This window comes from Bradyrhizobium sp. AUGA SZCCT0182, from assembly GCF_018130185.1.
Classification (GTDB): domain Bacteria; phylum Pseudomonadota; class Alphaproteobacteria; order Rhizobiales; family Xanthobacteraceae; genus Bradyrhizobium.
Genome location: NZ_JAFCLY010000063.1, coordinates 1 through 44,786, shown reverse-complemented (window position 1 = coordinate 44,786; position 44,786 = coordinate 1). Strand labels below are relative to the sequence as shown.

The 44,786-nt window shown below is 58.0% G+C and carries 50 protein-coding genes and 1 pseudogene; 24 read left to right on the top strand and 27 right to left on the bottom strand.

All coding sequences use genetic code 11. The features are described 5' to 3' along the window. Nucleotides 1-20 precede the first annotated feature (20 nt). A complete protein-coding gene (locus tag JQ611_RS38450; protein ID WP_212468430.1) occupies nt 21-284 on the top strand; it encodes a hypothetical protein in 264 nt (87 codons plus the stop codon). Between the two features lie 49 nt (nt 285-333). Here the strand turns inward: JQ611_RS38450 and JQ611_RS38445 are convergent, their stop codons facing one another. The 4 genes from JQ611_RS38445 to JQ611_RS38430 form a co-directional block, all read right to left on the bottom strand. Beyond that, nucleotides 334-948 carry a cell envelope biogenesis protein TolA gene (locus JQ611_RS38445; RefSeq protein ID WP_212387411.1) on the bottom strand — a complete coding sequence of 205 codons (615 nt, stop codon included), beginning with the start codon at nt 946-948 and terminating at the stop codon, nt 334-336. Between the two features lie 55 nt (nt 949-1,003). Further along, nucleotides 1,004-1,681, bottom strand: a complete 678-nt coding sequence (locus tag JQ611_RS38440) for an HAD family hydrolase (protein WP_212468428.1) — start codon at nt 1,679-1,681, stop codon at nt 1,004-1,006. Between the two features lie 210 nt (nt 1,682-1,891). Beyond that, the gene (locus JQ611_RS38435) at nt 1,892-2,815 is read right to left on the bottom strand and encodes a Ku protein (protein WP_212468424.1); all 924 of its coding nucleotides are present in this window, start codon (nt 2,813-2,815) and stop codon (nt 1,892-1,894) included. Nucleotides 2,816-3,541: 726 nt separating this feature from the next. Continuing rightward, complete coding sequence (locus tag JQ611_RS38430; RefSeq protein WP_212468415.1) at nt 3,542-3,688, bottom strand: hypothetical protein; 147 nt, start codon at nt 3,686-3,688, stop codon at nt 3,542-3,544. A 107-nt stretch (nt 3,689-3,795) separates the two neighbouring features. Here JQ611_RS38430 and JQ611_RS38425 point away from each other — a divergent pair, with 107 nt between their 5' ends. Then, nucleotides 3,796-4,815, top strand: coding sequence for an alpha/beta fold hydrolase (locus tag JQ611_RS38425; protein ID WP_212468414.1), 1,020 nt, complete (start codon nt 3,796-3,798; stop codon nt 4,813-4,815). Nucleotides 4,816-4,852: 37 nt separating this feature from the next. Here the strand turns inward: JQ611_RS38425 and JQ611_RS38420 are convergent, their stop codons facing one another. Continuing rightward, nucleotides 4,853-5,017, bottom strand: a complete 165-nt coding sequence (locus tag JQ611_RS38420) for a hypothetical protein (RefSeq protein WP_212387408.1) — start codon at nt 5,015-5,017, stop codon at nt 4,853-4,855. Nucleotides 5,018-5,118: 101 nt separating this feature from the next. Here JQ611_RS38420 and JQ611_RS38415 point away from each other — a divergent pair, with 101 nt between their 5' ends. Next, on the top strand, nt 5,119-5,409 hold the full coding sequence (locus JQ611_RS38415; protein WP_249133799.1) for a hypothetical protein: 291 nt from the start codon (nt 5,119-5,121) through the stop codon (nt 5,407-5,409). On the opposite strand, the gene JQ611_RS43215 is transcribed toward JQ611_RS38415, so the two are convergent. Then, nucleotides 5,402-5,605, bottom strand: a complete 204-nt coding sequence (locus tag JQ611_RS43215) for a DUF4385 family protein (RefSeq protein ID WP_409411332.1) — start codon at nt 5,603-5,605, stop codon at nt 5,402-5,404. The genes JQ611_RS38415 and JQ611_RS43215 overlap by 8 nt on opposite strands. Nucleotides 5,606-5,710: 105 nt before the next feature. Between JQ611_RS43215 and JQ611_RS38405 the strand changes: the two genes are divergently transcribed. Continuing rightward, on the top strand, nt 5,711-6,124 hold the full coding sequence (locus JQ611_RS38405; RefSeq protein WP_212387402.1) for a hypothetical protein: 414 nt from the start codon (nt 5,711-5,713) through the stop codon (nt 6,122-6,124). A gap of 282 nt (nt 6,125-6,406) precedes the next feature. Here JQ611_RS38405 and JQ611_RS38400 read toward each other — a convergent pair whose 3' ends face one another. The 10 genes from JQ611_RS38400 to JQ611_RS38365 all read right to left on the bottom strand — a co-directional run bounded on the left by JQ611_RS38400 (nt 6,407) and on the right by JQ611_RS38365 (nt 16,643). Next, entirely contained in the window at nt 6,407-6,844 is a 438-nt protein-coding gene (locus tag JQ611_RS38400; protein ID WP_212414531.1) for a pyridoxamine 5'-phosphate oxidase family protein, read from the bottom strand. 175 nt (nt 6,845-7,019) lie between these two features. Continuing rightward, the gene (locus JQ611_RS38395) at nt 7,020-8,048 is read right to left on the bottom strand and encodes a TRAP transporter substrate-binding protein (protein ID WP_212387397.1); all 1,029 of its coding nucleotides are present in this window, start codon (nt 8,046-8,048) and stop codon (nt 7,020-7,022) included. A 1,376-nt stretch (nt 8,049-9,424) separates the two neighbouring features. Next, complete coding sequence (locus JQ611_RS38390; protein ID WP_212387394.1) at nt 9,425-9,682, bottom strand: hypothetical protein; 258 nt, start codon at nt 9,680-9,682, stop codon at nt 9,425-9,427. Between the two features lie 162 nt (nt 9,683-9,844). Continuing rightward, nucleotides 9,845-10,237 (bottom strand): hypothetical protein, encoded by a 393-nt coding sequence (locus tag JQ611_RS38385; RefSeq protein ID WP_212468411.1) that lies wholly within the window; start codon nt 10,235-10,237, stop codon nt 9,845-9,847. Nucleotides 10,238-10,301: 64 nt separating this feature from the next. After that, nucleotides 10,302-11,165 carry a hypothetical protein gene (locus tag JQ611_RS38380; RefSeq protein ID WP_212468410.1) on the bottom strand — a complete coding sequence of 288 codons (864 nt, stop codon included), beginning with the start codon at nt 11,163-11,165 and terminating at the stop codon, nt 10,302-10,304. A gap of 1 nt (nt 11,166) precedes the next feature. Beyond that, nucleotides 11,167-11,301: a hypothetical protein gene (locus JQ611_RS42625; protein ID WP_283816801.1), complete on the bottom strand. Its 135-nt coding sequence runs from the start codon at nt 11,299-11,301 to the stop codon at nt 11,167-11,169. 41 nt (nt 11,302-11,342) lie between these two features. Further along, nucleotides 11,343-13,130 carry an AI-2E family transporter gene (locus tag JQ611_RS38375; RefSeq protein WP_212468408.1) on the bottom strand — a complete coding sequence of 596 codons (1,788 nt, stop codon included), beginning with the start codon at nt 13,128-13,130 and terminating at the stop codon, nt 11,343-11,345. A gap of 381 nt (nt 13,131-13,511) precedes the next feature. Beyond that, nucleotides 13,512-15,707, bottom strand: coding sequence for an excinuclease ABC subunit UvrA (gene uvrA / locus JQ611_RS38370; RefSeq protein ID WP_249133797.1), 2,196 nt, complete (start codon nt 15,705-15,707; stop codon nt 13,512-13,514). Continuing rightward, complete coding sequence (locus JQ611_RS42255) at nt 15,704-16,318, bottom strand: hypothetical protein (protein WP_249133796.1); 615 nt, start codon at nt 16,316-16,318, stop codon at nt 15,704-15,706. The genes uvrA and JQ611_RS42255 overlap by 4 nt, the downstream gene beginning before the upstream one ends. Before the next feature lie 124 nt (nt 16,319-16,442). Then, the gene (locus JQ611_RS38365) at nt 16,443-16,643 is read right to left on the bottom strand and encodes a hypothetical protein (protein ID WP_212468404.1); all 201 of its coding nucleotides are present in this window, start codon (nt 16,641-16,643) and stop codon (nt 16,443-16,445) included. 113 nt (nt 16,644-16,756) lie between these two features. Here JQ611_RS38365 and JQ611_RS38360 point away from each other — a divergent pair, with 113 nt between their 5' ends. The 5 genes from JQ611_RS38360 (at nt 16,757) to JQ611_RS38340 (ending at nt 19,696) form a co-directional block, all read left to right on the top strand. Then, complete coding sequence (locus JQ611_RS38360) at nt 16,757-17,284, top strand: TraY domain-containing protein (protein ID WP_212468403.1); 528 nt, start codon at nt 16,757-16,759, stop codon at nt 17,282-17,284. Nucleotides 17,285-17,351: 67 nt separating this feature from the next. Beyond that, complete coding sequence (locus tag JQ611_RS38355; RefSeq protein ID WP_212468401.1) at nt 17,352-17,636, top strand: hypothetical protein; 285 nt, start codon at nt 17,352-17,354, stop codon at nt 17,634-17,636. After that, the gene (locus JQ611_RS42885; protein ID WP_212468399.1) at nt 17,633-18,763 is read left to right on the top strand and encodes a tyrosine-type recombinase/integrase; all 1,131 of its coding nucleotides are present in this window, start codon (nt 17,633-17,635) and stop codon (nt 18,761-18,763) included. The genes JQ611_RS38355 and JQ611_RS42885 overlap by 4 nt, the downstream gene beginning before the upstream one ends. A 293-nt stretch (nt 18,764-19,056) precedes the next feature. Continuing rightward, the gene (locus tag JQ611_RS38345) at nt 19,057-19,407 is read left to right on the top strand and encodes a hypothetical protein (protein ID WP_212468397.1); all 351 of its coding nucleotides are present in this window, start codon (nt 19,057-19,059) and stop codon (nt 19,405-19,407) included. A 49-nt stretch (nt 19,408-19,456) separates the two neighbouring features. Next, the gene (locus tag JQ611_RS38340) at nt 19,457-19,696 is read left to right on the top strand and encodes a hypothetical protein (protein WP_212468395.1); all 240 of its coding nucleotides are present in this window, start codon (nt 19,457-19,459) and stop codon (nt 19,694-19,696) included. 189 nt (nt 19,697-19,885) lie between these two features. Here JQ611_RS38340 and JQ611_RS38335 read toward each other — a convergent pair whose 3' ends face one another. From JQ611_RS38335 to JQ611_RS38320, 4 genes are all read right to left on the bottom strand, one after another. Further along, nucleotides 19,886-20,209 carry a hypothetical protein gene (locus JQ611_RS38335; RefSeq protein WP_212468394.1) on the bottom strand — a complete coding sequence of 108 codons (324 nt, stop codon included), beginning with the start codon at nt 20,207-20,209 and terminating at the stop codon, nt 19,886-19,888. 174 nt (nt 20,210-20,383) lie between these two features. Beyond that, nucleotides 20,384-20,842, bottom strand: a complete 459-nt coding sequence (locus tag JQ611_RS38330) for a TspO/MBR family protein (RefSeq protein WP_212468393.1) — start codon at nt 20,840-20,842, stop codon at nt 20,384-20,386. A gap of 273 nt (nt 20,843-21,115) precedes the next feature. Then, on the bottom strand, nt 21,116-21,256 hold the full coding sequence (locus tag JQ611_RS38325) for a hypothetical protein (RefSeq protein WP_212468392.1): 141 nt from the start codon (nt 21,254-21,256) through the stop codon (nt 21,116-21,118). A gap of 11 nt (nt 21,257-21,267) precedes the next feature. Continuing rightward, nucleotides 21,268-21,621: a hypothetical protein gene (locus JQ611_RS38320; RefSeq protein ID WP_192740502.1), complete on the bottom strand. Its 354-nt coding sequence runs from the start codon at nt 21,619-21,621 to the stop codon at nt 21,268-21,270. A gap of 505 nt (nt 21,622-22,126) precedes the next feature. On the opposite strand from JQ611_RS38320, the gene JQ611_RS38315 reads away from it, so the two are divergent. Both JQ611_RS38315 and JQ611_RS38310 read left to right on the top strand, forming a co-directional pair. Further along, nucleotides 22,127-24,103, top strand: a complete 1,977-nt coding sequence (locus JQ611_RS38315; RefSeq protein WP_212468390.1) for an AI-2E family transporter — start codon at nt 22,127-22,129, stop codon at nt 24,101-24,103. A gap of 880 nt (nt 24,104-24,983) precedes the next feature. After that, a complete protein-coding gene (locus tag JQ611_RS38310; protein WP_212468389.1) occupies nt 24,984-26,159 on the top strand; it encodes a zinc-dependent alcohol dehydrogenase in 1,176 nt (391 codons plus the stop codon). A 458-nt stretch (nt 26,160-26,617) separates the two neighbouring features. Here the strand turns inward: JQ611_RS38310 and JQ611_RS38305 are convergent, their stop codons facing one another. Continuing rightward, nucleotides 26,618-26,836: a hypothetical protein gene (locus JQ611_RS38305; RefSeq protein WP_212387376.1), complete on the bottom strand. Its 219-nt coding sequence runs from the start codon at nt 26,834-26,836 to the stop codon at nt 26,618-26,620. A 367-nt stretch (nt 26,837-27,203) separates the two neighbouring features. Between JQ611_RS38305 and JQ611_RS42245 the strand changes: the two are divergent. From JQ611_RS42245 to JQ611_RS38270, 8 genes and pseudogenes are all read left to right on the top strand, one after another. Beyond that, nucleotides 27,204-27,578, top strand: a pseudogene (locus tag JQ611_RS42245) (excinuclease ABC subunit A); the annotation flags it as partial. Further along, on the top strand, nt 27,561-28,931 hold the full coding sequence (locus tag JQ611_RS38300; protein WP_283816799.1) for a phage/plasmid primase, P4 family: 1,371 nt from the start codon (nt 27,561-27,563) through the stop codon (nt 28,929-28,931). The pseudogene JQ611_RS42245 and the gene JQ611_RS38300, both read left to right, overlap by 18 nt. A gap of 364 nt (nt 28,932-29,295) precedes the next feature. Next, nucleotides 29,296-29,481: a hypothetical protein gene (locus JQ611_RS38295; protein ID WP_212386562.1), complete on the top strand. Its 186-nt coding sequence runs from the start codon at nt 29,296-29,298 to the stop codon at nt 29,479-29,481. 535 nt (nt 29,482-30,016) lie between these two features. Beyond that, nucleotides 30,017-30,214 (top strand): hypothetical protein, encoded by a 198-nt coding sequence (locus JQ611_RS38290; protein ID WP_212468385.1) that lies wholly within the window; start codon nt 30,017-30,019, stop codon nt 30,212-30,214. Between the two features lie 155 nt (nt 30,215-30,369). Next, entirely contained in the window at nt 30,370-31,494 is a 1,125-nt protein-coding gene (locus JQ611_RS38285; protein ID WP_212468384.1) for a phage major capsid protein, read from the top strand. A gap of 8 nt (nt 31,495-31,502) precedes the next feature. Beyond that, a complete protein-coding gene (locus tag JQ611_RS38280) occupies nt 31,503-31,787 on the top strand; it encodes a hypothetical protein (RefSeq protein ID WP_212468382.1) in 285 nt (94 codons plus the stop codon). Nucleotides 31,788-32,174: 387 nt separating this feature from the next. Beyond that, entirely contained in the window at nt 32,175-32,636 is a 462-nt protein-coding gene (locus tag JQ611_RS38275; RefSeq protein ID WP_212468380.1) for a VRR-NUC domain-containing protein, read from the top strand. Next, nucleotides 32,636-32,917 (top strand): hypothetical protein, encoded by a 282-nt coding sequence (locus JQ611_RS38270; RefSeq protein WP_212468379.1) that lies wholly within the window; start codon nt 32,636-32,638, stop codon nt 32,915-32,917. The genes JQ611_RS38275 and JQ611_RS38270 overlap by 1 nt, the downstream gene beginning before the upstream one ends. A gap of 11 nt (nt 32,918-32,928) precedes the next feature. On the opposite strand, the gene JQ611_RS38265 is transcribed toward JQ611_RS38270, so the two are convergent. Further along, nucleotides 32,929-33,264 (bottom strand): hypothetical protein, encoded by a 336-nt coding sequence (locus tag JQ611_RS38265; protein ID WP_212468378.1) that lies wholly within the window; start codon nt 33,262-33,264, stop codon nt 32,929-32,931. A 263-nt stretch (nt 33,265-33,527) separates the two neighbouring features. Here JQ611_RS38265 and JQ611_RS38260 point away from each other — a divergent pair, with 263 nt between their 5' ends. Together JQ611_RS38260 and JQ611_RS38255 are read left to right on the top strand one after the other, a co-directional pair. After that, nucleotides 33,528-35,711 carry a DEAD/DEAH box helicase family protein gene (locus tag JQ611_RS38260; RefSeq protein WP_212468377.1) on the top strand — a complete coding sequence of 728 codons (2,184 nt, stop codon included), beginning with the start codon at nt 33,528-33,530 and terminating at the stop codon, nt 35,709-35,711. A 1,667-nt stretch (nt 35,712-37,378) separates the two neighbouring features. Then, on the top strand, nt 37,379-37,594 hold the full coding sequence (locus JQ611_RS38255; RefSeq protein ID WP_212468376.1) for a hypothetical protein: 216 nt from the start codon (nt 37,379-37,381) through the stop codon (nt 37,592-37,594). Nucleotides 37,595-38,049: 455 nt separating this feature from the next. Here the strand turns inward: JQ611_RS38255 and JQ611_RS38250 are convergent, their stop codons facing one another. From JQ611_RS38250 to JQ611_RS38240, 3 genes are all read right to left on the bottom strand, one after another. Then, nucleotides 38,050-38,298, bottom strand: a complete 249-nt coding sequence (locus JQ611_RS38250; RefSeq protein ID WP_212468375.1) for a hypothetical protein — start codon at nt 38,296-38,298, stop codon at nt 38,050-38,052. A gap of 606 nt (nt 38,299-38,904) precedes the next feature. Beyond that, complete coding sequence (locus JQ611_RS38245; RefSeq protein ID WP_249133795.1) at nt 38,905-39,354, bottom strand: DNA ligase; 450 nt, start codon at nt 39,352-39,354, stop codon at nt 38,905-38,907. A 53-nt stretch (nt 39,355-39,407) separates the two neighbouring features. Beyond that, nucleotides 39,408-40,007: an ABC-three component system protein gene (locus JQ611_RS38240; protein ID WP_212468374.1), complete on the bottom strand. Its 600-nt coding sequence runs from the start codon at nt 40,005-40,007 to the stop codon at nt 39,408-39,410. Between the two features lie 1,435 nt (nt 40,008-41,442). On the opposite strand from JQ611_RS38240, the gene JQ611_RS38235 reads away from it, so the two are divergent. From JQ611_RS38235 to JQ611_RS38225, 3 genes are all read left to right on the top strand, one after another. Next, on the top strand, nt 41,443-42,423 hold the full coding sequence (locus JQ611_RS38235; RefSeq protein ID WP_212468373.1) for an ABC transporter substrate-binding protein: 981 nt from the start codon (nt 41,443-41,445) through the stop codon (nt 42,421-42,423). Nucleotides 42,424-42,570: 147 nt separating this feature from the next. Further along, the gene (locus JQ611_RS38230; RefSeq protein ID WP_212468372.1) at nt 42,571-42,849 is read left to right on the top strand and encodes a hypothetical protein; all 279 of its coding nucleotides are present in this window, start codon (nt 42,571-42,573) and stop codon (nt 42,847-42,849) included. Nucleotides 42,850-42,905: 56 nt separating this feature from the next. Continuing rightward, the gene (locus JQ611_RS38225) at nt 42,906-43,406 is read left to right on the top strand and encodes a hypothetical protein (protein WP_212468371.1); all 501 of its coding nucleotides are present in this window, start codon (nt 42,906-42,908) and stop codon (nt 43,404-43,406) included. Nucleotides 43,407-43,507: 101 nt separating this feature from the next. Here the strand turns inward: JQ611_RS38225 and JQ611_RS38220 are convergent, their stop codons facing one another. Both JQ611_RS38220 and JQ611_RS38215 read right to left on the bottom strand, forming a co-directional pair. Continuing rightward, nucleotides 43,508-44,230, bottom strand: coding sequence for a GntR family transcriptional regulator (locus tag JQ611_RS38220; RefSeq protein WP_212412397.1), 723 nt, complete (start codon nt 44,228-44,230; stop codon nt 43,508-43,510). 1 nt (nt 44,231) lies between these two features. Then, on the bottom strand, nt 44,232-44,786 hold a 555-nt coding region (locus JQ611_RS38215; protein WP_249133794.1), incomplete at its 5' end, for a GMC family oxidoreductase.

Genomic DNA, 44,786 nt, shown 5'->3' with positions numbered 1-44,786 from the left:
CCCTGACGAGGAGATTTCCGGTGCTGATGACTGACACGCCAAGGCCACCGACCCGCACACTTCAGGGATGGGCTATCGAAGTGCTGCAGGAAGTCGGCGCTATTCGAGAGTGCGAAGAGCACGGATGGATGCAGGACGGCGCCAATCCGCATGCCCGCGAGCGCGCTCTGGAAATCGCCCGCAAAAGTGCGCCGCCTGGAGTATCACCGCAGGTGGTTGCTGGAGCCGTCGCACAAGTTCTCGATTCGATAGGAGATACGTGCCCCGAGTGCCCGCCCGAATGACCCCGGTTCGCCCGCCGCCACGTCGATTGTTTGAAACAATCCGGGGTGCCTAGCCTCGTGCGCGCTGCAGCGCAGCCTCCAATCGCTCCCTCTCCTTATCCCAGCGGACGTTTTCGGTTCGCGATCTCTTCTCGAGAGCGGCCACCTCGGCCTGGATGGCCGCAACGTTCTCCTCATGCTCACGCTCGGCCGCGTCCAGCGCCGCTTGCGCCTTATCGACCGCCCCTCGCCGGCGTTCACGCTCCTTCTGTTTGGCAGCCTCTTCCCTCGCCCGTTCACGCTCGCGCCGTTTCTGCTCCTTTTCGAAGGCAACTGAGGCCTTGCGCTCCGTCGCCTTGTCGACGGCGCGCGGGGAAGGCTTCTTCACCTTGTGGCTTTTCGACTTGCGGACAGTCTTCGGTCTTTCGCCGTCACCCAGATTGGTGGGTAGTTCAGCATGCTCGCCAAAGGGTCCGTCGGAGCCGACAGGCCGCCTGAGAACGACGCCCGGCTTCGCCATGGTCGCCGAGAGTACGTCCGGATCGTCAGTTTCCTTCGCCGCGCCCTGGTGGAAGAGATTGCTGTCGGCGCCCCACGCCTCCAGAGCCGCTTTCATCGACGGAGCGGCAATTGCCAGATCGAAAAAGCCCAGCGAAGTCTGATAGGTTTTCAGTTTTCTCGCCATGGACCAACGCTTCCCCGCACCTTCCACTGGCCACTGCCGTGGGTCAGCCGGATCGTTACCTCGCAAGTAGGGAGTTTGCGAAACAAGCGAACAGCGAGGCCGGGCCAGGATGGATCTCGGCGGCCCCGGCCTGCCGCAGCGAACTCTCCGTGAATCCGCCGCACAGCACGCCGATGGTTGCGATCTTCACCTTCCCCGCAGCGATCGCGTCGTAGGGCGTGTCGCCGATGGCGACGGCCTCAGCGCCTTGGATCCCGAGCTTCTCTAGAACTACCTCGAAGATGTCCGGCGCAGGTTTCGATTCCTCGACGTCGTCAGACGACGTCGTCAACTCCACCAGTTCGGTAATGCCAGCGATTTCAAGATATTTCTCAACTTCATCCTTCTTAGCGGAAGAGGCGACGGCAATCCGAAGTCCAGCGGCGCGCACGCGTCGCAGCAAGTCCGGGACCGCGGAAAAGGGACGCACAAGCGGCAGATACTCGGTCTTGAAACGATTGCCGCGCCACTCTTCCAATTTTTTGCCGTGGTCCCGTTGTTCGTCAGCGGAAAGGAAGACGGGAATGAGCTTGTCACCTCCCTTGCCTATCTGGCTCCGAGCTTGCTCGAAACTCACATCATGGCCGAACTTAAGCATGGCTTCCTGCCATGCGAGCGCGTGGAGATCGACCGAGTCCAGAAGCGTGCCGTCCAGGTCGAAGATAGCGGCTCTCGGCAACTCACAATCCTCCATAGTCGAGGCTAGCGAGTTCGCTTCCTGTGGCACGGAAAGTTACCCGCTCAGTATCCGTTAGTATGAACCGCACTTTGGCCGCCAAGTCCCCTATGCTGAAGCGCTTCGGCAAAGATGTGTACCGACATCCAGAACGCGATTGATGGACAATGGCGTTCCGCGTGTAGCCAACAGCTACCTTCAGGCCAGGCTTCATGGCCAAAAGCCGATCTAAGCCGACCTCCGCTCAGGTTTCGCCGACGGCTTCTTCGCCGCAGCTTCCTTCGCCGACTTCTTGCCGGCGATCGGCATGAGCATTTCCTTCTGACCGCTTGCGACCTTGCGTGGCTTCTTGGCCGGCTTGGAGTCCTTTGAAGCCTCTGCGCCACCAATACTCTTGCGCAGCGCGTCCATCAGGTCCACGACGTTCTCCCCACGGGGGCGTTCTTTCGCAATGATTGGTTTGCCGGCGCGTTTCTGATTGATGAGGTCAACGAGGGCCGTTTCATATTGGTCTTCGAACTTGTCCGGCTCGAAGTGACCCGCCTTCTGATTGACGATGTGCTTGGCGAGATCAAGCATGTCCTTGGTGACTTTGACGTCCTGAATATCGTCGAAATACTCTTTTTCCGACCGGACTTCGTAGGGATAGCGCAGCAACGTTCCCATCAAGCCCTTGTCCAGCGGATCGAGCGCGATGATGTGCTCCCGATTAGTCAGCACCACGCGGCCGATCGCGACCTTGTTCATCTCGCGGATGGTTTCGCGAATGACGGCAAAGGCGTCGTGGCCGACTTTCCCGTCCGGTACCAAGTAGTAGGGACGGATCAGATATCGCGGATCGATCTCGCTGCGGTCGACGAACTCGTCGATCTCGATGGTTCGCGTCGATTCCAGCGCGACATTCTCGAGCTCCTCCTTGGTCACCTCAATGTACGTATCGGTATCGACCTTGTAGCCCTTGACGATATCTTCGTTCTCAACTTCCTCACCCGTGTCCGCGTCCACCCTCGCGTACTTGATCCGGTGGCCCGTCTTTCGGTTGAGCTGGTTGAACGAAACCTTTTCGGATTCCGACGTGGCGGGATAGAGCGCTACCGGACAGGTGACGAGGGAAAGACGCAGGAAGCCTTTCCAGTTAGCGCGGGGGGCCATGGCGAGGAACTCCATATACTGTTGCTGGGTTCAAGACGAACGGGCAACCTTGGTTCCGACAGGGGTGGCTTCCCCAGAAGATCATTTTTCTCAGACACGCTGGCCCAGCAGGACTCGACTACTGTTCTCCTTATGTTCTAATTCAAGATGGGTACTGTCCGTATTTGACCCTGAATTTGGGGGTGTCCTAATTTGGCCGCGAGCCCGACAAGCCTTGTTCGATCTTGCCGCGCTCTGTTCATACTCCGAAGGGGGTAGGTCGCGCCGGGACCGAATTTGCACTAGGTGCACAAGTGGACAGAACCGGGGTGGCTGTCTGCGAGTTGTTCCATCAAAAAATGGAGCAGCGCCATGCAACGACGCCGTTTCGAACCACAAACAATCTCACTTGATGAGCGCGCCAAGGAGCGAGCCGAGCAACTTCTCAAGGAAGCCCAAAGCACCCCACCTGGGGCTCAGCGCGATAAGCTTCTGCGCAGGGCACGGCAGGCGGAAATCGTTTCCCATATGGAAGAGTGGCTTTCTTCCCCCCGGTCTAAAACCGCCACGGTAAAAACATGCTCGCGGTCATTGCGACACTCTTAGGCTTGGCGACCCTTGCCGCGATGATTGGCTTGATGCATCTCGCCGACCGGATCGAAGCTCGCAAGCACCCGTAGTTCTCCGACCGTGAACGATGTTCCACTAAACGGGCATACGACCGTTTCTAATTCGTTCGAGCCCGCCTCAGTTGATGGCCTCTTCGTCCTCATCGTCATCCAATATGGCGATGTTCGCCTTAAGCGCTTTGAGCAAACGCTTTGCTCCCTTCGCGTCCACATAGGCTTGGACGCGCAGCCGATTTGTGCGATCCGGCGCAATGTTCTCGACCACAAGAAAAATGCGTCGGAACGATCCGCGCTACCGCAGGTTCACTCAGTGCTGCAACATTTCCTTAGGATCATCCGGATTTCGTGCACGCGCCGAAACGAGAGTGATCTATGACCGCAGTCCATCCTATCAAACGCCTTCGCCGATCTGTTCCAGGCCGGCGCACGACCAATTCAACTTCCATCGTGGCTGCCTCGGTTGCGATTGGAGCTTTGGCCGCCATCGCCTTGCTCAATCAGCACCTTGCGAGGAAAGCCGAACGCGAAAACCCACCTTCCGGTCGGTTCTTAGAAGTGAACGGCGTCCGACTGCATTACGTTGAACGTGGCGCAGGCGATCCTGTAGTTCTTCTGCACGGCAACGGAAGCATGATCCAGGATTTTGACTCAAGCGGTCTGATCGATCTTGTTGCCAAGGATTACCGGGTTATCGTTTTCGATCGTCCAGGGTTCGGCCATAGCGATCGGCCGCGCAATGTCGTGTGGACGCCGGATGCCCAGGCGGAATTGATCAAGCTCGCCCTCGCGCAGCTTGGCGTTTCCAACGCAACCGTCCTTGGACACTCTTGGGGCGCCTCCGTTGCGGTCGCGATGGCTCTGAAGTATCCCAGCCTCGTCCGGGGACTCATTCTCGCCTCTGGATACTACTATCCGACCCTAAGGCCAGACGTGGTTGCGTTGGCCGCGCCGTCCCTGCCCCTTGTCGGAGACATCCTCAGTCATACCTTGTCGCCCCTACTAAGCCGAGCCATATGGCCGCTGATGATGGCGAAGATCTTTGGTCCAAGATCTGTACCGAAGAAGTTTGAAGCATTTCCGAAGGAAATGGCACTCCGGCCATCTCAGATAAGGGCATCGGCCGCGGAGTCGGCGCTAATGATCCCGGACGCGTTCATACTACGCAATCAGTATGCGGACCTGAAAATGCCAGTTGTCATCATTGCTGGCGAGCAAGACAAGCTCATCGATATCCACACTCAGTCGGCCCGGCTGCACTCCGACGTTACCCAGAGCAAGTTTCATAGGCTCGCGGCCAACGGCCACATGATCCAACAGACTGCCACCGATCAGGTGATGTCGGCGATCCGGGAAGTCGCAGGCCAGTCGACTGAACTTGCCGCCGCTGAATAGCCGGACCTAATGGCCGGGCTTGCGGCGCGCAAGAGAGTCAATCTTTGGAGGGCTTTGGTTGAGTTTCGCTGACCGGATCAGACGCCGGAAAGGTATCCTCGAGGCCTTTTTCAAGCTTCCTCTGCTTCTTGTCGGCTTGCACGGCCTGCTTTGGATCGTCCGCGTGTTTGTCGTGCGGCGCCGGATTGAATTCCTTGGACATCATACCCTCCTCTTTCCGCACCCAGATGAATCGACTGCCAACGTTCGCTCGACAACCCGCGAAACCAGCTTTCGTTGCGCGCGCCTAGGAACGGATCCTGATTGGCGCAGTTGACCGTCCGGAGTTTCATAATGTCCGATGCTGTTGACTATCTGCACGCATACGCCGTAAGAGCCATCTGCAAGGCGCGACGGATGCCGATCGGTAAGTCAAAGCGCCTTCAACGAGCAGTCGGGCGAATTTATCTGCTTTTGACCAAGGAAGCTGCGGTCTCCCCGAACGTCGATCATCTCGACGATTTTCGAACGGCGCGCCAAGTGGAAAAGTCGATCGCCACGCTTCCGGAAACCGGCTCGGCGATGCCGGCGATCCAGAAATGGCCACCTACCTGACGCCTGGACCGACTGCCGAGACCCTGGCGTTAGGAAGCGAATACTCCAGGAAAGGCCGCGAAGCCTTTCGTTGCGCTTTGTTGGCAATCCCCGGCCTCTTAAAACGCCAATGCGGTGTAAAGCTCGCTCTTGCGGGGCTCGCAATCAGGACACATTGTTCGCCCTCTCCCACGCGGTAAAGCTGATTGGGTTCGATAATTTACACCCGCCTTCAATTTATGCCCGCCTTCAGACGCGGTAGCCGGAACCATGTTTCTCGTGACTGGTTGGCGTGACGGTTGACGCAATGAAAGCATACTGAATGCGCTATCTAACCAGTCGATCACTCATTTGTTGGATTCTTCCTTTTCTTGTTGTTTCCAGCGGCTGCATCGCTGCGCCAGAGTGCGACTCAATCGAAACCCGGAAGGCCGTGCTCCAATTTGTCTTGGGCGATGGCAACAATCCATTGGTCACTTATGCGGCCAAGAATTCAACGGCCGGTAAGGCATCGCCTGACGCGACCTCGCAACATTCAAAAAGCGAAAAGCCTCTGTATCAGCTCGGTCAGAGGATAGTTACGACCTCAACGAGCAAGGACAAGCTGACGGTGAAATGCAGTGGCGGGATTTCGGCCGCCGTTGGCGATATTAAAGCGACGAAAGAAGTGACTTTCACCGTCCAGCAGTCGTCCGACGGCCAGACTTCCGTCTCCGTTGATCCGTTTCAGTTTTGAATCCTGCTAAAGCCTCATTTCAGGTTGGGGCACGGGTTAATGGCGCACTGGCTCCATCCGGCGGTCTTCATGGCGTAAAGGCCCACGGCGAGACGTTCGCTGAGCTCTGTCCATTGACCTGAGGCAGACTCGGGCTTCGACAAGCGACAATTTTACCTCGGCCCGTCCCGTCGGCTTCCACTCGTCGGCGCGCAGAAGAAGTCTAACTCCGGCGCCCTAAAAGTATGCTACTTAAGACTGGGCGGAATTTTTCGCGTGCAACACGCCTCGCATTGAAGTAGCTCAAACGATAAACTCACCTTCCTCCTCTCCGTCCCAGTACGTGATACGAGAAGCCTTCACTTTAATGAGTACGATGTTGGGAGTATCGACGCCATTCCCGAACCACCGGTCCAAGTCGCTGGTCCAATGAGCTTTAAATATTGCTTTGTCTCGGATTAGCTCGGCCTGCCCTTCGACCGCTACATAGATGGCATCGGAAAAAATGCCCCCGTGGCTGGTAAAGCCAAGTGCCACCTTAGGGTTCTTTTGTATGTCAGCAACCGTCCGTGCTTGCTCAAATGTAAAATAGTAGGAGGTGCCGTCATACTTTACGTCACCATTGTTGCTCATCGGTCGATTGGCGATTTGGCCGTTTTCCGTGTGAGTCGATAAGATCGCAACGTCAATCCCCGCCATTCGTTGCGAAATATCTTCCAAAGATAACGATTCTTGGTTCATGTCTGGTCCTCGTCGCTTTCAAAAGCTTGTTTCGACAAACCCTGCGTCCGTCGGCCGTCAAGTCAGCGGCACTTTTAATAACTCCTGGATGCGCCAAAGTTTCAGGGGAAAGCCAGGAGCTCTAAGCCCGCGGTGGCAGCGTGCCGGAAAGCCGGGCCGAGAGCAGAATGCGGGTTTACGAAGTCCGCTTGGTAACGGAGCGACGCTTATTGAAGTTTCGGCTCGCAGCCGCGGAGCGGAATTGTTCGATGGCTATTCCTAGCGCCGTGAGGGCGCCTTCTTCAATGACCCCGTGGTCATATTTGTCGAGCGTTTCGCGTACGATGTGGTCAATTTCATTTTCGATCTGCACCATATCCTCATCCGCGGAATCACGGACCTTAGCTGCTAGATCCAGCACTCTATCCCTGAGCGACGATACGTTTTCCTGCTCGTCCGGATAAAGAAAAGCGCGAAGACCTGCACCAAACGAACCTAACGCCGACAGCACAAGGATACCGCCCCAAAAGTAATCGCCGTAGCGCTCAAGGAATGTTCGTTCTGTTCCATCAATGTACGCAGCTACGCCAGGATGCGCGGGTATAGCCGCATCCTTTTCAGTACTAGGTTTTTCGATGGTCGCTGTATCAGGTATCTCGCGCAATATCATTTGACGATGAGCGAATAGCTCACGGGAAAAGGCCGCAGCAGCTTGCTCCGAGAGGGCTTTGCCAGCGACGACAAGATCGCTAACCGCGACCACACTTAGTACTTCTGGCGGCAATGCCGGGTTAGACCCGAAAGCAGACTTTGGTATCTCTGCAGCCTCAATCGTCGGCTGTCGGAGGACGATCGCTTCGGCTGTTTCCAGGCCAAGAAAATTTGGCGCTTCCCGAAGCCGTGAGAACGATCGGAAGATTTCCGCAACCGCCTTGCTCTTGATTGCACCCATGGTCGCAAAGAAATTAAAACTTTTGTCACCTGCCATGGCATCCATGCTGCCAACTGGCACGATTTCAACCTTGTTGGGCGGAACGCCCTCTGAGGATAGGACAACATTGAGTAAAGCAAGGTCAGCAGATGTGCCGTTTAGCAGAGCGATTCTTGAACCGACGAGGTTCTTCCACTCTGTCGCTCGAGAAGGCTTTTGACCAGGTATGTGCGCCGTCCAAAGAAAAAGTGCACTTTTTCGTAACACAGCAATAGAAAGCAGATCGGCAGACATTACATCGCTTCGAACGGTCGATAAGTCTGCGCCGCCTCTGCTCAAGAGCTCTTGCGCCTGGCCTTGGTCCACGACGGTTACTGAGAGACGTACAGAGCTTCGTTCACGAGTAAGAACACGAGCTATAGCTTCGACGATCCTAGCATCCTCGCTGGAGAAGGCCACAGCGATACGAAGGGTCATGGGCCTCAAGGTGACAAACAGTATTCCACTAGCGATCATTGCAACGAACAAGCCCGCCGCAGCCAAAGCGTACAGAATCTTGCGTCGATGTTCGTTTCTCCGCCGTCTAGACTTCCGCGACGCTGCCTTTATGGCCATGAAATTGCGCCTTTCGAAGGATACTAGACATTGCTTAGAGAGCAGGACGTCGCGTAACGACTTCTGCGATCGCTTTGGCTTCGATGGCAGCTCGACTAACGACGATCCTCTCAGACCACAGACTCTTAGTATTCACATTTGAGCCTGTTTCGGTCCTGCCGACCGGCCATACCGATTGCTGCGAAAGCATCACCGATTCTGCCATGCCAACCTTAGCCGCTCCCACTTTGTTTCCATCCAGGTCAGAGATCTAATGAGAGGTTTTTGCAAGAATGGGACATCCTGCGCAATGAACAGGAGACCGAGGGGCAGCATCCAGATACCCAACACAGGTAAGAAGCTAAAGACACCGCCAAGAATCAGCAATAAAGCGACAGTTAGACGAGCCGCGAATGAGGACGGCTTTCGCAACCACTGAATGAACCGAGAGATCCTGGCCGGCACTCGCCGATTGATCATTTCGAAATACCTATTGATCTCTTTATAAGAGGCAGTCATTTCATCTCGCATTAGCTATCGCCCGCGCAACTATTGGGAACAACGCTAGAGCTCCAGAGTTCCGCGGGTGCAAGACGTTGTTCGAAAGCGGCCTACCGGAAGCTGGCGACAAAACGATCTATTCCCTCGCTCAGCCCATCCGAAAGGGACATTAGTCAGGCCGCGTGCCGCCGCGTCCCTTTGCGGGGCGGCATCCCGAGCGAACTGACACAACGGTGCGCCGAACACTTGGTGGGCCGAACAACCCCATGCCGATGCGCCGCTTGGTGCTTATGCGCACACCGGCCCACGCGGTAGGCAAGATTGCACGGTTAATGACGGCGGCGCGTGAGGACAGGATGCCGCTGGACGATAACCGGCGCCGAACAGCCACTCGAACCTGGGCTCAAACGTGCGCTACTTGAAAGCGGCGCAGCTTTCGAAGGCCCGGTGATTGGCTGCAAAAGATTGGGAAACGGCACACCGGGATTGAAATACTCGACAGAGCCGGTCGCGGACTCGTCCGCGAGCACTTTTCGCATAGACCGACCCGAACGCGGCGACCTAATTGCCCAATCTCAAGCAGCGGCGCGCCGGCGCCGGCGTTGGATCTTATGACCTACCAACTGAACAACATTCGGCGGAAGGTCCGTCGCTTCGGAATCCACCGGCGGCGTAAACGCGACCGGCGTGAGAAGCGGTTCAGCCAATGGCGTTTCAATCATGATTAGAAACTCACGGCCTTTCTCCGATATCTGCCACCCGCTAGGCTCTCGTAGCACGTAGCCGCTGGAGAAAATATCCAATCCAGGCGCGCGTGCGGCCAGCTTCTTCATCCTTTGTGACCAATCTGCGCCGCTACAAGTGAGAACCGCAACGTATTGCTTAAGGTCCGCAAGCGAGGCGCGCCCTTCAGGGTGTCCTGCTAAGACCTTCAAGACTGTGATCTGAAAATTCACGCCACGCCCCGCAACCGAGACCGAGTATAGTGGTGAAAGCTAAGGGCAGGATGAATTCTGGTCCATCTGGTTACGATCAAGAAACGGGACGGGATTGCCGATTTTTCCCAAGCGCGTTAAATCCGCAACATAATTGGAACCTTCCATTTTGTGCAAGTGCGTCACTTCGGCGGTGTGCTTGGGGGCGGCAGCCTTAATCTTGTACACCTCGGACATGGCTTTGCTCTCGAGTGCCTCGTCTCGTGCCTTGCCGCCGCGCGATATGAGAATGGGCGGCGCAAGGATTAGTCGGAGCCCGATCTCGCGTATCCGCGCCTTTCTAACTCGGAGGTAAAATGGCATTTCGGACACATAAACTGAATCATCGGCCGAGACGACCAGGACGGCTTGACGATGTTCAACGCCATCGGCCACGCCTTGCATTTTGGACATGGGATCAATACGGCATCGGGGGCGAGGTTGGGGGTTCTCATCCGATCCACCTCACCCCGCCCGTTCACACGGCTTCGCGTCGATACGCAACTCCAGACCCGCGAGCGCCCATCCAATGCGGCATCGGCGCACCGTCACGGTGACGTCCGCCTATACCGGCCGCTGCCCATGCGATGACAGCACCCGACAACAGAGCCGCGGCGACGGAGAACGCGAGGATCACCGAGCTCCGGCGAGATTTGGCTATCGCGGCCCGAGAATTTGCGATCACGCCATCGACCCGTTTTTCGGCTTCCGGCCCGGCAAGGCCGGTATTCGCCGCAATGAGTTGCGCCAGATAGGACCGGTCCTCACTGCTCATTCCCGAGTGGCTCGACGATGTTAGGAGGATTCGTCCGGCCTCCGCCCGCTCCTGCGAAAGGTCCACGTTCGCGGCGCGGCGCAATGGCCTGAACAACCGGTCGATCTCATAGCTCAACAGCGGCTCTGCAGCGCTGGTTCGTGCCGAGGACATGTTGCTGTTGGACCGTGTCAGGGACGCGCTTCCAAGCAACGCCGCAAGCGCCACCCCGAGAACGACGGCAAGCGCCCAGGCAGCGAGACCATGCAAGCCGTCGCGATGTTCGATTTCGTCAGCATCCGAAACGGCCGGCGCGACACTCGTTCGCCCCGCAATGTAGCCACCCACGCCGAAACTCAGTGCGGCCTGGATAATGAGATAGAGTCCCGACAGAATCCAAAGTGCGGCGGACGCGTCCCGCCACGTCGGCGCCGTCGACGAGATCCCCAACCCGACGGTCGCGCCGAACGCCAACAGGATCGACGACAGCGCGGTTGCCACCAGCGCACCCAGGATCGCCGGCGTCCAGTTCAAATACCTCGGGGAGACTCCAATGGGAGCCGCGCCGGGTTCAATCTGTTTCACCATGTCAGCGCAGCCCGAAGAACGACAACACGGCCAGGATGACGACGACCAAACCAACCAGATAAATCAAACCGTTCATTTTTCTCTCCTCGTTTCGTGACAGGTCGAGCCCGCAGTTCAGCGCGCCTTCCCGGCGCACGCTTTGGAGCGATATGCCAGGATTGAACTCGCGGACATTGCCTATTGTTCCCGACGCGTTTTGACGCTGGTACTTTTGGCTACAGCGGCGATGGTAGTCGCGAGCGACTGCGGCCCTACATCATCACTCCGTTGCTCCTTGTCCGCCTCGAACTGATTTCCCAACCGGCAGACGATGATCCTGGCCGAAGCTGCCCGCCGGGAGAACTTGCGAACCGTAAACGACAACCTCGCCTCCGATACCTCCTCCAGAAAACAGACGCAGATCGTTTCCGCGTTGCCGGCGTCAATCTCGGTATCGGCGCCGGAAACACGGGCGTTGATCCCTTCACGTTTCAGCGCATCTGCAACAATCAGCGCGGCGCAATCGTCGAGTCGACCCAGTCCGGGTATGCAGAAAACCGGCTTGCCCAGCTTGCGAGCGTCGATGTTGACAATCTTCCCCTTTTTGCCGGGCGCTTCGGCACTCGCGTTCCCCTCAGCGGTCTCGTGCGAGGCCATATCCTCGATGATTTCGGAAACCGTCTCGTGGATATTCTCGAGCCTGACGTCGTCAAGCCGGCCCTGGGCGGCATCGGCCTCAGCCAATCTCAGGGCGCCCAGCAGGATTTCTTCGTAATAGGCCAAAGCGGTCCCCTTCTTCAGGAACGACCGTGCCTGTTCGATCGCGTCAATCGGATCGCCCGTCAGCATGCGCTGGTATGCGGTCTGCTGCGGAGTCAACGCCGGCTGGTCTCCCAGCATGACGTCGATAAACTGGAGACGGTCGACGTGCCTGGCAAAGACGACCAGACACAGCGTCAGCGGAGTGGAGAGCAGAAGCCCCAAGGGTCCCCAGAGCCAGGTCCAGAACGATGCGGCCACGACCACGGCGACCGGGGACAGGCCGGCACTTCGCCCACAGACCAGCGGTTCGACAACATGGCCAGTCAGCGGCTCCACCACTGCGAACAAGGCGATCGTCCACAAGGTCATGGTCCAGTCGCTCCCGACCGCGGCGGCCAAAGCAATTGGCAAGCCGGCAGCGAGGATCGCGCCGATGTAGGGCACGAACCGAAGGATCATAGCCAGAAGTCCCCATAGCGGCGAGCTCGGGACGCCGATGACGGCCAGGCCCAGTCCGATCACGACGCCGAAAGTCGCATTCAGAATGAGTTGGGTCAGGAACAGCCTGCCTAACCGTTGCCCTGCGTCATCGAGCGCCGCCGTGGTGCGCTCCAAATCCTCGCTGCCGAGCAACCGGATGAACCGGTCGCGCAGATCCTCGCGCTGAAAAAGGAAGAAGATGAGGAAGATCACCACGATTCCGGTGGTGGTGAAGGGAGCTGCGAGTGGTCGCAGCATGGCGATCAGTGCCTCCGACGCGCCCGGGTCTGGCTGATGGACTTCGACCGGGATAGGCGTTCTTGCCGGGCCGTCCGACAACGATGGCTTCGCCGTTTCAGCATCGCCACTTCCGGGCGACTTGAGCTCCCTGTCCAGGTTCTTCAACAGGATGGAGGCGTTCTTGAGCACGCCCACGCTGCCAATCCTGTCCCGCAGATTATGGATTTTTTCGCCCAACGTGGATTGATAGCGCGGCAGGTCGCTCGCGAGTTGGTTGACCTCGATCATCACCATCGCCGCAAGACTGAGGGCGATGGCCAGCGCCAGGCTGACCGCACTGAGCACCGCTATCGACCGCGGCACTTTCATGCGCTGGAATGCCCTCACAAGGGGCGACAAGACAAAACTCAAGAGGACGGCGACTGCGATCGGAACGAGGATTTCGCGCGTGAAATAGAGGGCGGCGACGACAAGTGCGCCGATCAAGAAGTTTGAAAATGCCAAGCCAGCTGGGACCAACACCTCAATCTACCGATGCGCGAATCAACCCGGCACGGGAGTGCGCCGCGTAGCCACTTAATGGAAATCCTATTGGAAGGTTCCAATAGCCGACAACATGAGACGTTGTCTCGATGCGTCTCCACAGATGTTGGGTGCCTGCAATAGTCACCGGGACGAAGTGGTAATCGTCGGTGCCCTCGTTGCTCCTCGCTGACCCTCCACGGAACCAAATCTGAACATTGCACTTTCATCGATGCATCATGAAACTGGAGGAAGGACTCAGCATTTGGCATCTGCTGCTGTGATACTCGCCCTTGGCACCGGCGTGGCGGACGCTCTGCGATGACCAGCCCTTTGCCACTTGCCGTCACGGGCAACGGTCGTTTACCGAACTCGGGCGAGATATTTAGCTGTCCGACTTTGAGGCGTGGACGCAACCCGTTCTGGCGGCCCTGATGCAACGATCCGGCCGCCCTCGTCGCCCGCTCCCGGCCCAATGTCGATGATCCAGTCGCTGGCTGCCGCTACCCCCATATCATGCTCGACAACGACTACGGTGTTTCCAGACTCGACGAGACCGTCAAGTTGAACCATCAGTTTCGCCACGTCCGACGGGTGCAAGCCCGTGGTGGGTTCGTCAAGCACGTAGAGTGTCTCGCCACGTTGCGAACGTTGCAATTCGGTGGCGAGTTTAATGCGCTGTGCCTCGCCGCCTGATAGTTCCGTGGCTGATTGACCGATCCGAATGTATCCCAGCCCGACCTCTTGAAGAACGCCCAAGGACCGACGGAGAGATGCGTCGTCGGTGAAAAACTCAAATGCTGAATTTACCGTCATGGCGAGCACATCAGCAATCGACTTGTCTCGAATCTTGATCTCCAGCGTCCTCGCGTTGTAGCGCGCCCCCTTGCAGGTCGGGCAAGGTGCGTACACGCTCGGAAGAAAGAGCAGTTCAACGCTTACAAATCCCTCCCCCTGGCAGGTTTGGCAGCGTCCCTTCGCAACATTGAATGAGAAACGACCAGCATCATAGCGCCTGGCGCGAGCCTGCTTCGTGGCTGCGAACAGCTTGCGGACATGATCGAAGAGACCTGTATAAGTCGCAAGGTTCGAGCGCGGCGTTCGGCCAATCGGCTTCTGATCGACCACAACCAGCCGCTTTATGCCGTCGAGACCTTCGACAATGTCGCCACCAAACGTTTCTACGCCCGCATCAAGCGCGTCATCATCTTCGCTAGGCTCCTTTCGCTGACCCAGTTTGTCGCCAACGGCCTCCACCAGAAACTGACTGATCAGGCTCGACTTCCCGGACCCCGAAATTCCGGTGACGCTCGTAAATACTGCCAGCGGAATGTCGACGTCGAGACGGTCGAGGTTGTTGCGGGTAACTCCCCGAAGCTTGACCCATTTTTGAGGATGCCGAGGCGACCTCGTGGCCGTTTGACCTTCCGCAAACAAGTAGCGCCGCGTCTGAGATTCTCGCACTTCGGCGAGGCCTGATAATGGACCGCAATATAGTATCTCGCCGCCCTGCTCTCCGGCACCCGGGCCGACGTCGACAATCCAGTTTGCGTGTCGGATGATGTCGAGTTCGTGCTCGACGACGAAAAGCGAATTTCCCGCAGCTTTCAAACGCTCCAGCGCGCGAAGCAATGCCTCGGTGTCAGCCGGGTGAAGTCCAGCCGACGGTTCGTCCAATACGTAGACCACCCCAAACAGGTTGGATCGAACCTGTGTCGCCAGACGAAGTCGCTGTAGTTCGCCGGGAGACAGCGTCGGCGTGCTGCGCTCAGGGGTCAAATAACCGAGCCCGAGATCGAGCAGCACGTCCAAACGCCCGAGAAAATCTTCCGTAATACGCTGGACGACGAGAGCCTTCTCAGGATGAGTGTCGGAAACACTGCTTCTGCCATTCAGATAGGGTTGAAGAAGTTCGCCAAGTCGCTTCAGCGGCAGCCGTGAGATTTCGGCGATATCCATTCCGGCAAAGGTAACCGATAGCGCCTCCGGCCTTAATCGCTTGCCGTTGCAGACTGGGCAGTCGGTACTGGACAGAAACTGCGTCACACGACGTTTCATCATCGCACTTTGCGTCGTGGCGAAGGTCTGCAGCACATACTTGCGGGCGCCGGTGAAGGTCCCCAGATAACTGGGCTCCTCCTTGCGCTTGAGCGCTCGCTTTGTCTCGGCGGGAGTATATCCGGCGTAGACCGGCACTGTCGGTTGTTCGTCAGTAAAGAGGATCCAATTGCGGTCCTTCTTCGGAAGCTCTCGCCATGGCCTATCGACATCGTAGCCGAGGGTGACCAGAATGTCCCGCAGGTTCTGCCCTTGCCAGGCAGTCGGCCACGCGGCGACGGCCCGTTCCCGAATGGTCAGCCTGTCATCAGGCACCAGCGAGCGCTCACTGACCTCGTGGACGCGGCCGATGCCATGGCAATTCGGACAGGCTCCCTCTGGCGTGTTCGGCGAGAACGCCTCCGCGTACAGCAACGGCTGGTTAGCCGGGTAGTCACCAGCGCGCGAATACAGCATTCGCAGCAGGCTTTTTTCATCTTTGAGCGAGATGTACTCGGTCATATCGCCGCCTCGCTTTCTTTCGGCACCAGCACCGGCGGCAGCGCCCGCTCGAACGCATTCCGTAGGCCCGTCCCATGATTGAGGCTTGCCGCCAGTAACGGCGGCGAGTCGAACAACAGCGGCAGCGCGCGTCTGGCATCCAGAATGACGACGCCCCTGCGTCGCGCCTGAAGCCATTGCAGCACGCCCTCGCAAACCAGCAACCCCGCGGCATCAGGTTGCATGGCGTCGATCTGGTCGGCACCGATCATGCAGGCGTGGCCGGCCCAGGTCGCGACGCGGTCGGTTCTCGGGCACCAGGCGGCGACGTCCTGCACGTCGCCGTAGCGGTCGCGAATGCGGAACGTCAGCGCGTTTGCATCGCCCTCGGCAAAGTCGAACGTCTCGCCGTCGACATGCCATTCGATGCAATCCATCAACAGCATGTCGATGTCGCCTTCAGGCGAAAGCGCGAGCGCCGTGGCGGGCACGCCGTGCGTGGCGAACCAATCTATCCAGAGCTGGCTCAACGGGCGGCCGGCGTTCTGGCACTCGGCAAGGCAGCACCAATAGACCGCCCCGAGGGCTGATAGCCGCTCGATGCTGGCCGCCTCGGTTCTGGATTTTGACATGGGTCGGCACCTCGGGTGAGGGCCGGCACGGTCTTGCGAACGGACGAAAAAACAGCATGTATGGGCGCGTTCCACCACGCCCATTGCCCGGCTTTCCGTCTGCGTCGCTCGCAGGCGGGCCGGGTTATGTCTCGTCAATCTGCAATTGTTTACGCAGCCATGCCGTCGAAACGGTCTCTTTCAGACCACTGTCGATCACCGGCATCTTGCCCTCGGCGACGGCCGCGTCAGTGGCCCGGCGTCCCCAGCCGAGCGCCCGGCCGGCCCAATATTTCGGCACCGCCAGACGCTCCATCACCGCACGCTGGATTTCCTGGTCATCCATGTAGACACCTATTTGTGCAGTGGAAAGTGACGTCATTAAAATATAAGGCTGGTCGTCTTGCAAGAAATTTCGACGTGGAATATGATGTCACAAATTGAACGGAACGGCACGATATGACCGACGATGAGCCGAAACGGGGACGAGGCCGGCCTAAAGTTTATGGCAAGCGGCAGAACTTTGCCTTTCGTGTCACCGAGGAAACGCGGCAACGCCTGGTCGAAAGCGCAACGCGGGCCGGCCGTTCGTTGAGCGAGGAAATCGAGTTTCGCATCAACCGGGATTTCGGTTGGGAAGCCGCCAAAAACGACATCGAGGAAATGAAACGGCGCGCGTTGCTCTGGGAAGATGCCGCCCGCGTCAAGGCACTGCGTGCTGCGGGGATTACCATCTTGCGCGAAATTGAGGGCCGGCCGACCCGGGCAATCGTTGACATCGAAACGTTGCTTGCCGAGGCCGACGGCATTGTGCGCGGGCTGCGGTCGGGATTTGTCGACCCGAAAGCGCCGCCGACAGTTTCCGAGCCGCGCGCCATGACCCAAGAGGAAGCCGAGCGGGCGCTCGCTCAAATCGACGAAATCAGGCGCAGCATCGAGGGCGCGAGAGCGTATGGCGTATGGCGGCGGAAGACGCCAAGGCCCTGAAAGACCAGAAAGAGTAACGTGAAAGCCTTTAGTTAGGGGAATGCAACATGCCGCAGGGAATTCGGTGATGCATGAAAGCGCCGCCGGCGAGGGCTTCGAACTCGTCGATTTCGCGCCGCGTCGCCGCCGCGGCCGGCCGCCTGGCATCCATACGGCGCGCCGGCCGGCGGCATTTCGCTCGGCTGACGTCCGGCGGGCGGTCACCGGCGTGCGCCGCGCCGGCCTCGAACCGGACTCGGTGACTGTTGATGCTGACGGGAAAATCACGCTGCATATGAGCCGGTCAATCGATCAGGCCGGCGACAAGAGGGGCTCACTTTGGGACAAGTTACTGGACGAGGGCGAAAAGTGACGCGCTGGCGGTGGGGCGTACCGCACGTTGACCACCAGGTGGACCGCCACGGACATCCACGTTGGTGGTATCGCCGCCGCGGCGAGAAACGGCTCGGCGCGTTGCCGATGCCAGGCACGCCGGATTTCCTCAACGTGTGGAAGGCGCTCGACGACGTCGCGCGCGGCGCGGCGATGCCGGCGCTCGGGGCGAGCCGCACGCGACCGGGTTCGCTGTCGGCCGCGCTGGTCGCTTACTACACCTCGCCAGCCTGGACCGTCGAACTCGCCGAGAGTTCGCGCAACATGCGGCGGCCGATACTGGAAAAGTTGCGCGCAAAATTCGGCGATGCGCCGCTGAAAGAATTGCGGCGCGACCATGTACAGGCGTTGCTCGACAAGCTGAAACCGAACGCACAAAAGAATTGGTCGAAGGCGCTCACCGGCCTCATCAAGTTTGCGCTACGAGCGGGGCTGATAAAAGAAAGCCCGATGGCCGGCGTGGTGAAAGACAAGGCACCGAAAACCGGCGGGCTGCCGGCCTGGACCGAGGACCATTTGATAACGGCGCGCGCGCGCTATCCGCTCGGCACGCGTCAGCGGCTCGCCGTCGAAATCATGGTCAACACCGGATTGCGCCGCTCTGACGCTTACCGCCTCGGGCCGAACGACATCAAAGGCGGTTGGGTTCGCGATTTCGAGGCGAAAAAAACCGCGCGGACCACCGGCGTCAAAATCAACGTGCCGGTGCGGCCGGAATTGGCGGCGGCGATTGCGGCGATGAAAACCATCGGAACGAAAACCTTCCTGGTAACCGAACAGGGCAAACCGTTCGCGAGCGAGGCGTCGTTCGGCAATTGGATGCGCGACGTTTACGACGCCGCCGAATTGCCCGACGTCGCCAACCACGGCTTGCGCAAGCTGGCGGCAATCCGGCTGGCGTTTGCCGGCGTCGATGTCTGGGGCCTGATGAAAGTGTTTGGCTGGAAAACGGTTGCGCAAGCGCAAGTGTATGTCGAACAGGCCGAGGCGATGCGCATGGCGGGTCAGGCGTTCGACAAGCTTGAAGCCTATGAGGCCGGGAACGCAACGGGTCCAAATCCGTCCCAACCCTCGCCTAAAAGGTTGGGACGCAAACCAAAAAACTGAACGGAACCAAAGGGTCGCAATTTACATGGCGATCCCAGCAGGATTCGAACCTGCAACCACGGAGTAGAAATCCGTTACTCCATTCGCACTAGGGAAAACGTTCCTGCGCACGGGGCGCGAGACCGCAAGCGGGACGGGGCTATCCTTCAACCCTCTCGCGAGGGTTCGTGGTCGGCTATCCCCGTGCGTGCGCCCTGTTACGACGGATACGACGCACCTCGACTACCGCTCTTGCCGCAGTTGAGGCGTGGACGGCTTGGAGCAACTTTTAGACGATGTCTTAGTTGTCGTGCATGACAGACACCATGCAGGATAAACGAGCGTCCACTGCTTCCCCTCAAACTGGTCACAAGGTCGACCCAAAAAAGCCGATAGAGACTACTGAGCAATTGCGCATTGCAATCGACCAGGGCAGCGGCAAGGTCGACGCGACGGACCCCGCTGCCGCTCCCCTCGGAACCGACGATGAAGCCGGTGGAGTTCCTAACACCGCAGCGCAGGTCCGATTGGCCGCCGCTCACGAGATTCGCCCGACAAAAAAAAGACAGCGCGCTACAGGGCTGGGGCATGCCTGGTGGCTCATCGGCTCTACTTTGTTCATTGGTATTTCGATCGTCGCTTCTATGCTTTTCGTCGCGCGGTGAGTACAGGACCAAGCCCCTTTCGCTCCGTTAAGCGCCAAAGGAGATACTTATGAGCGATTTTACAGACAGGCGCGGCGGCGCGTACGACCCAGTTACCAAGGCGGGCAATCCTCCACCCCATCAGGTTAAAGAGAACGCCACGCCGAGCCAGAAGGCACAGCGGGGCGCGGACGTACGGCCCAAGCCGATGCCGGGACCGGACGAAGGTAATTACCCGCTGCCTGAAGGACTACGGAAGGAACGAAAAAGCCCGCTCAATAAGGATACGGGACGGCGCTCGAAGACTTAGTTTGGATAACGCTGCCAATGTTCGTGATACACTGCATGAATACGCAGCATCAAAACATGTTCGAGTGGATGCATCAGCAGATCAAACGTTCGCGCCTATAACTCTGCTAGGGGCGGTGGCACGAGATTGGCCGCGCAGAGTTCTTCTTTCGGGGAAGAAAAAGCCCGCATCGCTGCGGGCTTCTTATTTCTAGTACCAGCCCGGGCCACCGCCGAACCCGAACGAAACGCTCGGGCCACCATAACCATAGCCTCTGCCATAGTACGGTCCGCCGCCGTATCCGCCACCATAGTAGGGACGGGGGGCGTAATAGCCGTAGCTGTTGCCGTAATACGGACGATAGGCACGATGCCCGTAGTGACGATGATGCCGACGCTGAGAACTGATGTCGGTAGACGGCTGCGTTACGACGGTTGACGCTTTCGCCTTCGCCGTATTGTCCGCAGCATTTGCGGCAGAACCGCCGAGCAGCGCTGCTGCACCGACGGCAAATATGATAGCTAACTTATTCATTTGAACACTCCAGTTACATGTGGAGTGCTAATTGATGCGCATATCTTACGTTCCGATGTGCGACATTAAATTGGTGTAAGTTATTGAACAGCCGTTCATATTCACGTCCAACCGGCCCATTATTACTCTACTGGCATAGTTTTCGGAATCTCACGAGTTCCGGGCCAGGCGACGTCAGTTGAGCCGGTAAAGGGAATAGTTGAGAAGGGAAGCGAAGGCGACCCAACCCGCATAGGGAATAAACAAGGCAGCGGCCATTCGATTCTCATGCCATTGCACCCAGATAAAACTCACAATGACGGCCAATAGGGTCAGGATAATTGCAAGGGCGAACGTCATATGGTGAAGCGTGAAGAAAACTGGCGACCAAAGAAAATTCAAGATCATTTGCGCTAGCCAGAACTGCATTGGAAGAGCGGTCGCATCGTCTTGCAGATAGGTTCGCCACCCCGCCACCGCGATCATCACATAGAGGACCGTCCAGGTTGGGGCGAAGATCCAATTTGGCGGATTGAAGGGTGGCTTATGCAGCCCGGCATACCATGCACCCGGCAAGTTGGTAGCGCCGACCGCCCAGCCGATACCGACAACCAAAACGATGAAAAGAGCGAGAGATCGGTGCCGTTTTGCCATGCCTCAGCCTTGGCTGCGCCGGAGTTAAAAGTCGATGGCAGAGCGTGGCAATTGCAGCCCAACCATGCAGGCGCCTGCCGATTAGGCGCAAATTTTACGTCCGCGCTTTGAGCAGAGAGTGTCAGATGACCCGAAAGCCACCTTGAAAAACAAGCCATCTCCGAAAAAAGCGGCCTCGATTAGCCATGGAGACAATCCTCCAAGGTCGGGCGGCGTAGGATTGCTCCTGTCCAAACGCCGCCCGGTTACTTTCTAAATCAATCCATCAGATCATCAGCGCTTGGACTTCTTCTTCTTCGCCTTTTTTGTCTTCTTGGGCATCATTTTCTTGACAGCCTTCTTTGCCTTTTTAGCCATCGACTTCGCGGCCTTGACTACCTGCTTGGTAACGGATTTCTTAGCCTTCTTAGCCACAGCATTCTCCTTCAGCGTTTTGACTTTTTCGACGTCTTCTTCGTTTTCTTAGTGGCTGATTTCTTACCAGCCTTCTTACTAGCCTTCTTGCCGGCTATCTTCGTACCTGATTTCGCTTTGGACCTATTTTTGCTCTTGGCGACCTTTGATGCGCGGGACGACTTTTTTGCCTTCTTCACGACCTTTGTTATGGCTTTTACCGGGGCGGTTTTCGCCGTCGCTTTCCTCACACGTTTGACCACGGCCTCGGCCGCTGTGTGAGCCAACACGGTGGCTCCGCTGACCACCAATTCGCCAACGATCTCGCCGATATCCTTCTTGGGCTCTTCCGTAGTCTGTTCGCTCGATTTCTTCTCGGTGTCCATGACGTACGCCCTCCAGAGTGCGTAGCAGCAACGTAACTGATTCTGACCGCCACGATGGGATCATGCGGTAGCCTAGCAGGGAACAAACGCGGCGGTTCGAGAACGTTTCCCCGACCTAGGACGCCGCACCTCTTTCATCTCTTCTAACGCGCGATTGCCCCTCAGGCACAGGAACGAAGGACAGTTTTGCTCGTTCAACCTGCGCTGCAACATCTCCCTGGTCTTTCAGGATATCGTGCATGCACTGTCGAGCGCCCCGATGACCATAGCCCACCGCAGAGAGAGCACTTTCTCAACTTTCTTGAATCAAGGCCGGCAATTGGCCCGCATGGCTCACAGTATTCATTGGAGTTCTTGCAACGGACGTATGGTCCATCAAACGACAACCGGCCCAGTAACGTCAGCCATCAAAGACATTGTTCTGGCCGTCTCATCGGAAAAGTTCAGCGGGATAGAAGACGGTCCGAAGCCCGGACCAGTCTTCTGGCGTTAAACAGAGGTCAAGATGGCCAATCAGCCATTCAAAGCGCGCACCTCAGAGGAATTGATTGCACTGCAAAGTGCGGTAGCAACCGCGGTTCTGGCTGTAATCATCGTGATGACGCTCTATTTCGGACGCGACATCGTCATCCCGATTGCGCTGGCAATTCTGCTTAGTTTTGTCCTGGCCCCCCTTGTGGGACTGCTTCAACGAACGCGCGTTCCTCGCGCAATTGCGGTCGTAAGCGTCGTCGTCCTTGCCTTTGCGTTGCTCTTTGCAATAGGCAGCCTCCTTGCATCGCAATTAACGCAACTCGCTAGTGAGTTGCCGCGCTATCAATCTACGATAAGTGAGAAGATACAGCTGTTTCGAGACACCACGGCTGGCCGGGGCACACTCGAACGCGCCTCTGGGATGCTGAAGGACTTGAGCAAAGAACTCGATAAGCCGAAAGACGCCGGGTCCGCACTCGGTGCGAATACGATAGTCAACCCCAAAGCGCCACTTACTCCAGTGCCCGTAGAGGTGCGGCAACCGGATCCAGGCGCTCTGGAAAGTTTGCAGGCGTTAATCTCGCCACTCCTGCACCCACTCGCTACGACGGGTATCATTATCATTTTTGTGATTTTCATCTTGCTTCAACGGGAAGACCTCCGTAACCGGCTCATTCGGCTCGCAGGGTCGCATGACCTCCAACGCACAACGGCAGCACTCGACGACGCGGCCAGGCGCCTCAGTCGGCTTTTCCTAATCCAACTCCTATTGAACGGAGCGTTCGGCGTAGTCATTGGCGCTGGCCTATGGTTCATAGGTGTTCCAAGTGCCATCCTCTGGGGAATCTTAGCGGCTGTTTTGCGATTCGTGCCCTACATCGGCGCAGCTATCGCCGCGGCCTTTCCATTGGCTCTTGCCGTTGCCGTGGATCCGACGTGGTCGATGCTGCTCTGGACTCTTGGCCTCTTTCTAATAGTGGAGCCGATTGTTGGGCACGTGATCGAGCCGATGGTCTATGGTCACAGCACCGGGCTTTCCCCAGTGGCCGTTGTCGCGTCTGCCACGTTTTGGACCGCGCTTTGGGGTCCAATCGGGCTAGTGTTGGCGACTCCCTTAACTGTCTGCCTAGTGGTGCTCGGGCGGCATGTGGAACGCTTAGCATTTCTTGACGTAATGTTTGGTGACCGGCCCGCGCTTTCCCCACCTGAGATTTTCTATCAGCGGATGCTTGCGGGAGATCCAACCGAAGCTTCCGATAAGGCGGAAGAGTTCTTGAAGGAAAGATCCCTTAGTTCCTATTACGATGAAGTAGCGTTGAAGGGCTTGCAATTGGCTCAAGCTGATGCAGATCGCGGCGCTCTCGATCAGGAACGTTTGACAAAAATTAGAGATGCGGCGATCGAGTTTGCTAACAACCTTTCTGATCAGGACGATCGTCCGGCGCCAAAAGTCCGCTCAACTTCGGACGCAGAAGCGACCTCGGCGGTGGAGAGCGTGGCTGAAGACGCGCCAAACGCAAATCTGCCAATCGTCAGCAAGGAGGATCTGCCAAGCGAATGGCAGAGCGAATGTCCGATTTTATGCATGGGTGGGCGTAGTTTAATTGATGAAGCCGCCGCCATTATGCTGGCGCAGCTTTCTTCTGCACATGGGCTGGCGGCTCGCGTCGAGGGACCCGAAGCGCTGACAACCTCCAATATCTTTCGGCTCCAGACAGACGGTGTCTCGATAGTATGCCTAGTCTATTTGGATGGGACTGGACCCGCTCATATGCGCTATGCCGTTCGACGTCTTCGTCGAAAATTGCCGAAAGCAGCCATAATTCTGTGCTGCTGGCTTAAGGACATTGATCAGGCAGAGTTGGAGCGGCTCCGCGAGGCAGCAAAGGCGGATCTGATCGCGAGCAACCTCGGCGAAGCGATCAAATTGGCAATTGAGGCCACGGGCTTGAACGTCGACAGCCTGAAGACAAAGCACGACGAACTATCTGCAACAACGGCGGCTTAACTCCGGCAACGTCTGCCGCAGCATCGACTTTTCGGTTGGCAGAGTATCTTGCGCGGCACCGCTCGTCCTTTCCACCGAAAATGCGATTGTATCGATCGGGCTAGTTGGGCGCTGTTCGCCGTTATGGGCGGATACCAAATTTTGCTTGGCAGGATGTTCGCACTGGCGAAACTCCTGACGGCGGTGATGTTAACGTTGGCCATGGTCTGATCGGTTGCTGTCTGCGAACTACAGCGCAGCTCGGGCAACGGCGCGGCGGGCGTCTTAGTCGTAATTTTACCGCGCATATATTCTTGCTTGGGTCGGAGGTGCCAAAGTCGTCGCCGATGGGCGATCGGCTAGAACCGAGCCTGCGAGAAACGCTCAGACGCTTCAGCACGTCCAGTCCGCACGTTGACACGCTTGCGGATCAGCGTCGAAGTTGAACCGGGACCGGATCGAAGGGCGCAGGTATGTCAGGCACCGGACAATTCCGGAGCCTTTTTAACGACCCTGAATCCTATCCACCGTACAACTGGACTCGATCAATGGCGCGTAAAAGCAATACGAAATGGTCCCAGGAGGACGACCGGCGGCTTCTCGAGTTGCGAGCGGCGGGGAAGTCAGTCCTCTCGATTGGGCTCATGCTTAGGCGGTCGTCGTCAGCCATAGAGGGCCGCTTGGGGGTTCTAAAAGCAAAGGCGCGGGGCATAAAGTCGGAGCAGTTGATGGCAAACGGCGCGGCCGCCGGCGATTAGTCTTGACTTGCTTAAAGAGGCGCGCTGTCAAGTTGCGACTGTGAATCGTCTTGCTACATTTGGAACGTTTGGGGCATGAGCCGGTTGCGCTCAGACGACATGGACCAGGGTTGTGCATGCCGTTTCCGCAATGGAGAACGACCATGCGCGCATTGTGTTGGCACGGCAAAGGCGACGTTCGCGTCGACACGGTGCCCGATCCCAAGATTCAGCACCCGCGAGATGCGGTGATCAAGATTACCGCCTGCGCAATTTGCGGCTCCGACCTCCATCTCCTTGATGGCTATCAGCCGACCATGGAAAGCGGGGATATCCTCGGCCATGAGAATATGGGCGAGGTGATTGAACTCGGGTCCGAAGTCAAAAATTTAGAGATCGGCGATCGCGTCGTCGTCCCTTTCACCATCAGCTGCGGCCAATGCTGGTTCTGCCAGAAGGGCCTGTTTTCGTGCTGCGACCGGACCAATCCGAATGCCGAAATCGCCGCAAAAGCCATGGGTCAATCGCCCGCTGGGCTATTCGGCTTCAGCCATATGCTGGGCGGATACGCCGGCGGGCAGGCCGAGTATCTCCGCGTTCCGATGGCTGATGTGGGGCCGCTTAAGGTACCGGACAACGTGACTGACGAGCAGGCGCTGTTCCTGTCAGATATCTTCCCGACCGGCTATATGGCCGCCGTGAACGCGCAGATTGAGCCGGGCGACACCGTGGCAATCTGGGGCTGCGGTCCTGTAGGGCAGTTCGCGATCCGCTCCGCGCTGCTGCTTGGAGCCGGACGCGTGATCGCAATCGACGAAGTCTCCGAGCGGCTGGCCATGGCAGAAGCCGGCGGTGCCGAGACTATCGATTTCTCGAAAACCGATGTCTACGACGAACTCATGAAACGGACCAACAAACGTGGCCCGGATAGCTGCATCGACGCGGTCGGCTGCGAGGCATCCGGTCACGGCGCGACCGACGCCGTACTTGACAAAGTGAAGGCTGCAGCATTTTTGGCGACGGATAGGGTTCACGTTCTCCGCGAGGCGATCATGTGCTGCCGCAAGGCGGGTACGGTCTCAATACCCGGCGTTTACGTAGGCATGGGCGACAAAATACCGCTCGGCGCAGCCATGAATAAGGGGCTGACGATCAAGACCGGCCAGACCCACGTGCAGGCCTATACGAAGCCGCTTCTGAAGCTCATTGAAGCTGGCGATATCGACCCGAGCTTCGTCGTAACGCATCCTGCGAGCCTCGAAGACGCGCCGGAAATGTATAAGAAGTTCCGGGACAAGAAGGACGGTGTGATCAAGGTCGTGTTGCGGCCGGGACGATAGTTTCCAGCTTGAGGTTCGGCGAAGTCACATGTTTTTCTTCTTTTCAAACCGGATTGGCTGCTTTGGCTCGCTCATCCTCTCGGCCGTCGTTACGGTGGTCCTTCTCCTCATCTTCGGAGTTCTTCGCTTCTGACCCAATAATGACTGTGCATCTAACGCTTCTACCGGCCTCCCTTGAATTGCTGACTAGGTCAGCTCTTGAACCTTCGTTCGCCCCGTTTCCCGGCAACAGTTTTCAACCACGCCAAACCGATAAAAATGAGCGCGACGTTCGACGTTACCGCTGACCTCGAGAATTGCGTGAAAGTAGCCGTTAGCCAAGAGTCGCTCTGAGCAGATCTGTGACCACCCAAGCCAGAAACGTCGCTATTGCGGCCAAAATCATTGTTGGATGGCGAGTACTGGCAATCTGGCGCCTGACGTTATCCCAAAAATTGCTCAAGGTCCCTCCGCCAAAGTCAACTGTCCGGCCCGATCTGGAGCTCAAGCAACGCTAACCGCTGCAAAGCGAGTGGATCGCATTCGCCATCCCGGACGAGTCGAAGGATTGTTTCCGCCAAGCGATGGATGATGTGTGAACTGACCGGCTCCGGAAGTGCGTTGATGGCATCCTGGAGCGCGATATCCATCATCTGGATCGCTTCCGGAGAAAATGACGCATCCGCAAAGTCCTTCATGTTTCTGCACGGCAAGGGGTTGAAGCATGCCGGTAACGGGAAAAAATGGCAATCGTTCCAAAATCATCGTTGGGACCGTGTGGGGGTCGCAAGACGAGGGGCTTCAAGGTTTCTGGACAGGGACGCGGACATGCGACCAGCGCGATAGGGTAGTCGGGGACAGCGACGAGCAGTTCCGATGCCGACGGGACGAAGTGGGGGCAGTTGTCTCCGACAAGCGCCCTTAGCCGAACCGGTCTTCCGTGCCTCGTCGACCATTTCAGCGAGCTTTTTGAAATGCCGTCTGTGGAACCTGCACCGTGCCGAAGGGTTTTCCCAGCCTCTTGGACGGGTTGGACCCTGTCCTCGCTTGTGCTGAAGGGACAAAATGGACGCCGCCGTCAACAACCGAAAAAAGCTGAAAAATGGTACTGCGGGCGACTTTGTTCGTGTTTTTGGCGCCCGTGTGCACAATCTAAAGAACGTCTCGCTTGAAATTCCTCGCAACGCTCTTGTGGTATTCACAGGCGTCTCAGGATCCGGCAAGTCATCTTTGGCGTTTGGTACGCTCTATGCGGAAGCGCAACGCCGCTATCTTGAATCAGTTTCACCCTACGCGCGCCGGCTGTTTCACCAGATGGCGGTGCCCGAGATCGATGAGATCGAGGGTCTGCCCCCGGCGGTGGCGCTGCAGCAACAACGCGGATCGCCCACCACGAGGTCGTCGGTGGGAAGCGTCACGACATTGTCGAACCGCCGCCGGCGCGAGGCACGGCAGAAAACCAACAAGCCCGAGGCGACCGGCGAGGAACAGGTCGCGCTCGAATTCGCAGATCGCTACGACGGAATGTTCGTTTATGACCATGATCGAGGCGCGTGGTTTCGCTGGACCGGCGAAATCTGGCAGCGCGACACCGACGAATATGCGCTCGATTGCGTGCGGGCACTGGTTCGCGAGTTCGGTGGCTCGCGCATCAGGGTTGCCACCGCCATCGAACGGGCCGTGCGCACCGACCGCCGCCTCGCGCGCGATCACGGTGCCTGGAATGCCGACCCGCTGTTGCTCGGCGTACCCGGCGGCGTCGTCGATTTGCGCACCGGCGCGTTGCTGCCGCCCAAGCCGGCGCAAATGATTAACATGGTGACGGGGTCGCGACTCGCCGCGCCAGGCACACCGTGCCCGCTATGGCTGAATTTCCTGAACGACGCCACGCGCGGCGACGAAAGCTTACAACGCTTCCTGCAACAACGCGCCGGCTATTGGCTCACCGGCGACACCTCGCGCGAGGATTTCGATTTTTTCCACGGCTCGGGCGGCAACGGCAAAGGCGTGTTCCTGAAAACAATCACCTCTGTCATGGGCAATTACGCCGTTACCGCGCCAATAGGAATGTTCCTCGCCACGAAGCACGACGCTCATCCGACCGAACTTGCGCGCCTCGCCGACGCGCGCCTGGTCGTCGCCTCGGAAACCGAGGAAGGCCGCGCCTGGGCGACCGCGAAAATCAAGCAACTCACCGGCAACGAGGTTTCGATCCCGGCGCGGTTTATGAAATGTGATTTTTTTGAATTCCGCCCGAAATTCAAAATCTGTTTCGTCGGCAACGCAAAGCCGGCCATCCGCACCGTCGACGACGCCATCGCGCGGCGGCTCAATCTGGTGCCGTTCACGTTCAAGCCGGCGCAAAGCGATAGCGACCTGAAACAGAAACTCGAAATCGAATATCCGGCCATCTTGCGCTGGATGGTCGATGGTTGGCTGGACATGCAAGCCAACGGCCCGGTGCGGCCCGAGGTGATTTCTGTCGCCACCGAGCAATATCTCGACGACGAGAACATTATCGGTGCCTGGATTGCCGAGAATTGCATCCGCGGCCCGAGCGCAAGCCAATTGCTGAAAGAGCTCTATGGCGATTGGCGGCAGTGGTGCGAGGCCAACCAGGAAGTGCCCGGCACCAACCGCGGGTTCAAGAAAAGGCTCGAACGGCTCGGCGACATGACGTTCCGGCCTTCCATGCGGTCGGTGATGGTCAAAGGATTGCGCTGCCGCACCGAATACGACCGCGAACCGGGCCAATCTGCATTCTCGCTGGACATCGAGGGCATGAACGAATGAACGAAAAACACCAATGTCCCATATAGCGAGCTCACGCGCGCGCGTATGAGGCGAACAAGGGAAAAAGCATGCATTTCATTCATTCGTTCATGGTGACGGTTGCCGAGCCAGGGGGGGCGGGTCGCTTTTTCCCCGTCGTGACGAGGCGAGCGGCGGCCCTAATTTCGCGTATGTTTTTTAATTCGTTTTTCGCGGTCGATGGCGGGTTCCCGCACTTTATTGGGCGGTTGGGCGGCGGTTGCGGCGGGTTCGGTCAAGGCCGGATTTGCAGCGTGACCTACATCACAGCGCCTAACCCGGCCATTTGAGATGCTCAGGTCACGGTCAGGGGATTGGCCCCGCCGCCAAACAAGGGACCATGACCATGAACACGAATCTTAGCACCGAGTTGTCGTTAGACGATCTCAACAGCGTTTCGGGCGGCAGCGACGCCAGGGGGGCTGTAGTTGGCATAGTGGTGCAATATCTGGTCGACACAGTTTTTATTGCGGATGGGTTGAAGAAAATGACCGGCACGCTGAAAGGCTTGACCCCAAGGCCGCCGAAGTAATCGCGCGAAACATTTGGTATTCGGGCTACCGAGTCAATTCGGTGGCCCGATTGGCTGACCGCAACGCCCAAGGCATTTAATCCATCACCCGACTGAATGCCGGATGCTTGCGGTTCTTCACCTTGATCCAGCGCGGCGAGCGGCCGGCGTTGTGTGCACTTTGTTTAACCCAAGCGGGGGATTTTCGCCCATCAAGTATCTGCCGTACTCTACGACCTATGGTGCGGACTCATCTTTTGACCACGGCCCAATATCTCGCGTTGCAAGCCGCGGCGCGAGGCGAGGTGTATCGAACGTACACCAGCACGCAATTCACGCTCACCGGACCATGCGGCAGCCAACCATTATGGGCATTGGCGCGAGCCGGCCTAATCGCTGATCCGCCGAATACTAAAAAGCAACACCGCTACCAGATGGTGCTCACGGCAAAGGGACGGGCCGCGCTAGCGAACCAGGGTAAGAGAAAAAAGGTCTCGACAAGCGTCCGCCCCTGTCTCGATGAGGATCGAACTTGTTCATCCAGTGGACGGGGCCAATGATTTCTGTCGAACAATGCCGAATAAATGCCGAGAAATACAAAGCACTGGCAAGCGATCCGAGCAATTCAGCACGCCGATGCACGGTGTTGAAGAACATCTCACGAAGCTGGACAGCACTCGCGCACCAACTCGAAAACCTTGACGTGATCGACAAATCGGAAGCCGGCTCACGTCTGGTGTCACCAGGCGTTTGAAGGTCAAATTCGTCGCTTGCACTCGCGCGACGCCGCGGCGTAGAATCAAACCGTTCCGCGACGTGGCCGATTGATCACCGGCGCTGCACGTTCCGAACAAAGGGCAAGCCCGATAATCCCAGCGGCAATTGTTGCCGAACGGAAAGGGCTGCCACATGGACGACGACCTTATCACCATCGCAAAAGACGCCCGCCGCATCGGCAAAGATGCGCGCGCGGCGATCAGTAACCTCGATTACAAATTCACCAGGCTGTTCGAGGGCACCGGCGCGCCACGCCGCGACGGCTCGCTGGTGGCACGCATCGCCGCTTGCCGGTTGGTCGCGAAATCAGAGGGACGCAAGCCGGCCGATGTGGCGCAACAAAACTGGCCGCACGACGTGCAATTGCGCGCCGCGGTCGCGCCCGCGCGCACCGACACCGCGGGATGGGCGGCCGAATTGGTCGCGACGGTGGTTGAGGATGTTTCCGGCACATTGCTCGGGCCGTCCGTGTTCGGGCAATTGCGCGAGCTTTCCGCCGTCAGTTACGACCTGGTCGATGGTGCGGCGGTCAAATCGCCGTCGCATTCGTCGGTGCCATCAGGCGGGTTTTTCGGTGAAGGCGCACCGATCACGGTCGGCGCGCTTTTGATCGGCGCGGTGAACTTGCAAACGAAAAAGGCCGCCTCGATCACCGCGGTGACGCGCGAGATGTTGAAAGGGTCGGCCGCCAATGTGCAAACCAGCCTTGAACGATTGCTGACCGAGGATTTGTCGCTCGCCGTCGACCAGATTTTGCTCGATGCCGTCGCGGCGGATGCCATCCGGCCGGCTGGCTTGCGCAACGGCATCGCCGGCTTGCCGCCGGCTGCCGCCGGAACGCCGACCGAAAAAGCCGCGGCCGACGTCGGCGCGCTCGTCGGCGCTATCCAGCCGGCGTCAAAGCCGGTGCTGATTGCCGCCGGTCGCCAGGCCGCAAGCCTCGGCGCGTACATGCCACGGATGGCGGTCATCTCGGCACCGCTATTGCCGGCCGGCATGCTGATTGCGCTCGACGCCGACGCTTTTGCGAACCTGGTCGGGCCGGTCGACATCGCGGCCAGCGGTGATCCGGTTTTGCACATGGAAAGCGCCGCGCCGTTGCCGCTCGTCACCGGCGCGCAAGGTGCCGGCGTGCCGGCGTCGCCGATGTCGAGCATGTTCCAAATCGCGGCGACGTCATTGCGCTGCATCCTCGACATCAACTGGTCGATGCGCCGAACCGGCGCGGTTGCCTGGATGTCCGGCACCGGCTGGTAAGAAAGGGCATGAAAAACAAAACTGATGTTTCGGCCTCGGCTGATGACGTGCGCGACGCCGTCACTGAATTGCTACGCAACTATGAACAGGCCGCCCAAGTGTTGCCGCTGTCCTGGCTCGCGCAAGCCGTCACCGACCTGGCGGCGGCGACCGCGCACGCCGATGCCGGCCGCCGCGGCGACGCGATGCGCACATTCATGCGCGATTTGCACCGCGAGCTTGCCGACGCGCACGACCGGCTGCAACATTGTCAGGCGGCAGCCAGGCCGCCGCTACGCGCGGTCGGCGGGTAACGATCATGCCGGCGGCCAAAGCGCACCTCGTCGAGCCGCTCGACGCTTACGGCAACGTCGCCGGCGGCGCGGCGCGTCACCAGCAACCCGGCGGCCGAGCGCGAGGCTTGCATGATCCGACCGCGACCTATTTCGCGATGGACGTGGTCGCGTTCAACGGCTCGGAATGGCGCGCCATCAAGGACAATCCTGGCCCATTGCCGGGGCCTGGCTGGATGCTCGGCGCGAAAGGCGCGCGGGGAAAACCGGGCGAGCGCGGCGAGCCTGGCGTTCACGTCAAGGCGATGGACGTGATCGGCTACACGCTGGTGCTGGAATTGTCCGACGGCTCGAAGTTACGCGCCAATTTCTGCCGGCGTTCGAGCGTTTCAAAAAGGAAACCGAGACGTGACCGCGGCGCGGCAACTGCATCTGTTCAAGTCGCGCCGGCAACGCGGCCAGGCACCGCCGGCGGCGAGCGAATATCAACTGCATTGCGCCGTCGCCGACACCGTCAAACGCTGGATCATGCCGGGGTGGATTTTCACCCACATTGCGAGCGGCGAGAAACGCGACCAGGTGACGGCGGCGCGGCTGAAACGCATGGGCGTTACGGCCGGCTTTCCCGACCTGGTGTTTTTCGGCCCGCAAGGCCAGGTGTGCTTTGTCGAATTGAAATCGCGCCGCGGCCGGCTCGGCGAGCACCAGGCCGACATCGTTTCGCACCTGGTGGCGGCCGGCCACGGCTACCTATGTTCGAGCGACTATCGCGACGTGGTCGAGACGCTGAAAGCCTGGGGCGTGCTCAAGTCGGGAATTCATGTCCAGTGGGGAACCGTGGTAGGCTGTTCTTTTCAAAGGGGGTGGTGATGATTGATTTAGATAATCCAAACGCTGTTGTTTTGGATGTGGTGGTACGAAAACTGATCCTTCAACAGTGCTGTTCGTCCGCTGATCCAGACGCCGTTCTGGCCGAGTGGAAAGTATTTCTAAAACAGCAAAATGAATTGTTCATGCGTTTATTTGGCAGCGATAAGTTGACGGACGAGGTTGGCGCAAAGGCGTTCGTCGTTGCGTCAGAGTTCGAACGATTTTCCGAGGATTTGGCGGATGATTTCAGGAACGACGGTTTAGGCCGTCATCAAGCATAAGCGGTACCGCCTCAATCTTGCGCCAGCAACCTGTCGAGTTCGGCCTCGGCACCGCCGCGGCCGGCCGGTGCCAGGCCGGCGCGCTGCCGCTGGCGCTGGTACCGCCGGCGCAACTGTTCACCGAGTTGCTCGGCGCTATCGCATTGCCGCGCCAGCTTGACGAGCGACCGCAATGTCGGCCCGCGGTGACGGTGCCGGCGTTTCTCGGTCTCGTCATCGATGCGTTTCGGTTCCATGTAATATTTCCCCTGGTCGAGCAATTGCGGCACCAGCGGCACCGACACCTCGACACGCCGGACGCCGGCGGGCCCTGACATCATCGGCACCTGGACGAACATGCTACGCATGGCGGTGTAGGCTGGTCCGGTCCGCGGGGTTGGTCAACGGGGCTTAAACCGGCCGCCACGCTCGCAGCGCGAGTCAGGGGCGCGTTTTTCGGGCTGGCGGGGCGTTCAGATAGCGGCGCGGCCGCATGTGAGTCAGCATAGCGTTGTTGCCGTGGTAGAAAAAATCACCGCTGACCGGGGCGGACTCGCCCACGAACAACGTCGTGATTTTGGCGGGTCGAAACCGTAATCGTGCAGCTTCGACCGCATCTAAATCGTGGCTCATGGGCCCCCGTTTCGCTTTGTTACGTTCGCTTTCGCGCCGCCGATACGAAGAATTGTTAGTTGCAGTATGCCATCATAAACGGCACTTTCAATCACTCGATTCCCCAGCCTTCGGGTTGATTTTTAAGAAAGATCATTCAGTGCATCGGGCTGATCGTCTCATTGCGTCGTGCGCGTGTTGGAGCGATTTCTGGGAGCAGACGAAAAAGCTCTCATCACAGGGAGACAAAGGTGCGGCGTTCGAACGCCTTACGCAGCTTTATCTTCAAACTGCACCCGAATATCAATCAGAACTCGAACACGTTTGGAGACTTCATGAAGTACCTCCGAATGTTCGCAAACGGATCGCCCTTCCGATTCTCGATGAAGGGATCGACTTCATAGCTCGCACGCGCCACGGCGAGTATTGGGCAATACAGTCAAAATTCCGCAGCCAGCACGACAAACCGCTCACCCGAAAGGAGTTGGGCACCTTTACCAGCTTGGCTTTCAATACCTGCAGCAGCATCGCATTGGCTGTCGTTGCTCACACAGCATCGAAGCCAGTAAGCAAACGCCATCTGATGCGGAACACGACAGAGATTGGCCTCGACCGCTGGCAGTCTCTCGATCAGGATTCTTGGAAACTAATTGTTGGACGGTTGAAGGGTAGAACCGGGTCGCCAAAGCCGCGACGCCCGAGACCCCATCAAAGGGCTGCCGTCGACGCTGCAAGAACTCATTTTGTTCGCGACCGCAAGGCGCGGGGTCGCCTGATTATGCCCTGCGGTACTGGTAAGAGCCTTACTGCCTATTGGATCGCTGAGACACTGAAAGCAAAGACCATTCTTGTTGCCGTGCCCAGCCTCGCCTTGGTCCGTCAGAGCCTCACTGATTGGACCCGCGAGTTTCTCGCCCACGGTATTAAGCCAGATTGGCTATGTGTTTGCAGCGATGAGACGGTCGGTAACCTTGAGCGTGATGAATTTGTTGGTGAAGTCTATGACCTAGGCCTACCCACTCACACAGAAACTAAGGAAATCGCGGCGCTGCTTCGCGCCCGCTCTCGCGGACCCAAGATCGTATTCACGACCTATCAGAGCAGCGTTAAGCTGGCTGCGGCGGCGCGGAAGGCTCGCATACAGTTTGACCTCGCCATCCTCGACGAAGCACACAAAACCGTGGGCGTGCACTCCAAGACGTTCGCAACGCTCCTAAGCGACAAGAAAATAAAAATACAACGTCGTGTTTTCATGACCGCGACGGAGCGGGTATTCCGAGGCGAACGCAGCGACGTCCTTTCTATGGACAACGAAAAAGACTATGGAGCGCGATTTTATCAACTGTCATTCAAGGAAGCTATCAAGCAACGAATCATCACCGACTACAAAATCCTGACGATGACGGTCAGCGACAGTCACGTTCGTGCGCTGATCGATGAGAACCGTATTCTCGATTTGAACTCGCGTGATCTAGATGAAGCTGAGGCGCAATCTATCGCTGCCGGGATTGCGCTCAAACGGACCTACAAAAAGCACGGGGTGAACCATGCAATTTCGTTTCATCGGAGCATTCGTGGAGCAGATCGGTTTCGGGAACAGCAAGATGCACTCAATCGAATGAGCACCTTAGGTCCAAGGACGACCAATCTTCATATCTCCAGCAAGAAAACAGCGGGGCAACGCAGCGACCTGTTGCGAGAGTTCGTGGCTCACAAACGCGCTCTCATGACCAATGCGCGTTGCCTGACCGAAGGCGTCGACGTGCCAGCAATCGACTGCGTGATGTTTGCCGATCCCAAGCAGAGCCGCGTTGACATCGTTCAAGCGGCGGGGCGTGCCTTGCGGCATTACGAAGGGAAGGAATACGGTTACATAGTCGTTCCGCTTGTTGTCCCCGAGAAAATGGAATTTGAGAAGTTCGCAGAAACGACGGCGTTCAAGCAGGTTGTTCAAACCATCACGGCGCTCTCAACGCAAGATGAGCGCATCGCAGACGAATTCAGAGCAATTGAACAAGGGCGCGTTTACAGCGGCAAGATTGTTGAGATTGAAGGTGACATCCCAGCCGGAATGAAAATGAAGCTCGGTGACTTTGCTGATGCCATTTCAACACGGGTCTGGGAGAACGTTGGTCGGGCCAATTGGAGGAAGTTCGAAGATGCAAGGCAATTTGTGCAGGGCTTGAATTTACAATCAGCGTAATTGTGGCGCATTTACGCAGCCTCAAAAAGCCGCCCGCCCGATATACCAGCCGCTCCCAATGAGATTTACGAAAAGTCGGGTTGGATCGGCTTTGGTGATTGGGTTGGCACGGGGCGAGCATCTGATTGGGATCGTACCTATCGTCCATTTTCGCAGGCGCGAGCGTTCGTTCGTAAGCTAGGGCTGAGCACTGGCGACGATTGGCGAGATTATATTAAATCGGAACAGTTGCCTGCGGACATTCCTTCCAATGCGCACAGAACTTACAAGAGCCAGTGGAAAGGAATGGGCGATTGGCTGGGCACGGGCAACATTTCAAATCGGATGCGCAGGTTTGAGGCATTCACGACCGCCCGTGCGAAAGTGCGAAAGCTCGGCATAAAGTCGCAAACGGAATGGTTCAAATATTGCAAGTCTGGTGAACTTCCACTGACCATTCCATCTAATCCGCACAGAACTTACGCTGACAGTGGGTGGACTGGTTTTGGAGATTGGCTTGGAACTGAGACGTCTTCAACTCGTGTCCGAAAGTACCGACCCTTTGAACAAGCTAGGGCATTCGTCCGCGACCTAAAATTGAAGTCGACAACCGAATGGTACGCATACCGAAAATCAGGCAAGAGGCCGAGTGACATTCCAGCAAATCCTCACACCACGTATGCTACCGACGGCTGGGTCGGAATGGGTGATTGGCTCGGAAATGGAAAAGCTCCGCGCTTACGAAAATATCGAGCCTTTAAGGATGCTCGCGCATTCGTGCACGGTCTAGGATTGAAGTCGAGCAAAGAGTGGACGTCATTCTGCTTGTCGGGTTCCAAACCATGGGACATTCCTGCAAAACCAGCCCAAGCCTATGTTGACAGCGGTTGGATATCTTATGGCGATTGGCTGGGCACTAACACGACATCCACAAGAAATCGCGTATATCAATCATTCAAAGTCGCCCGGGCATTTGCTCGCAATCTTGGCTTGAAGTCACAGGCGGACTGGATTGCTTATTGCAAATCTGGGAAGCGGCCATCCGACATTCCGTATAGCCCTCAGGAAGTTTATGCTGACCACGGTTGGCTCGGATTGGGTGATTGGCTAGGTACGGGGGTCGCCCCCCGCTTGCGGCAATATCGGCCCTTCCAAAATGCTCGCATCTTCGTTCGGGGCCTCGGATTAAAATCTTGGGCCGAATGGAAAGCATACTGTGGATCAGACAAGAAGCCAGCCGACATTCCAAGCAGGCCCGACAAGGTCTTTGCCGGGGATGGCTGGGCTGGTGGGGGCGATTGGCTCGGATATGCGCGTTAGAGTGCTCTCAACAGGGTACGGTCGCACGCTATCGTTAGGTCTGCTTTGCGTCCAAATGCGTACACGGCAGGTACGACAGACCGGAGTCAACAAAGTCATTCGATCACCTCGTCAGCTTGGGCAAGCAATGCGGGCGGCAGAACTCCCGTCTCCTCATGCGCCCTCCCAGACTTCAATGCGTCGATGATATCGCACTGCGGAAAAGGGAGATAGGGGCTCGTGTATGAGTTGGTGAATCACGCATCGCTCTCTCCGCCCTGGTGTCCAGCCAGTGGCGTTCCAATGCACGTTGAGGGGGGGCCGTTCTTTTAGGCCCAAGCAAGGCTGGACGGCTTGTCACCGAGTTGGTTGCGGTGGAAAGTTACCCCATGATTCGTGATCAGATTGAAATTGCGATTGGTGATCGTTTCAAGATGAGTACTCTTGGGGCGGCTCGATGCCCGCGTCTAGCTGCCAAGGGCGGAGTGATCGTTGGTGGCGGCCAATATCCATGCACCATCCGTGTGATTTTCGATGGCTGCAAGTCGCCAACGGCGTTGCACCGAGACTATATTGAGCCTGTCTCCCGCTACAGCACGGCGTGACGGTCCTGTGATCCCGAGGCCAAGGGTTCAGCCATGACCGAATCTGCCAAGCGACGCAGCCGAACTGGCTGTCCTTGTCCGTACGAGCGGATCACCTCGGTGGGGCGGTCGAAGAATTGCTTCACATCTTGAATTTTTGGGTGCCGCAGTCGTGCCCGCGCCGTCAACTATCACTGCGATCTTGGCTCGCAATGGCCGACTTACCCCCTCCCCCAGACAGTCAGCCCATAATTGGCTTTTGGCGATGCTTCACAACGACTGCAATGTTGAGGGTAAGCGATGTGCCGCGGTCACCTTCCAGAGGATGTCCTGATCTGCTAGTCTGTTTGGCCGGCAAGCAGTAAGCGACGTCGGCCGCGGCAAGCCTACGAAATCCGGTTGCGAGCCTTTTCGCGCCACCGAACCGCCGGCAACCGCGCCTGGTTAGGCGGGATAGCGATCGCGTCGAACGGAAGTCACTGGGACGCAGCTGGCCACGCCCCTTTGTTCCGGTAGCAGCTCGGTTGCGCCTTATTAGGCGGGATCGGCGTGTCGGCGGACTGGTTTTGATCAGACAACGAAGGCGTGCTCGCGGTTAGAAAGTCGTCAAACGCGGTCTGCGATGACCATTCCGCATAACCAACAACCGCGAACGCGAGCGCGACCAATATGAGCGCCAGCGTGGCGCCAATTCCTCGCCAAGTTAACTGGTTGAATAGCGGCATTGCTATCTCTCGGGACCACGGCATCGTGTAAATGAACTCGCCGTTCTTAAGTGTGAACCACCCCACACCTCACGCGCCGTTGATGCGGCGTACCCGGATGAAATGCGGTGCCACCGCCGGCAACCCGCACCCGAACCGTCGGCGACCGACCCGAAACCCGGCTATGTGCCGCCTCGTATTCACGCCTTCGTGTTATGCGTATTTCCGGGTGTGGGTTCACGACCGCGCCACCTTGCGGTCCCCCCTCGAATGCCTCACGCTACTTTGAACTGCTTCGTCATGTTCGGCGGGCAGGGTCTGCGAAAAGCCGCCCTCGTTGTGAGCGAGGACGGCTTCGATTATCGCAGACCTGGTAGCGAGACCGCCGCTCTGGGGTGACCTGGGGCGGCGGGCCTCACTTGTCCACGGTAACCCCTGTTCGAGTCCTGTCAACGGTCGCGGCGCGACGAACCCGGGAAAACCAGACCCGCGTTTTTACAACAGCTCACTTTCCAGCTCCCGGATGGAGCGGGGCCCGCGCCAATCCAGGCATTGGCGCTTATAAGCGGCAATCCGTCGAGCACATTTTGCGCCCGGTGCGGTCGCTCACCGAGGCCGCCGCGGAAGTCAAAACTCGCGGCTCGTCGCCTGGTGCCGGCGGTTCTTGACCTTGATCCAGTGTGGCGACCGGCCAGCGCGATACGCGCGCTCACGATGCTTGCTGACGAGCCCTTCCAGGCCCATGCCGCACGCGGCCCGGAATAGGTCGGTGCCGACGTCAACCTGTTCGAAGGGGCGCGACAAAAATGCCCTCGGCGCGCCGCGCCAACAGCCGCAAAGGTTGGTCTTTCGCATCGATAGCGGCAGCTTGCGGTGGTCGTCGCCGTCGCCGGCCAGCATGTCGAAGGCATAGAACTGCACCCCGGCGTCGTGCTTGCGCGAGTGCAGCGCGTTGAAATCGGAAATGCCATCGACACCGAGCACCACGCCCTCACCATTGAGCACGAAATGCTTTTGCCTTATCTGGCGCGCCGTCTCGACAAGCTGAAACCTGCGGCCGGACGGTCGGAACCACAAAGGGCCACGCAGAAATCACAGCACCGGACAACCGTATGTCGCTACAACAAAAGTCAATCGAGGGGTCGATCGACGATTTCCACCTGCGCTTTACCTGAGTCGGCGTAGCGCGCATCGGGGGCCTCGGCTCCCTTCCGGCCGCACGCGCGACGCCTCCGTGCGGCGGTTTCTTTTTGCTCGCGCCGGAAACACGTTCTCGGGAGCGCGCCGCCCCCGCATCGCCGCCGTCGCCCGCCGATTCCGGCCCCCAGCGCGTTCATTATCGTCTTGGTGCTTGCTTGATTTGCGCTGTACTTGATGCTCAATGGCTCGACTACTTCACGAAGGATCGCGGCGGAAACGATAGCGTTATCCACCCCGGTGCATATCAACGGATAATATATCAGGGTCTGAAAATACTGCTCAACGTCGGCCAGCAAATTGCCGTGCAGTCGAGATTTAGTCGTTATAAGGCCTTGCCGAATGAATTCACGCGCAAAACGGTTCTGGGATTCGTTCGCGAACATGTATTCGTGCTCACGACTGGCCGACGCCATTTTCTCGAGCAAGGTACGGCGGTCCTCTCCCCGCTCTTGAAGATCATCTGGAGCGAACTCTCCGGTGACGCCACCAAGGTCCCGGCCTCCAAGAATTGGCTGCATGAGATCAAGCACGACGGCTACCGGGCTGATCGTTCAGCGGGACGGCAAGCGCGTGGCGGTTGTTCACTCGCAACGGCTCGACTGGAGCGACAAGTATCCTGTTCTCAACCGTGAACGTCGTTCCAACTGCGTGCACGGTTCAAATCCGTGCAGAGCCATGTGTGCTATGACTCACATACGCCAACCTGATCCCCGCGTATTTCCCCGATTACCGGCTGGCGGGAATGGTCTCGCCCCAATGACAGGGGATTTTCAAAGTGATTACTCTCAAAATCACCGCTATTTTGGCCATCTGTGCCGGAACATTGATCGCGCTGGCATCGAGCGAATTCGGCGCCGAACTTGTTCTCGCCGCTGTCAGCCTCGTATAGGGCTCCGTTTTCGTGGGCAAAGAAAAACCCGCCGGCATGAACCGGCGGGCGTGAACTTTGAAGCAGACTATCTCAAGCGCAGTCGTTGCCCCCTATCAGGGTGACAACAGCCGGCTCGACAGCAGTAAACTCGTCGCGATGGAATGAAGAGCGGGCGCCTAATTAGTACCAAGGCCGAACCTCCTCTATGATCGACTTCGCGAGATGGTTGGGGTCGCGGGGGGCGTTTGGGATGGGTCTATTAATTTTCCATCTCCCGACGGGTCGTTTGGTTCAACCTGGCTCCAGTCCAAATAATCGTAATAGCTGGACCATCGGTAAATCTCGGCACTGCAATTCCAGCATTTGAAAATCCCCAATTGACTGGGCGAACGCCGCTCTTGCATGGCGCGGTAAACCCGACTGCATTTGGGGCAGGCAAAGACTACCGTGGTCTTAGTGCCGAGCGGCATCTACTCAATATGCCCCCCGAACCCGCCGATTCCTAGGCATCGGAAGGCTGCCAATCAAACTGTCCACTAGCTCTTTTTCACGTCGCTGAAGTAAGGCGCCGCCAGACGATTTTGGGCCTTAGTAACTTACGGCCAAAACAACTGCCGTGGCGAGCGGAATGGCGCTCGTGGCGCTTAGAAGCACAATTAGAAACTCGCGCTTGGTTTCTCTATCCATGTGAACCTCCGGTACACAATACGAACGAGAGCCAGAGTGCTTTGTTCCTACAAATTAGCGGCCCAAGCTGACCTCACGATCCTGCTTAGCTTCGGTGGGCCTCCGCAAGGGTATTTCGAGCTCACTGATCAAGACAGCATTGGCGGGGCGTTCATAGCTTCGCTCGTTGATGTCTTGTTCAGGTCGGCATGTCTGCTAATTGGCACGAAGCGGAAGAGCCCGGCTGATCTGGCGATGTCCGTTGACCGGGGTTGACCGGAAGTGGTTTGCCGACCGTCAAACCGACGCGATTGACCCAAAGCGGACATCGGCCAGCATCTCATGTTGCAATCGCGAAGCCGATTTCGGCTCTACAAAGTGATCGCTTGAGCAGATACGATGTCGTCTCCTAAGCCCGGGGGCTGGACATGAGACGACGGGAATTCATTGCGGTCGTTGGAGCTGCGGCGGCGGCTTTGCCTCTTGCCGCGTTGGCGCAGCGACAGTTGCCATTGGTGGGCTTCCTGAACAGCGCCTCGCCGGACAGCTATCGCTTCAATGCTGATTCATTTCGCGAAGGCCTGGCGAAGGCGGGCTTCGTCGAGGGTCGCAATGTCCGGATTGAGGAACGGTGGGCTCGCGGTGACTACAGCGAGTTACCTCGCCTTGCGGCTGAACTTGTCTCGATGGGCGTAGCCGTGATCGCCGCGACGGGAGATGTCGCCTCAGCGCGTGCCGCGCAGCTAGCGAGCAGCGCCGTACCAGTGGTGTTTACGATTGGTGGGGATCCAATCCGTCATGGATTGATCGAAACCATAAGCCGCCCCGGGCGGCACGTGACGGGAATCCTTTTCAATCCGAATGTGCTCGGCGCAAAGCGAGTTGAATTGCTGGGCGAAATTGCACCAAAGGTTTCTCGTATTGCGTTGCTGATGAATCCGATGAATCCCAATGTCAAAGTCGAAGAAGCGGATGCAGAAGCAGGAGCGAAGAGGCTGGGTCTGCAGACGGTCACAGTCAACGCCAGAAACGCAGCCGAATTGGAAGCCGCATTTGAGCAACTGCTGAGCGCCAAGGCGGAAGCGTTGATCACCGGAACCGATCCGATTCTGTTGGACCGGCGCGAGGCAATTGCTTCGTTCGGGCTGAGGCACAAGATCCTGACCATGGGGTTTGTGCAGCAGATCGCGGCGGCTGGCGCCCTTCTAAGCTACGGTCCGAGCATCAGTTGGATGTACCGTCAGGCCGGGGACTACATCGGTCAAATTCTGAAGGGCGCGAATCCGGCAGAGATGCCCGTCTTGCAGCCGACACACTTCGAGTTGGTAATCAATCTGAAGACCGCCAACGCGCTTGGTCTCACGGTGCCACCGGCGCTGCTCGCCCGCGCCGACCAAGTGATCGAATAGAGATGATGTTTGCTGCGCCGCATAAGTCCGGTTTTGGCACGAAGCGGAAGAGCCGGGCCGATCTGGCGATGTCCGTTGACGGGGGTAGACCGGAAGTGGCTGGCCGGCCGAAGCCGGTATTATTCCCGATCCAGCATCGAGGTGGTCATGCACCGTCGTGAATTTCTGGCAGCTCTTGTCGCAACGTCAGTAACGCCACAACGCGCGGCACAGGCACAGCCGACCCGCCGGACTTACCGTATTGCAGTGGTCGAGCCGACATCGGCGCAGCTCAACACGACCAACCTCGCTGCCTTGCGGCGCGGTTTGGAAGAACTTGGATACGCCGAGGGGCGCAATCTTGTCTTGGACTATCGGTCTGCAGACGGCAATGCCGCGCTCTACCCCAGCCTTGTTGCCAATGCGGGTAGCCGGTGTTCCGGTTGAGCTGGTTGAACGATATCTTCTGGCTCTCCGAAACACTCATCGAAGATCGGTGAAAATTGACTGCAGTTCTCGTGCAGCAGTCGTGGCGAAAGATCGCCGATTCCTCGCAATTGAAAACGGAGATCGGATCGAAACCGAGTGCCGCGGTCGGGGCGGCAGTGGTGATCGAACCGGTCTCCGCCGATAGTCTCCGCAAAACGGGAATATTTGCGGATATGGCCGGAGACTTTCGGCGATTTCTCTCTCAACTTCGGCAAACAGGGAGTCTGGAGACAAAGGCGAATGCGCGAAAAGCCGGGATTCCGGCCGATTCTCGCGTCTCTTCGGAAGCCTGGCCGAATCTCACAATGGGTGGCTGGCGACGCAGTGTTGATCGCACCTGTCTCCAGGAATATTCCCTGCAAACAGGGAATTTTACAGGGAATTTGGCGATTTCGGCGGCTCGGAGACGTGACAACCCGCCACAAAGTGCGGCAATGCAGCTCCTTTTAGACGAATTCCCTGCGCTAAATAACAGGGAATTTTATTTGACGAACAGGGGTATCGTCTGGGCGTAACAGGGAAATCCGCGGTCAATCGGTTGCGCAAATTACGACCGCTTGCACCAGAAGCGGACTCTCGCTCAAAGTCGGGATCTGTTCTTCCGATGAAAGACCCTTCACGGCCGCAAATCCATGTCGATGCGGATGAAATCACCGCGATAAGTGACCTCACCCAAATAAATCACTGTTCGGTCCGCGGTTGTAAATACCCGCCGGACCTCGGCAACGGGCGAATTCAAGGGCACTTGCAGCAACTTCGCGACTTCGAGATCGGCGGTGCCAATCGTCAGCGTCTGACGGGCGCTGCTGATAGTCGGATCGCGCATATCCTTCAGGATCGGAATCACCGTCTCCTTGCGAAAGCGCCTTGGCGATTTCCTGAACACCTTCTCGTCAAGATAGATTGAGATCACGCAATAAGGCCGCTTGTCTCGCGAGTGCACGCGCCGCATGAAGACATAATTTGTCGCTGCCTTGCCGTCTTCGGGCAACAGCGGCGCATCGGTGCGGCTCTCCGAAATGTTGATGATTTCAGGCGAAGTGTCGCGGTAAACCTCCGCAAGGTCGGACAGAGTGGTTTCGACCTTGAGCCAGCGATCCTGTTTCAAGGTACCGGTGATAAACGTGCCACGGCCTTGCCGAGCCTCGATAATGCCGTCACGAGCCAGCAGGTCGACAGCCTGGCGAATGGTGACGCGGGAGACGCCGAATTCAGCGGCTAAGTTCTCGTTCGCCGGCAGCCGCAAGCCCTGCGCCCATATTCCCCGCGCGATACGCTGCCGGAAGATGTCGGCAATCTGCGCATATTTTGGGACGTGACTGTCGGAAATCAATTCCATCTCACGCTCTCCGGCTTGCAGTTACGACATCACAAGCGCCGCGCTCTCCGATCATTAGACTGGCGGCGTTGGTGTTAGCCGATGTGATCTGAGGCATCACGGATGCATCGATCACGCGCAGTCTCTCGACGCCCCGAACCCGCAATTGTGGATCGACTACCGATGTATCGTCGCTCCCCATCCGGCAGGTACCGACGCAGTGAAACACTGTGCCGCCTGTCTTACGTGCAAAATCCCACAGGGCGGCATCGCTGTTGGCCGTGTCCCCGGGGACCATTTCGATGTCCCAGAGATTGCGGAACGACTTCTGCCGGTAAATGTCGCGCAGGATGTTCAGGCCTGCGACGATTGTTTTGCGATCGATGTCCTCGGCAAAATAATTGGGTTCAATGCGCGGTTGTTCGAACGGATCGGTCGAACGGATCGCAAGCTGTCCGCGTGATTTGGCGTGACACTGCCAAACCGATGCCGTGAATCCAGAATAGCGGTGCAGAGGATCGCCGGGTTTGTCGACCGACAGCGGCATGACGTTGAACTGAACGTCAGGCCTCCCGCC

Coding starts and splice junctions, on each gene's coding strand:
- JQ611_RS38445 (WP_212387411.1), bottom strand. CDS start 948: ATGGCGAGAAAACTGAAAACCTATCAGACTTCGCTGGGCTTTTTCGAT.
- JQ611_RS38440 (WP_212468428.1), bottom strand. CDS start 1,681: ATGGAGGATTGTGAGTTGCCGAGAGCCGCTATCTTCGACCTGGACGGC.
- JQ611_RS38435 (WP_212468424.1), bottom strand. CDS start 2,815: ATGGCCCCCCGCGCTAACTGGAAAGGCTTCCTGCGTCTTTCCCTCGTC.
- JQ611_RS38425 (WP_212468414.1), top strand. CDS start 3,796: ATGACCGCAGTCCATCCTATCAAACGCCTTCGCCGATCTGTTCCAGGC.
- JQ611_RS38420 (WP_212387408.1), bottom strand. CDS start 5,017: ATGTCCAAGGAATTCAATCCGGCGCCGCACGACAAACACGCGGACGAT.
- JQ611_RS38405 (WP_212387402.1), top strand. CDS start 5,711: ATGCGCTATCTAACCAGTCGATCACTCATTTGTTGGATTCTTCCTTTT.
- JQ611_RS38400 (WP_212414531.1), bottom strand. CDS start 6,844: ATGAACCAAGAATCGTTATCTTTGGAAGATATTTCGCAACGAATGGCG.
- JQ611_RS38395 (WP_212387397.1), bottom strand. CDS start 8,048: ATGTCTGCCGATCTGCTTTCTATTGCTGTGTTACGAAAAAGTGCACTT.
- JQ611_RS38390 (WP_212387394.1), bottom strand. CDS start 9,682: ATGAAGAAGCTGGCCGCACGCGCGCCTGGATTGGATATTTTCTCCAGC.
- JQ611_RS38385 (WP_212468411.1), bottom strand. CDS start 10,237: ATGTCCAAAATGCAAGGCGTGGCCGATGGCGTTGAACATCGTCAAGCC.
- JQ611_RS38380 (WP_212468410.1), bottom strand. CDS start 11,165: ATGGTGAAACAGATTGAACCCGGCGCGGCTCCCATTGGAGTCTCCCCG.
- uvrA (WP_249133797.1), bottom strand. CDS start 15,707: ATGACCGAGTACATCTCGCTCAAAGATGAAAAAAGCCTGCTGCGAATG.
- JQ611_RS42255 (WP_249133796.1), bottom strand. CDS start 16,318: ATGTCAAAATCCAGAACCGAGGCGGCCAGCATCGAGCGGCTATCAGCC.
- JQ611_RS38365 (WP_212468404.1), bottom strand. CDS start 16,643: ATGGATGACCAGGAAATCCAGCGTGCGGTGATGGAGCGTCTGGCGGTG.
- JQ611_RS38360 (WP_212468403.1), top strand. CDS start 16,757: ATGACCGACGATGAGCCGAAACGGGGACGAGGCCGGCCTAAAGTTTAT.
- JQ611_RS38355 (WP_212468401.1), top strand. CDS start 17,352: ATGCATGAAAGCGCCGCCGGCGAGGGCTTCGAACTCGTCGATTTCGCG.
- JQ611_RS38345 (WP_212468397.1), top strand. CDS start 19,057: ATGACAGACACCATGCAGGATAAACGAGCGTCCACTGCTTCCCCTCAA.
- JQ611_RS38340 (WP_212468395.1), top strand. CDS start 19,457: ATGAGCGATTTTACAGACAGGCGCGGCGGCGCGTACGACCCAGTTACC.
- JQ611_RS38335 (WP_212468394.1), bottom strand. CDS start 20,209: ATGAATAAGTTAGCTATCATATTTGCCGTCGGTGCAGCAGCGCTGCTC.
- JQ611_RS38330 (WP_212468393.1), bottom strand. CDS start 20,842: ATGGCAAAACGGCACCGATCTCTCGCTCTTTTCATCGTTTTGGTTGTC.
- JQ611_RS38320 (WP_192740502.1), bottom strand. CDS start 21,621: ATGGACACCGAGAAGAAATCGAGCGAACAGACTACGGAAGAGCCCAAG.
- JQ611_RS38315 (WP_212468390.1), top strand. CDS start 22,127: ATGGCCAATCAGCCATTCAAAGCGCGCACCTCAGAGGAATTGATTGCA.
- JQ611_RS38310 (WP_212468389.1), top strand. CDS start 24,984: ATGCGCGCATTGTGTTGGCACGGCAAAGGCGACGTTCGCGTCGACACG.
- JQ611_RS38305 (WP_212387376.1), bottom strand. CDS start 26,836: ATGAAGGACTTTGCGGATGCGTCATTTTCTCCGGAAGCGATCCAGATG.
- JQ611_RS38295 (WP_212386562.1), top strand. CDS start 29,296: ATGAACACGAATCTTAGCACCGAGTTGTCGTTAGACGATCTCAACAGC.
- JQ611_RS38290 (WP_212468385.1), top strand. CDS start 30,017: ATGATTTCTGTCGAACAATGCCGAATAAATGCCGAGAAATACAAAGCA.
- JQ611_RS38285 (WP_212468384.1), top strand. CDS start 30,370: ATGGACGACGACCTTATCACCATCGCAAAAGACGCCCGCCGCATCGGC.
- JQ611_RS38280 (WP_212468382.1), top strand. CDS start 31,503: ATGAAAAACAAAACTGATGTTTCGGCCTCGGCTGATGACGTGCGCGAC.
- JQ611_RS38270 (WP_212468379.1), top strand. CDS start 32,636: ATGATTGATTTAGATAATCCAAACGCTGTTGTTTTGGATGTGGTGGTA.
- JQ611_RS38265 (WP_212468378.1), bottom strand. CDS start 33,264: ATGCGTAGCATGTTCGTCCAGGTGCCGATGATGTCAGGGCCCGCCGGC.
- JQ611_RS38260 (WP_212468377.1), top strand. CDS start 33,528: ATGGGCCCCCGTTTCGCTTTGTTACGTTCGCTTTCGCGCCGCCGATAC.
- JQ611_RS38255 (WP_212468376.1), top strand. CDS start 37,379: ATGATTCGTGATCAGATTGAAATTGCGATTGGTGATCGTTTCAAGATG.
- JQ611_RS38250 (WP_212468375.1), bottom strand. CDS start 38,298: ATGCCGCTATTCAACCAGTTAACTTGGCGAGGAATTGGCGCCACGCTG.
- JQ611_RS38235 (WP_212468373.1), top strand. CDS start 41,443: ATGAGACGACGGGAATTCATTGCGGTCGTTGGAGCTGCGGCGGCGGCT.
- JQ611_RS38230 (WP_212468372.1), top strand. CDS start 42,571: ATGCACCGTCGTGAATTTCTGGCAGCTCTTGTCGCAACGTCAGTAACG.
- JQ611_RS38220 (WP_212412397.1), bottom strand. CDS start 44,230: ATGGAATTGATTTCCGACAGTCACGTCCCAAAATATGCGCAGATTGCC.